The organism is [Mycobacterium] manitobense (genome assembly GCF_025821665.1).
In the GTDB taxonomy this organism is placed as follows: Bacteria; Actinomycetota; Actinomycetes; order Mycobacteriales; family Mycobacteriaceae; genus Mycobacterium; species Mycobacterium arseniciresistens.
On record NZ_JACKSJ010000051.1, the window covers coordinates 1 to 57,203 of the forward strand.

53 protein-coding genes and 1 tRNA gene (1 of these 54 running past the window's edge) are annotated in these 57,203 nt (G+C 71.0%); 29 read left to right on the top strand and 25 right to left on the bottom strand.

Annotated features, from left to right (window positions below; translation table 11 throughout):
- Positions 1-786: DUF3662 domain-containing protein (locus tag H7I41_RS06515; RefSeq protein ID WP_264011758.1), on the bottom strand; the 786-nt coding region annotated here is incomplete at its 3' end.
- Positions 787-1,044: 258 nt separating this feature from the next.
- On the opposite strand from H7I41_RS06515, the gene H7I41_RS06520 reads away from it, so the two are divergent.
- Positions 1,045-1,127 (top strand) — tRNA-Leu (locus H7I41_RS06520).
- Positions 1,128-1,242: 115 nt separating this feature from the next.
- Here H7I41_RS06520 and H7I41_RS06525 read toward each other — a convergent pair.
- Positions 1,243-1,842: a hypothetical protein gene (locus H7I41_RS06525; protein WP_264011759.1), complete on the bottom strand. Its 600-nt coding sequence runs from the start codon at positions 1,840-1,842 to the stop codon at positions 1,243-1,245.
- A gap of 270 nt (positions 1,843-2,112) precedes the next feature.
- Here H7I41_RS06525 and H7I41_RS06530 point away from each other — a divergent pair, with 270 nt between their 5' ends.
- Both H7I41_RS06530 and H7I41_RS06535 read left to right on the top strand, forming a co-directional pair.
- Positions 2,113-2,289 (top strand): N-6 DNA methylase, encoded by a 177-nt coding sequence (locus tag H7I41_RS06530; protein WP_264011760.1) that lies wholly within the window; start codon positions 2,113-2,115, stop codon positions 2,287-2,289.
- Positions 2,290-2,891: 602 nt separating this feature from the next.
- Entirely contained in the window at positions 2,892-3,185 is a 294-nt protein-coding gene (locus H7I41_RS06535; RefSeq protein ID WP_264011761.1) for a hypothetical protein, read from the top strand.
- Between the two features lie 258 nt (positions 3,186-3,443).
- Here the strand turns inward: H7I41_RS06535 and H7I41_RS06540 are convergent, their stop codons facing one another.
- Positions 3,444-4,058, bottom strand: a complete 615-nt coding sequence (locus tag H7I41_RS06540; RefSeq protein ID WP_264011762.1) for a hypothetical protein — start codon at positions 4,056-4,058, stop codon at positions 3,444-3,446.
- Positions 4,059-4,215: 157 nt separating this feature from the next.
- Here H7I41_RS06540 and H7I41_RS30270 point away from each other — a divergent pair, with 157 nt between their 5' ends.
- The 7 genes from H7I41_RS30270 to H7I41_RS06575 all read left to right on the top strand — a co-directional run bounded on the left by H7I41_RS30270 (position 4,216) and on the right by H7I41_RS06575 (position 13,019).
- Positions 4,216-5,310: a nitroreductase/quinone reductase family protein gene (locus tag H7I41_RS30270; protein WP_264011763.1), complete on the top strand. Its 1,095-nt coding sequence runs from the start codon at positions 4,216-4,218 to the stop codon at positions 5,308-5,310.
- A 71-nt stretch (positions 5,311-5,381) separates the two neighbouring features.
- Complete coding sequence (locus H7I41_RS06550) at positions 5,382-7,013, top strand: acyl-CoA carboxylase subunit beta (RefSeq protein ID WP_264011764.1); 1,632 nt, start codon at positions 5,382-5,384, stop codon at positions 7,011-7,013.
- The gene (locus H7I41_RS06555; protein WP_264011765.1) at positions 7,010-8,932 is read left to right on the top strand and encodes an acetyl/propionyl/methylcrotonyl-CoA carboxylase subunit alpha; all 1,923 of its coding nucleotides are present in this window, start codon (positions 7,010-7,012) and stop codon (positions 8,930-8,932) included. Before H7I41_RS06550 ends, H7I41_RS06555 begins: the two co-directional genes overlap by 4 nt.
- On the top strand, positions 8,929-10,710 hold the full coding sequence (locus tag H7I41_RS06560) for an acyclic terpene utilization AtuA family protein (RefSeq protein WP_264011766.1): 1,782 nt from the start codon (positions 8,929-8,931) through the stop codon (positions 10,708-10,710). The genes H7I41_RS06555 and H7I41_RS06560 overlap by 4 nt, the downstream gene beginning before the upstream one ends.
- Entirely contained in the window at positions 10,707-11,366 is a 660-nt protein-coding gene (locus H7I41_RS06565; protein WP_264011767.1) for a TetR/AcrR family transcriptional regulator, read from the top strand. Before H7I41_RS06560 ends, H7I41_RS06565 begins: the two co-directional genes overlap by 4 nt.
- Positions 11,359-12,150, top strand: coding sequence for a TIGR03084 family metal-binding protein (locus tag H7I41_RS06570; RefSeq protein WP_264011768.1), 792 nt, complete (start codon positions 11,359-11,361; stop codon positions 12,148-12,150). The genes H7I41_RS06565 and H7I41_RS06570 overlap by 8 nt, the downstream gene beginning before the upstream one ends.
- Before the next feature lie 29 nt (positions 12,151-12,179).
- Positions 12,180-13,019, top strand: a complete 840-nt coding sequence (locus H7I41_RS06575; protein WP_264011769.1) for a FadR/GntR family transcriptional regulator — start codon at positions 12,180-12,182, stop codon at positions 13,017-13,019.
- 1 nt (position 13,020) lies between these two features.
- Here the strand turns inward: H7I41_RS06575 and H7I41_RS06580 are convergent, their stop codons facing one another.
- From H7I41_RS06580 to H7I41_RS06605, 6 genes are read right to left on the bottom strand one after another with little or no spacing between them, the layout of a single operon-like run.
- Positions 13,021-13,992, bottom strand: a complete 972-nt coding sequence (locus tag H7I41_RS06580; protein WP_264011770.1) for an alpha-ketoacid dehydrogenase subunit beta — start codon at positions 13,990-13,992, stop codon at positions 13,021-13,023.
- On the bottom strand, positions 13,992-14,999 hold the full coding sequence (locus H7I41_RS06585; protein ID WP_264011771.1) for a thiamine pyrophosphate-dependent dehydrogenase E1 component subunit alpha: 1,008 nt from the start codon (positions 14,997-14,999) through the stop codon (positions 13,992-13,994). Before H7I41_RS06585 ends, H7I41_RS06580 begins: the two co-directional genes overlap by 1 nt.
- Positions 15,000-15,001: 2 nt before the next feature.
- Positions 15,002-15,457, bottom strand: coding sequence for a hypothetical protein (locus H7I41_RS06590; RefSeq protein ID WP_264011772.1), 456 nt, complete (start codon positions 15,455-15,457; stop codon positions 15,002-15,004).
- Between the two features lie 6 nt (positions 15,458-15,463).
- Positions 15,464-15,709, bottom strand: coding sequence for a biotin/lipoyl-containing protein (locus tag H7I41_RS06595; RefSeq protein WP_264011773.1), 246 nt, complete (start codon positions 15,707-15,709; stop codon positions 15,464-15,466).
- Positions 15,700-16,575 carry a fumarylacetoacetate hydrolase family protein gene (locus H7I41_RS06600; protein WP_264011774.1) on the bottom strand — a complete coding sequence of 292 codons (876 nt, stop codon included), beginning with the start codon at positions 16,573-16,575 and terminating at the stop codon, positions 15,700-15,702. The genes H7I41_RS06595 and H7I41_RS06600 overlap by 10 nt, the downstream gene beginning before the upstream one ends.
- The gene (locus H7I41_RS06605; RefSeq protein ID WP_264011775.1) at positions 16,572-17,477 is read right to left on the bottom strand and encodes a beta-keto acid cleavage family enzyme; all 906 of its coding nucleotides are present in this window, start codon (positions 17,475-17,477) and stop codon (positions 16,572-16,574) included. The genes H7I41_RS06600 and H7I41_RS06605 overlap by 4 nt, the downstream gene beginning before the upstream one ends.
- A 116-nt stretch (positions 17,478-17,593) precedes the next feature.
- Here H7I41_RS06605 and H7I41_RS06610 point away from each other — a divergent pair, with 116 nt between their 5' ends.
- Both H7I41_RS06610 and H7I41_RS06615 read left to right on the top strand, forming a co-directional pair.
- The gene (locus H7I41_RS06610) at positions 17,594-18,868 is read left to right on the top strand and encodes an alpha/beta hydrolase family protein (protein ID WP_264011776.1); all 1,275 of its coding nucleotides are present in this window, start codon (positions 17,594-17,596) and stop codon (positions 18,866-18,868) included.
- A 1-nt stretch (position 18,869) separates the two neighbouring features.
- Positions 18,870-20,378 carry an AMP-binding protein gene (locus H7I41_RS06615; protein ID WP_264011777.1) on the top strand — a complete coding sequence of 503 codons (1,509 nt, stop codon included), beginning with the start codon at positions 18,870-18,872 and terminating at the stop codon, positions 20,376-20,378.
- Here the strand turns inward: H7I41_RS06615 and H7I41_RS06620 are convergent.
- The 6 genes from H7I41_RS06620 to H7I41_RS06645 form a co-directional block, all read right to left on the bottom strand.
- Positions 20,375-21,382: an LLM class F420-dependent oxidoreductase gene (locus H7I41_RS06620; RefSeq protein WP_372503693.1), complete on the bottom strand. Its 1,008-nt coding sequence runs from the start codon at positions 21,380-21,382 to the stop codon at positions 20,375-20,377. The genes H7I41_RS06615 and H7I41_RS06620 overlap by 4 nt on opposite strands.
- 25 nt (positions 21,383-21,407) lie before the next feature.
- Complete coding sequence (locus H7I41_RS30275; protein WP_264011779.1) at positions 21,408-22,547, bottom strand: FAD-dependent monooxygenase; 1,140 nt, start codon at positions 22,545-22,547, stop codon at positions 21,408-21,410.
- A gap of 7 nt (positions 22,548-22,554) precedes the next feature.
- Positions 22,555-23,337: an EthD domain-containing protein gene (locus tag H7I41_RS06630; protein WP_264011780.1), complete on the bottom strand. Its 783-nt coding sequence runs from the start codon at positions 23,335-23,337 to the stop codon at positions 22,555-22,557.
- A complete protein-coding gene (locus H7I41_RS06635) occupies positions 23,334-23,939 on the bottom strand; it encodes a 2-oxo acid dehydrogenase subunit E2 (RefSeq protein ID WP_264011781.1) in 606 nt (201 codons plus the stop codon). Before H7I41_RS06635 ends, H7I41_RS06630 begins: the two co-directional genes overlap by 4 nt.
- On the bottom strand, positions 23,936-25,105 hold the full coding sequence (locus H7I41_RS06640) for an FAD-dependent oxidoreductase (RefSeq protein WP_264011782.1): 1,170 nt from the start codon (positions 25,103-25,105) through the stop codon (positions 23,936-23,938). The genes H7I41_RS06635 and H7I41_RS06640 overlap by 4 nt, the downstream gene beginning before the upstream one ends.
- Before the next feature lie 92 nt (positions 25,106-25,197).
- On the bottom strand, positions 25,198-25,851 hold the full coding sequence (locus H7I41_RS06645) for a TetR/AcrR family transcriptional regulator (RefSeq protein ID WP_264011783.1): 654 nt from the start codon (positions 25,849-25,851) through the stop codon (positions 25,198-25,200).
- A 258-nt stretch (positions 25,852-26,109) separates the two neighbouring features.
- Between H7I41_RS06645 and H7I41_RS06650 the strand changes: the two genes are divergently transcribed.
- Genes H7I41_RS06650 through H7I41_RS06705 form a run of 12 tightly spaced genes read left to right on the top strand, consistent with a single transcriptional unit; the run spans position 26,110 to position 37,006 of the window.
- Positions 26,110-26,820, top strand: a complete 711-nt coding sequence (locus H7I41_RS06650; RefSeq protein ID WP_264011809.1) for an MlaE family ABC transporter permease — start codon at positions 26,110-26,112, stop codon at positions 26,818-26,820.
- Positions 26,817-27,671 carry an ABC transporter permease gene (locus tag H7I41_RS06655; RefSeq protein ID WP_372503692.1) on the top strand — a complete coding sequence of 285 codons (855 nt, stop codon included), beginning with the start codon at positions 26,817-26,819 and terminating at the stop codon, positions 27,669-27,671. The genes H7I41_RS06650 and H7I41_RS06655 overlap by 4 nt, the downstream gene beginning before the upstream one ends.
- The gene (locus H7I41_RS06660) at positions 27,668-28,966 is read left to right on the top strand and encodes an MCE family protein (RefSeq protein ID WP_264011784.1); all 1,299 of its coding nucleotides are present in this window, start codon (positions 27,668-27,670) and stop codon (positions 28,964-28,966) included. Before H7I41_RS06655 ends, H7I41_RS06660 begins: the two co-directional genes overlap by 4 nt.
- Positions 28,963-30,006 carry an MCE family protein gene (locus tag H7I41_RS06665; protein ID WP_264011785.1) on the top strand — a complete coding sequence of 348 codons (1,044 nt, stop codon included), beginning with the start codon at positions 28,963-28,965 and terminating at the stop codon, positions 30,004-30,006. Before H7I41_RS06660 ends, H7I41_RS06665 begins: the two co-directional genes overlap by 4 nt.
- Positions 30,003-31,235: an MCE family protein gene (locus tag H7I41_RS06670; protein ID WP_264011811.1), complete on the top strand. Its 1,233-nt coding sequence runs from the start codon at positions 30,003-30,005 to the stop codon at positions 31,233-31,235. Before H7I41_RS06665 ends, H7I41_RS06670 begins: the two co-directional genes overlap by 4 nt.
- A 47-nt stretch (positions 31,236-31,282) precedes the next feature.
- Positions 31,283-32,536: an MCE family protein gene (locus tag H7I41_RS06675; RefSeq protein ID WP_264011812.1), complete on the top strand. Its 1,254-nt coding sequence runs from the start codon at positions 31,283-31,285 to the stop codon at positions 32,534-32,536.
- Positions 32,533-33,675 (top strand): MCE family protein, encoded by a 1,143-nt coding sequence (locus tag H7I41_RS06680; protein ID WP_264011786.1) that lies wholly within the window; start codon positions 32,533-32,535, stop codon positions 33,673-33,675. Before H7I41_RS06675 ends, H7I41_RS06680 begins: the two co-directional genes overlap by 4 nt.
- Entirely contained in the window at positions 33,675-35,132 is a 1,458-nt protein-coding gene (locus H7I41_RS06685; protein ID WP_264011787.1) for an MCE family protein, read from the top strand. The genes H7I41_RS06680 and H7I41_RS06685 overlap by 1 nt, the downstream gene beginning before the upstream one ends.
- Complete coding sequence (locus H7I41_RS06690) at positions 35,099-35,620, top strand: Rv1363c family protein (RefSeq protein ID WP_264011788.1); 522 nt, start codon at positions 35,099-35,101, stop codon at positions 35,618-35,620. The genes H7I41_RS06685 and H7I41_RS06690 overlap by 34 nt, the downstream gene beginning before the upstream one ends.
- Positions 35,617-36,180 (top strand): hypothetical protein, encoded by a 564-nt coding sequence (locus H7I41_RS06695; protein WP_264011789.1) that lies wholly within the window; start codon positions 35,617-35,619, stop codon positions 36,178-36,180. Before H7I41_RS06690 ends, H7I41_RS06695 begins: the two co-directional genes overlap by 4 nt.
- A gap of 2 nt (positions 36,181-36,182) precedes the next feature.
- Positions 36,183-36,518: a DUF732 domain-containing protein gene (locus tag H7I41_RS06700; RefSeq protein WP_308214589.1), complete on the top strand. Its 336-nt coding sequence runs from the start codon at positions 36,183-36,185 to the stop codon at positions 36,516-36,518.
- Entirely contained in the window at positions 36,509-37,006 is a 498-nt protein-coding gene (locus tag H7I41_RS06705) for a CAP domain-containing protein (RefSeq protein ID WP_264011790.1), read from the top strand. Before H7I41_RS06700 ends, H7I41_RS06705 begins: the two co-directional genes overlap by 10 nt.
- Before the next feature lie 4 nt (positions 37,007-37,010).
- On the opposite strand, the gene H7I41_RS06710 is transcribed toward H7I41_RS06705, so the two are convergent.
- The 6 genes from H7I41_RS06710 to H7I41_RS06735 all read right to left on the bottom strand — a co-directional run bounded on the left by H7I41_RS06710 (position 37,011) and on the right by H7I41_RS06735 (position 44,769).
- The gene (locus H7I41_RS06710) at positions 37,011-40,001 is read right to left on the bottom strand and encodes an ATP-binding protein (RefSeq protein WP_264011791.1); all 2,991 of its coding nucleotides are present in this window, start codon (positions 39,999-40,001) and stop codon (positions 37,011-37,013) included.
- Between the two features lie 96 nt (positions 40,002-40,097).
- A complete protein-coding gene (locus H7I41_RS06715; protein WP_264011792.1) occupies positions 40,098-41,306 on the bottom strand; it encodes a Dyp-type peroxidase in 1,209 nt (402 codons plus the stop codon).
- On the bottom strand, positions 41,299-41,799 hold the full coding sequence (locus H7I41_RS06720) for a copper chaperone PCu(A)C (protein ID WP_264011793.1): 501 nt from the start codon (positions 41,797-41,799) through the stop codon (positions 41,299-41,301). Before H7I41_RS06720 ends, H7I41_RS06715 begins: the two co-directional genes overlap by 8 nt.
- Positions 41,792-43,222, bottom strand: coding sequence for a PepSY-associated TM helix domain-containing protein (locus H7I41_RS06725; protein WP_264011794.1), 1,431 nt, complete (start codon positions 43,220-43,222; stop codon positions 41,792-41,794). Before H7I41_RS06725 ends, H7I41_RS06720 begins: the two co-directional genes overlap by 8 nt.
- Positions 43,223-43,361: 139 nt before the next feature.
- On the bottom strand, positions 43,362-43,901 hold the full coding sequence (locus H7I41_RS06730; RefSeq protein WP_264011795.1) for a hypothetical protein: 540 nt from the start codon (positions 43,899-43,901) through the stop codon (positions 43,362-43,364).
- 34 nt (positions 43,902-43,935) lie between these two features.
- Positions 43,936-44,769 carry an LLM class flavin-dependent oxidoreductase gene (locus H7I41_RS06735; RefSeq protein WP_264011796.1) on the bottom strand — a complete coding sequence of 278 codons (834 nt, stop codon included), beginning with the start codon at positions 44,767-44,769 and terminating at the stop codon, positions 43,936-43,938.
- Between the two features lie 102 nt (positions 44,770-44,871).
- Between H7I41_RS06735 and H7I41_RS06740 the strand changes: the two genes are divergently transcribed.
- Both H7I41_RS06740 and H7I41_RS06745 read left to right on the top strand, forming a co-directional pair.
- Positions 44,872-45,636, top strand: a complete 765-nt coding sequence (locus H7I41_RS06740) for an SDR family NAD(P)-dependent oxidoreductase (RefSeq protein ID WP_276008415.1) — start codon at positions 44,872-44,874, stop codon at positions 45,634-45,636.
- Entirely contained in the window at positions 45,633-46,577 is a 945-nt protein-coding gene (locus H7I41_RS06745; RefSeq protein WP_264011814.1) for a phosphotransferase family protein, read from the top strand. The genes H7I41_RS06740 and H7I41_RS06745 overlap by 4 nt, the downstream gene beginning before the upstream one ends.
- 3 nt (positions 46,578-46,580) lie before the next feature.
- Here the strand turns inward: H7I41_RS06745 and H7I41_RS06750 are convergent, their stop codons facing one another.
- The 3 genes from H7I41_RS06750 to H7I41_RS06760 form a co-directional block, all read right to left on the bottom strand.
- Entirely contained in the window at positions 46,581-47,879 is a 1,299-nt protein-coding gene (locus tag H7I41_RS06750) for an acyl-CoA dehydrogenase family protein (protein ID WP_264011798.1), read from the bottom strand.
- Positions 47,880-47,904: 25 nt separating this feature from the next.
- Positions 47,905-48,684, bottom strand: coding sequence for an enoyl-CoA hydratase/isomerase family protein (locus H7I41_RS06755; protein WP_264011799.1), 780 nt, complete (start codon positions 48,682-48,684; stop codon positions 47,905-47,907).
- A 107-nt stretch (positions 48,685-48,791) separates the two neighbouring features.
- Positions 48,792-49,145: an ArsR/SmtB family transcription factor gene (locus tag H7I41_RS06760; RefSeq protein WP_264011800.1), complete on the bottom strand. Its 354-nt coding sequence runs from the start codon at positions 49,143-49,145 to the stop codon at positions 48,792-48,794.
- A 72-nt stretch (positions 49,146-49,217) separates the two neighbouring features.
- On the opposite strand from H7I41_RS06760, the gene H7I41_RS06765 reads away from it, so the two are divergent.
- On the top strand, positions 49,218-51,146 hold the full coding sequence (locus H7I41_RS06765) for a heavy metal translocating P-type ATPase (protein ID WP_264011801.1): 1,929 nt from the start codon (positions 49,218-49,220) through the stop codon (positions 51,144-51,146).
- 3 nt (positions 51,147-51,149) lie between these two features.
- On the opposite strand, the gene H7I41_RS06770 is transcribed toward H7I41_RS06765, so the two are convergent.
- Positions 51,150-52,373 carry a serine/threonine-protein kinase gene (locus H7I41_RS06770; RefSeq protein WP_264011802.1) on the bottom strand — a complete coding sequence of 408 codons (1,224 nt, stop codon included), beginning with the start codon at positions 52,371-52,373 and terminating at the stop codon, positions 51,150-51,152.
- Positions 52,374-52,696: 323 nt separating this feature from the next.
- Between H7I41_RS06770 and H7I41_RS06775 the strand changes: the two genes are divergently transcribed.
- Both H7I41_RS06775 and H7I41_RS06780 read left to right on the top strand, forming a co-directional pair.
- Positions 52,697-54,751: a SaeA-related protein gene (locus tag H7I41_RS06775; RefSeq protein ID WP_264011803.1), complete on the top strand. Its 2,055-nt coding sequence runs from the start codon at positions 52,697-52,699 to the stop codon at positions 54,749-54,751.
- Positions 54,748-57,203, top strand: the 5' portion of a protein-coding gene (locus H7I41_RS06780) for a GAP1-N2 domain-containing protein (protein ID WP_264011804.1). 46 nt of this gene lie beyond the right edge of the window; only the first 2,456 of its 2,502 coding nucleotides appear in the window; its start codon is at positions 54,748-54,750; the stop codon falls past the right edge of the window. Before H7I41_RS06775 ends, H7I41_RS06780 begins: the two co-directional genes overlap by 4 nt.

A 57,203-nucleotide genomic window follows, 5' to 3' on the forward strand; every position in this document is an offset into this window, starting at 1 on the left:
CTGGTCGTAGCCGCCTGCGGGCGGCGGGCCGGGCGGCGGGCCGTAGCCGCCGGGGCCTGCCGGGCCGCGCTGCTCATAGGACGGCGGCGGGTAGCCACCCTGGTCCGGGTAGCCGCCACCGCCCTCGGGGTAGCCGCCGCCGTCGGGGTACCCACCCTGCTCGGGGTAGCCGCCGCGGGGCGGGTAGTTGGGCTCGCCACCCTGCTGCGCCGGGTAGCCGCCCTGCTCAGGCGGGTAGGCCGCGCGCGGATCGTCGCCCTGGCGTCCGTACCGCTCGTCGTAGTACTCGTCGCCGGGCCGCCCCTGTCCCTGGCCGCCGCCGCGGTACGTCGGATTGTCGGTCATCGGTGGTACTCCTGATCCTGCGTCGGACGCATGCTCTCGGTCTGCTGGGGCGGGTTCGCCGGTGGTCGAGTCGGGGTTGACCGCGCACCGCGCGCGGAATTGGCCGGTGTGCAGATTCGGGGACTGCTCGAACCTGACGACCACATCACCATACGTTTGCCACCCCTGATCATGGATGTATCCCTCCAGATGTCTGGCGAATGTGGTCGAGGTCAGGTCCGGGTCGGCGCTCACCTTCTGGTGGTCGGAAACACTGAGGGTAATTACGTACTCGTTCGGGGCCAAAATGCGACCGCGGCCGACCTCGCGGGTGCCGGCCTCGGCTTCCCTGCGCAGGAGTGCCTCAACCTCCTGCGGGACGATTGATCCGCCGAAGACACGGGCGAACGCGTCGCCGACGGTGGACTCGAGCTTGCGTTCGATGCGGTCGACCAGTCCCATGTCACCGCCCGCCTCACTCGTGTCGTCGCTCGGCCCCGCGCGCCTCGGCCTCCCACCGCGTGTCGCCCGGGCACTTTCCTGCAGTGCATGGTATCGGCCCAGTACTGAACTGCGGGACCAACAGAACTCTGAGAATCGTGTCGGTGCAGGTCAGGCGCGCGATCTTGGGAGCTGCAGGGGTTGCTGGGGGCCCTGTTGGGCCCGATCTGTACGGTTTGGGGGCCGAGGCGGTCGGGTGATAGGCTCCCTCGGTCTTCAGGGCGAGTGGCGGAATGGCAGACGCGCTGGCTTCAGGTGCCAGTGTCCTTCGGGACGTGGGGGTTCAAGTCCCCCTTCGCCCACAATGAGGAGTTCTACGAACTCCAGGCGCTTAGGTCACGGACCAGAAATGGTTCGTGACCTTCGTGTTTGTGCGGGTCTTTGGTTCTGACGGCTGCCGGGATGGTGGCGGGGGATTTACTCGCGCGGGTCCCGAACCGGGTTCCCGGCGGCGGCCTGATCGATGGCTGCGGCGAGGCCGCCGAAAGAGACTCGCTGCGTCACACTCTTGATCCGCGTCAGCCCGCTGCTTCGGTAACCAATGGACTCAACGCGGGACCGCGGCAGGACGTAGAAGTCCCACTGTGAAACGTCCAGCGGATCGAAGGCATCGTGTGACTGCGCCGTTTGGACACAGAAGACGTAGACGTGGGCGTTGAAAGTTCGCTGATCTGAAGGGCCCAGTACTGTGTCCCACTTCGCGGCGTTGAGGCCGCTGAACGTAATGGTCGACAGTTCGCGTTGTGACCACGCCTGGAGGTAGGCAGAGGATTTGACTTCAACGTGGATTCCTGAGGGCGTGAGGACGTCGAATGCATGCCATTCGGGCATGGGTTCTGTCGCGCCGACAGCCTTCGCGACGAGCCACTCCGCGAGCACGCCTCTCAAGACGTTGGAGCGAAGATCTCTGGCCGCATATGACCAGAAGTCCTTCACGGTGTGGTCGAGTCCTGTGAAGCGCTCGTCACCAGTCAGAACCGGTGCGGGCCCTGGTTGAAACTTCATGTCGCCAGTCACGGTCCTGAGTCTGCCTGCCAGCACCGACCACCGACACCATGTTGGAGTTCTACCCTGTAGCGATCCAACGTCCTGTCGGTGACAGGGCTCATGATGATGGCGATCGACGTAGGGGACTGTTGGCGAACGAGCGCATCACACTCGCTGAGCTTGGGCAGTACCAGTCTTGAGCGGCCGAACTGCTGCGCGGGAGCATCGACCAGGCGGACTTCAAGGCCTGCATCTTCCCGCTGATGTACTCCAAGCGGATCAGCGACGTGTATGCAACATATGCTCACCGCAGATCCCAAGATCGGTCGCGTGGCGGTCGTCCTGCCGCAGGGCGCGCTGTTCCGTCAGGGCGCAGAAGCCCGCATCCGCACCCATGTTCTCAGGGCCGACACCACCGAGGCTGTTATCGGGCTTGCCCCAAATCTGTTCTACGGCACGGTCTTGCAGCGCATTTGATCCTTCGCAACCACAAGCCAGCGGAGCGGCCATCAACAGTGTCCGGGGCGCGCACTGATTCACCGGATCGTGCGACCTCTGCCGATCGATATGGATTGAACAACAACGTAACCGGCGAGACCGTGCAGGTGTCGACAGCGGCCTGCAGCCGGTAAGAAGGTGCCGCCGGCTCACCGCGGGTCCGGTTGGCCCTGCGCAACGTCGACGCTGGGACGCTCCCCAATCCGGAGGAAGTCGTCCATCACGGCTTCTGCCGCACAGCCCGCCATGGCGCGAGGAGTTGCAGCGGCTCTCTGGGACAAGCGTCGCGTCACCTCGGTGCTGTCCAAACCCGTCTTTCCGCCACGGCGGTGGCGCGGCGATGTTCGGCGCCAGCGACTCGCCGCGCGAGATTCAAGCCCGAAACGGTGCCCTCGCCGATCACTTCCTGCCACCGGTGAACCAATTACTGCCAGCGGAATTAAACCCCTGACCTGCGGGTTCAAGCAGTCAGAAGACAACGAGAAACACCAAGAAAGAAGCAAGGCCATGAACAAGTTCGGATTCGCCACCATCGCCGCCAGCGCCTTCGCCGCCGCCTTCATCAAGAAAGAAGCAAGGCCATGAACAAGTTCGGATTCGCCACCATCGCCGCCAGCGCCTTCGCCGCCGCCTTCATCGGCCTCGCCGGCCCCGCCGCCGCCGCACCCACCGGCCCCGGCAACGCCGAACAAGCCATCGAAGAACTGCGCTCGCAGGGCTACCGCGTACAGGTCAACCGCCTCAACGACGTCCCGCTCGACGAAGCCCGCGTCGTCTCGGTCAGCCCCAACGCCAGCATCCGCCCCGACGCGATCCGCTCCAACGACAAGAACAACTCCACCTTCAGCCCGACGGTCACCGTCAGCGTCAAGTAGCACCACGCACCACCGACGACGGCCCCCGGAGAAATCCGGGGGCCGTCGTCGTGTCGGGGACGCGGTGCGGCCGCTCGCCACCGCCTGCGCCTCCCGGCGCGACGTGGTCCGCGTGAACGCGTTCGCGTAGCGAGCGGTGGCGGATTGCCTCGCGTCCACTGCGGTCACCGCGTCCTGGTCGATTCGCCCTCGCAGTGGGGATCCCGCAACTGACAATGGTCACGAACCTCCGGGCTCGTGACCATTGTCGTGTAGCGCCTAGACGACGTCGGTGATGGTGCCCGAGACGTCGGCGCGCACCTGCTTGCTGCTGCGTTCGCCCTCGACATTGATGAACATGGTCACGCTCGGGTCGAACGGGATGTTCCGCTTGATGATGACGCTCTGCACCTCGCCGCCCGGGATCGCGCTCATCGTCACCGCGCCGTCGACGGCCGCGGCGATGGCGCCCGTCTCGACCTCGTTCACGGAGAACAGGTTCTCGCCGAGCGCTTCGACATCGTCGCCGTAGTCGACGGGGCGCGACGGCCCGACCACGCCTGCGGTGTAGCTCCACTGGTTGAGCTCGGTCGGGGCGTTCGGGTCGATGGCCTGGACGGTGAGGACGCCGGAGATGATCGTCACCTCCACCACCTGCATCGGATCGGCGCCGACCTTCTCCGAGACCGCCGCGTAGGCCGCGTCGATGCCTTCGGCGGTGAACAGGTCGCCGCCCGCTGCGGCCTGGGTGATCTTCTCGGTGCCCGAGGTGACGACCTGCTCGGCCGCCTGGGCAGCGACGTCCCTGATCTCGGTGGCCTTCGAGCAGCCGCTCAGTGCGGAGATCGCAAGAACGGCTGTGGTGACGGCGATTCCGATGCGGGTCGCTTTCATGTCTTCCTCTCATGGTTTCCCGTCCCGACGGGTCCGGCCGGGATGCATGACACAGCCTCTCGGCGCGAGCTCACTACCGATCACGACTTCGGGGCTTCTGCGGCACGTCGGCGGCGCACAGCCTTAACATTCGGTAGGCATCGAACATGGGACTGACGTGACCGACACCCCGAGCGAACCCCCGCATCATCCGGCGCCGCTCACGGGAATACGTGGCGCGAGAATCCGCGACTCAACGATCGCCTTCCTCGGCTACACCGCGCTGATGCTGGTCCTCGAGCGGCGGCTGCGCGGGACCGGCGGGCCGGGAATCATCCCGTTCGAGTTGGCGCGCACCGCTGCCCGCGCCGAAAGCATCATGACTCGGTGGGGTCCCCGAGGCCGGCGCGCGGCGCGGACGTCCCTGTGGCTGGACTTCGGCTACATGCTCGCCTACGGCGTCCTCGTCGGCCTGCACGTCGACCGTGCGCGGCGGATGCTGGGCCACTCGCCGACACCGCTGCTGATGGTGGCGGGCGCCGTGGCGGGTGACGCCGTCGAAGGCGTGTCGCTCCTGAAGGTGTTGAGCGGCAGCCGGATTGCAGTCAACGCGCGCCGCGCCCACCTGGCGGCCTCGACCAAGTTCGCACTGCTGATTGCTGCGGGCGGCTATGTGGTCGCCGCGCGTGTGGGGGAGCGCCCCGGCGACGGCTCGGTCCCGGGCAGCACGGCCGGTTCTGCGCCGCCCTTGTCGGTCAGGGACGCAGCGCTCGCCGAGGTGTCCTCGCACCGGCGACTGCTGCGCACAGGCCGCGACGGCCGGCTACTCAGCGCTGCGATGTTGCCGCTGCTGGAACGTCGGCCACCGGCCGGCTACGGGGTGCTCACCACTACCGGCCGCCGAACCGGGATACCCCGGAGCAAATGCGTGCGGGTGATCCGGCGGGGTGACCGCGCATACCTGGTCGCGCTGCGGCCGCCGCACCTCGCTGTCAGCAGACCGGATGCGGTGCAGGCCTGGGTGCTCAACATGCGCGCCGATCCCAGGGTTCGACTGCGGATCGGCGACGGCGCGTTCGACGGCGCGGCCTTCGAGATCACCGGCGCGCCGGACCTCGCCCGCGCCCGCGCGGCGATCTGCGACACCGTTTACCCGTTTGACTACGGGGAGTGCCTGTTGCACCTTCGCGGAGTGCCCACGCGCAGCAAGATCCGGCGCCTGCACCGGTACTGGTTCGATACTGGGATCCCGGTGGTCATCCGGCTGAACTGACCAAGCCGGCGGCAGGCTGCGCAGCGGGGTAATCTAGACGCGGTAATATTACTGCTCTACAGTTACCGCCCATGCCGGTTCTCGCACCTCCGCTCTCCACCGCCGTCGACCCCGCGTCGCCGGCATTCGCGAAGAACCGCGAGGACGCGCTCGAGCTGCTGTCCGAGCTGGACCGCCTGCTCGACGAGACCGCGCTCGGCGGCGGCGAGAAGGCCATGGACCGGCTCCGGAAGCAGGGCAAGCTGTCCATCCGCGAGCGGATCGCCGCGGTGCTCGACCCCGACAGCCCGTTCCTGGAGATCAGTCCGCTGGCCGCATACGGCTCGGATTACGCGCTGGGCGGCGGGCTGGTGGTCGGCATCGGCGTCATCGCGGGCGTGGAGTGCGTCGTCATGGGCAACGACCCGTCCGTGCTGGGCGGCGCGCTCACCCCCTACGCCGTGAAGAAGTGGCTGCGCGCCCTGGAGATCGCCCGCGACAACCGGCTGCCCTACGTCAGCTTCGTCGAGTCCGCGGGTGCGGATCTGCGCGTCGAGACCGGAAACGGCGCCCGCCGCGCACAACTCGACCACTTCGCCGAGACCGGGCGGTACTTCTACGACCTGATCGAGCTGTCCCGGCTGCGGATCCCGACGATCTGCGTCGTCTTCGGCTCGTCCACCGCCGGCGGCGCCTACCAACCCGGACTGTCCGACTACACGGTGGTGGTCCGGCAACAATCGAAGATGTTCCTGGCCGGCCCGCCGCTGGTGAAGATGGCGCTCGGCGAGGACAGCGACGACGAGACGCTCGGCGGCGCCGCTCTGCACGCCGACGTGTCGGGATCGGCCGACTACTTCGCCGAGGACGAACTCGACGCCCTGCGCATCTGTCGCGGCATCGTCTCGCACCTGAACTGGCGCAAGGCGCAACGGCGGGTCGGTGACGGCGACGAACCGGCGCACGACCCGCAGGATCTGCTCGGTCTGGTCAGCCGCGGCCTCCGCGAAGCCCTCGACATCCGGGAGGTGATCGCCCGCGTCGTCGACGGCTCCCGGTTCGAGGACTTCAAGCCGCGCTACGGACCGTCGGTGGTGTGCGGCTGGGCCACCGTGCACGGGCACACCGTCGGCCTGCTGGGCAACAACGGCGTCATCCATCCCGAGGCCGCGGAGAAGGCGGCCCACTTCATCCAGCTCTGCAACCAGATCGACGTTCCGCTGGTCTTCCTGCAGAACGTCACCGGATTCATGGTGGGCCGCGACGCGGAGGCCGGCGGCATCATCAAACGCGGATCGCAGCTCATCAACGCGGTCAGCAACTCCACCGTGCCCCACCTCACGGTGATCATCGGATCCTCCTACGGCGCAGGCACCTACGGGATGTCCGGCCGCGCGTTCGGCAACCGATTCACCTTCCTGTGGCCGACGGCCAAGGTGGCCGTGATGGGGCCGAAACAGATCGCCGGTGTGATGTCGCTGGTGCGCCGGCGCCGAGCGCAGCGCAGCGGAGAGCCCCTCGACGAGGCTGAGGAGCAGCGGCACACCCGCGCCGTCGAGGAGGCCCAGGAACAGGGTTCGCTGGCGCTGGTGGCCAGCGGCGCCGTCAGCGACGACAGCGTGATCGATCCGCGTGACACCAGGACCGTGCTCGGCTTCTGCCTGTCGGTGGCGGGTAACCGGCCGATCACCGGCGCCGACGGGTACGGGGTGTTCCGGCTGTGACGATCACGAGGCTCCTGGTCGCCAACCGGGGCGAGATCGCCCGCCGCGTCTTCCGCACGGCGCGCGCCATGGGAATCGGCACCGTCGCCGTCTTCGCGACCGACGACGCGGGTGAACTGTTCGTGCAGGACGCCGACGACAGCGTGCGGATCGACGGCTACCTCCGCGTCGACGACATCGTCGCGGCCGCACAGCAGACCGGCGCCGACGCCGTCCACCCCGGATACGGGTTCCTCTCGGAGAACGCCGCTTTCGCGCAGGCGGTCATCGACGCCGGCCTGGTCTGGGTGGGTCCCGCACCCGAGGTGATCGCGGCGATGGGGGACAAGCTGCGCGCCAAGGAGGCGGCGGTGGCCGCCGACGTGCCGACCCTGCCGTCGTCGCAGACCCCGGCCGACGCCGGGTCGGTGGGGTATCCGCTGCTGGTGAAGGCCGCGGGCGGCGGCGGGGGCAAGGGCATGCGCATCGTCACCGACCCCGCCGACCTCGCCGACGCCGTCACGTCGGCCAGGCGCGAGGCCGGCGCGAGCTTCGGCGACGACCGTGTCTTCCTCGAGCGGTACGTCCCACGCTCGCGGCACATCGAGATACAGATCCTCGGCGACAACGACGGCCGTGTCGTGCATCTCGGCGAGCGGGAGTGCTCGATCCAGCGCCGGCACCAGAAGCTGGTCGAGGAGTCGCCGTCGCCGTTCGTCGGCCCCGCGCTGCGCGAGCAGATGGGCGCGGCAGCCGTCCGGCTCGCCGAGTCGATCGGGTACACCTCCGCGGGCACCGTCGAGTTCCTGGTCGACGACACCACCGCCGAGTTCTGGTTCCTCGAGGTCAACACCCGGCTGCAGGTGGAGCACGCGGTCACCGAGGCCGTGACCGGAATGGACCTGGTGGCAGCACAACTGGCGATCGCCGCCGGTGACGCGGCGCCGCTCGAGTCGCCGCGCCAGTCCGGGCACTCGATCGAGGTGCGGCTGTGTGCCGAGAACCCGGCCGCCGGATTCCTGCCCACCGGCGGCACCGTGTCGGCGTTCGAACCGCTCGACGGCGACATCCGATGGGAGACCGGGGTGGCGACGGGTTCCGTCGTCGGCCTTGGCTACGACCCGATGGTCGCCAAGGTGATCGCCCATGCTGCGACCCGCGGCGAGTGCATCGCCAAGCTCGCATCGGCGCTGGAGGGACTGCACTTCGGTGGGCTCACCACCAATCGCGAACTGCTGGTGGCCGTCTTGCGGCACCCTGCCTTCGCCGACGGTCGCACCACCACCGACTTCATCGACCGGGAGAACCCGTGCCGAACCCTGCAGCCGACGGCGGCAGAACGCGACGCCGCGGCGGTCGCCGCCGCGCTCTGGCTGCAGGGCCGCCACCGCGCCGGTGCCGACGTGCTCGGATTCCTGCCGAGCGGGTGGCGGAACGGCCGGCTGCCCGACCAACGCGTGGTGCTCTCCCACGGTGACGACGTGGTCGAGGTGGGCTACCGCTCGCGGCCACACACCGGCGACTTCCTGCTCGCCGACGGCAGATCTGCGGTCGTCCACCAATGGTGTTCGGAGAGCATCGATCTCGAGGTCGGTCGGCTCCGCCGCCGGTACCGGATCACCGGCGACGGCGGTGACCTGCTGGTGCAGACGTCGCGCGGGACGATGACCTTCGGAGTCGTTCCGCGTTTCGTCCCGCCGGGTGCCGAGCTGGCCGCCGGGGGATTCGTGGCGCCGATGCCGGGCAACGTCGTCGCCGTGCACTGCCGGCCGGGCGACGCCGTGTTCAAGGGCCAGCCGCTGGTGGTCCTCGAGGCGATGAAGATGGAGCACCAGGTCACCGCGCCGTTCGACGGTGCGGTCGCGCAGGTCGGCGTCGACGTCGGTGACCACGTCGCCGCGGGCACCGTGCTGCTGGTGTTCGAGGAGGCGACCGCGTGAGCGCGCGGCCGATCAGGATCGCCAACTGCTCGGGGTTTTTCGGTGACCGGCTGACCGCGGCGCGGGAGATGGTCGAGGGCGGGCCCATCGACGTGCTGACCGGTGACTGGCTGGCCGAGCTGACGATGCTGATCCTGGCGCGGCGCCGCGCCGGCCGCCCGGGGGTGGGCTACGCCGACACCGTCGTCGACCAGTTGGAAGCCGTGCTGGCGACGTGCCTCGAGCGGAACATCAAGATCGTGGTCAATGCGGGCGGGCTCGATCCGCAGGGCTGCGCGCACGCGATCAAACGGCTGGCCACCACTGTCGGGGTGTGCCCGAGCATCGCGTTCATCACCGGCGACGACCTGTTGCCCCGGCTCGCGGAGCTCGCCGCGGGGGAGAGGCTGCACCCCGTCGGCCGGGGGTACTCCAGCCCGGGGAACGTGATCTCGGCGAACGCCTACCTCGGCGGTTGGGGGATCGCCGAGGCGCTGCAGCGCGGCGCCGACATCGTCGTGACCGGACGGGTGACCGACGCCGCGCTGGTCACGGGCCCTGCGGCGTGGCACCACGGATGGCGCCGCGACGACTGGGACGCACTGGCCGGCGCGGTGGTGGCCGGACACCTGATCGAGTGCGGCACCCAGGTCACCGGCGGCAACTACGCCTTCTTCGAGGAGGTCCCCGGCCTGGAGCGCATCGGCTTCCCGTGGGCCGACGTCCACGCCGACGGCAGCTGCGTGATCGGCAAGCACGACGGCACCGGGGGAGCGGTGTCGGTGGGAACCGTCACCTCCCAACTGCTCTACGAGATCGCCGGACCGGCCTACCTGGGCCCGGACGTCACCACCCGGTTCGACACCGTGACACTGCGCCAGTGCGCGCCCGATCGCGTCGAAGTCAGCGGCGCGACCGGCGAGCCGCCGCCACCCACCTACAAGGTGTCGCTGACCGAATGGGGCGGCTACCGCCAGGATGTGGCGGTTGCGGTGACCGGGCTCGACGTCGACGCGAAGGTGGCTGTGCTCGAACGCGCCTTCTGGACCGCGTGCAGGCATGCGCCGTCCGACTACACCGGCGTCACCACCCGCGTGGACCGCACGGGCAGCAGGGACCCGCAGACCAACGCCGAAGCGGTGTCCACCTGGCGGCTGACCCTCAAGGACGCCGACGGCGCGAAGCTCGGACCGGCGGTGTCCGACGCTGTGCTCGAGATGGCGCTCGCGACCATCCCGGGCATGTTCATGCCGGGCGAGACCGTCACGCGGCCGGCCCGATTCGGGGTGTTCCGGCCCGCGCTGGTGGACGCGACCGAGGTGCGGCAGCGCGTACAGCTGCTCGGCGGCGAGTCGTTCCTCGCCGAGGAGGTCGACCCCGCGCTGCGGCGGCCGCCGCCGGCCCGCGGCGACGATCCGCCCGAACCCCCGCCCCATCCGGGACCGCTGACACGCGCGCCGCCGGGGCGGGTGGCAGGCGCACGATCGGGAGACAAGGGGGCCGACGCCAACGTCGGGGTGTTCGTCCGCAGTGACGCCGCCTGGCGCTGGCTCGACGCGTTCCTCACCGTCGAGCGACTCCGCGCGCTGCTGCCCGAAGTGGCCGGCCTCCCGGTGGTGCGGCACCGGCTGCCCCGCCTGCGGGCGTTGAACTTCGTGATCTCCGGACTGCTGGAGGACGGGGTCGGCGCGTGCGCGCGGCTCGACCCCCAGGCCAAGGGTCTGGGCGAGTGGCTCCGGGCGAGGGAAGTGGACATCCCGCGCGCGTTGCTCGACGGTGAGCGGGTGAGGTGTCGATGACGCGCCGTGACCTGCTCGACGACCTGCGCCGGCATCTGGACGACGTGCCGAGCCCGCAGCCGATGGTCGACCGCGACGACGGCCGCGACCTGACCGCGCGGCAGTCCGATCTGCTGGACCGGCTCGGCGACCTCGTCGACGACGGGTTCGCGCACCTGACCATGACCGAGATCGCCTCCTCACTGCAGTGCTCGCTGCGCACGCTGTATTCGATCGCGCCGACGCGTGACCGGTTGGTGCTGACGGCGGTCGACCGCAAGCTGGGCAGGATCGGCCGGGCCGCTCGCGGCGCCATCCGGCCGGATATGGCTCCGCTGGAGGCGATCCGGGCCTATCTGCGGGCGGCCACCGTCGCCGTGAGCCGGACGACGCCCGCCTTCGCGCGCGACCTGGCGGCGGTCGCTGAGGCGGCGAATCTGCAGCGCGAACACAACGAGCACCTGTACCGGGTGACGCACGCGCTGCTCGAGGTGGCCGCCGAACGGGGGGACGTGCGGGGGATACCCACACCCGCCGTCGCACGGGTGATGGCCGGCCTCGGTGGGCTGCTGTTCGGACCGGAGGTGTCCCCGTCGCTGGGGTCGTCGCCGAAGCAGGCGGCCGACGCGGTCCTGGACATCGTGCTCGACGGCGTGAGGAGCAAACAGGATGGCTGAGCTCGGCGATCTCATCGACGACCTGGGTGACGAACACGCCTCTCTGGCAACGGTGCTCGACGCGGTGTCCCCGTCGGAGCTCGATCGGCCCACCACGAGTCCCGGCTGGACCGCGGCCGACCAGGTCGCCCACCTGGCCTACTTCGACGACGCCGCGCGGTTGGCCATCGTGGCGCCCGACGAGTTCGTGGCGTTGCGCAACGCTCTGCTCCCGCAGCTGGACCGGGCCGACGAGTTGACGCTGCGCCGCGATCTCCCGGCGGCGGACCTGGTCGGCCTGTGGCGCGAGAAGTCGTCGGCGCTCCTGACGGCCGCACGCGGGATGCCGGACGAGAAGGCGCGGCTGGAGTGGTTCGGGCCGCCGATGAGCGCGAAGTCCTTCATCACTGCGCGCCTGATGGAGACCTGGACGCACGGCCAGGATGTGGTCGACGCACTCGGTGTGACCCGCGCGCCCACCGTGCGACTCCGACACATCGTCCGGCTCGGGATCGCCACCCGCGGATGGAGTTTCGTCAATCGCGGGATGCCGCCTCCCGCCGGTGATGTCGAGCTGAACCTGACCGGACCATCGGGCGAGCCGTGGTGCTCGGGAAGCGACGAGGTGGGCCGGATCGACGGGCCGGCAGTCGACTTCTGCCTCGTCGTCACCCAGCGCAGGCACGTCGACGACACCGACCTGGTGGTCAGCGACGGCCCGGCGCGGGAGTGGATGCTGCACGCGCAGGCGTTCGCGGGGCCCGCGACCACCGGCCCGCCGCCTCGGCGTGGACCGCAGCGCTGATCCGGTGACGTCCATATACTCCTGGTGACTTGTTCACTTCACCGGAGGCGACGATGGCGACGACGCGCAAACCAGCGGTGAGCCTTCCCACCGCCGCCCGGTCGGTCAAGGCGGCGGACGGCATCATCGAATCGCTGCGCAGTGACATCGTCACCCAGCGGCTGCCCCAGGGCGCCCGGCTGCCCAACGAGCGTGCGCTCGCCGAGCACTTCGGCGTCAGTCAGCCCACGATCCGCGAGGCGATCCGTGCGCTGGCCGCCATGGGCCTGGTCGAGGTGCGGCACGGCAGCGGCGCCTACGTCCGCGGTGACAGCAATTTCCTCGTCGGCACGGCACTGCAGATCCTGATGCAGATGCAGGACGTCGGACTGCTCGAGGCGCTCGACGTCCGGACCGCGCTGGGCCTGATGTCGGCGCACGCCGCGGCGGACACGGCCACCGACGCCGACCTCGAGCAACTCGAGGCCACCTACGAGGTGCTGGAAGACGTTGCGGCGCTGCGTGACCACGACGCACTCATCGGCGCCGTCACCGGTTTCCAGATCGCGCTGTCGCGGGCCGCGCACAACGCGCTCGCCACCGCCATCGAGACCGTGCTGGTGTCGCTGATCATGCACATGCAGTTCAAGGTGCTGCGCGCCAGGGGTATCCGCTACTGGCAGCAGCGCACCACCGAGTTCCAGCCCGACCGGCGCAAGATCCTCGAAGCCGTCCGGGCCGGCGACGCCGACGCCTCGCGCGCAGCGATGTCGGACTACCTCGACCACCAGCGCCGGTACTTCACCGACGATCCCGAGCTGGCGCGGCTGCGGCTGTCGGACCCGCGGGCGATACGCATCGCCGCCGACCTCCGCATGGACGGGGACTGACTCAGAGCGCCACCAGCTCGCGCACCGCTGCCTCGATCGACGCCACTCCCGGATACAGCGGCTTCTCCATCGCCGGGCTGAACGGCGCGTGCACGTCGGGAGCCGTGAGCCGGCGGACCGGTGCGCGCAGCTCCCCTGCGCACCGTTCGGCGACCACTGCGGCGATCTCGGCGGCGGCGCCGCAGGTGCGTTGGGCAGGGTCCACGACGAGCAGGCGCCCGGTCCTGGCGGCCGACCCGACGATGGTGTCCGTGTCGAGCGGCGCCAACGTCCTCGGGTCGATGAGCTCCACCGAGATACCCGCAGCCTCCAGCTCGTTCGCGGCCTTCGTCGCGTGCTGCACGGCGCCGGCGATCGCCACCACGGTGACGTCGTCGCCGGGGCGAACCACGTTGGCCACGCCGAACTCGATCGAGTAGGGCCCGTCGGGGACCTCCTCCTTGCGCGACCACAGTGTCGCGTCCTCGAAGACCAGCACCGGGTCGTTGCACGCGACGGCGGTGCGCATCAGCCCCTTGGCCTCCGCCGGTCCCGACGGCACGACGATGTTCAGTCCGGGCACCCCCATGAACATCGCGTACGGCCGGTCGGAATGGTGGGCGGCCGAGGACGCGCCGTACCACATGCTCGCCCGGAAGACGACGGGGATGCTGGCCTGGCCGCCGAACATGTAGCGGCTCTTGGCCGCCTGGTTCACCAGCTGGTCCATCGCCAGGTACATGAAGGTGGCGTAGCTGTAGTCGAGGATCGGCCGAAGGCCCGTCATCGCCGCGCCGATCGCCACACCGGTGAAGCCGGCCTCCGAGATCGGCAGGTTGATGACCCGGTCGAGGCCGAACTGCTCGACGAATCCCGGTGCGGTGCCGTAGAGGTTGGCGCGCACGTCCTCGCCCATCAGCACCACCCGGTCGTCCTCGCTGAGCGCTTCGCGCTGGGCCGCCGCGATCGCCGCCAGGAAGTTCATCCGCGCCATCAGAGTGCTCCCACCGGCGCGGCGACCACCCGGTCGGTGTACAGGTCGTCGAACGCCGCGGCCGCCTCGGGCAGCGGACTGTCGAGCGCGAACTGCACGCAGTCCTCGATCTCGGCGCGCACGGCGTCGTCGACGGCGGCGATGTCCGCCGCTGAGGCGCCGAGTTCTGCGAGCCGCCCGGCGCCGATCAGGATGGGGTCGCGGGCCCGCCAGGAGGCGAGTTCGTCGGCGTCGCGAGTCGCGCCGGCGTATGCGTCGCGGAACCGCAGCCCCTCGGAATGGTCGCGGTAGCGGTAGGTGAGCACCTCGATCAGGGTGGGGCCGTCGCCGGCCCGAGCGCGTTCAGCGGCCGCACTGACGGCGGCGTGCACCGCCTCGACGTCCTGGCCGTCCTCCACGCACACCCCGGGTAGTCCGAATCCCGTTGCTCGATCTGCGATTCGGGTGTGGCGGGTGACCTCGGTCAGTGGTGTCAGCGAGGCGTACCGGTTGTTCTCGCACAGGAAGATCACCGGCAGGTCCCACACCGCGGCCATGTTCATGCTCTCGTAGAGCACGCCCTGGTTGGCGCCGCCGTCGCCGAAGAACGCCAGTGCGATGCGGCCGTTGCCGGTCACCTTGGCCGACAGTGCGGCGCCGGTGGCCACCGGCACGCCACCGGCGATGATCGCGCTCTCACCCAGGGACCCGACGCTGAAGTCCGCCAGGTGCATGGAGCCGCCCTTGCCCCGGCACACCCCGGTCGACCGGCCGAGGAGTTCGGCCATCAGCCCGCGCAGCGAGGCGTTCTTGCCGATCGGGTGGCCGTGGGAACGGTGGTTGCCGGTGATGTAGTCGCGGTCGCCGAGCGCCATGCAGGCCCCCACGATCTGCGCTTCCTGACCGATGCTGAGGTGGATCGATCCGGGCAGTTCGCCGCGGGCGGCCATTTGCTGCACCGCCTCCTCGAACATCCGGATGCGCTGCATCCGCCGGTACATCTCGGTCAACACGGTGATGTCGGACAACGTCAGTCCTCTCGGTCGGGGGGAACATGGGTGTCGGCGTGCGAATCGGTGTAGCCCGGCTCCCGCCCGTGGGCGAGCAGGAAGTCGGGCCGGCCGTCGTAGACCGCGATGAACGTCGATCCCTCGGGCCCCGAGCGCATCGGCCCCCAGAACGCGCCCGCCTCCTCGTGGTGGAAGAAGCCGGGCAGCCGCAGCTCGCCCTCGTCGTCGCCCACCAGCCAGGAGCCGGTCAACAGGAAGTGGCACACCGCGTGGGAGTGCGCATGTCGCGGAACCCGCACATACGGCGGATGTTTGATCAGGTAGAACCACGGGCCCTCGGGATGATCGGGACGGCCAAGGTACTTACCGAGATTGCCGATGGCCGAGGGCACCGCGGCGTCGAAGCCGTAGAGCTCGGACACCGGAACCCAGTCCAGCTGCTGCTCGTAGACGTCGAACGTCCCGGGTGGGGTCATCACGGCTCATTCCGCGCCGGTGTCGATGATCGCCAGCACCGCGCGCACCTCCTTGACCTCGCCCACTTCGGCCAGGATCTCGACCAGCTTTCCGCCGGCCGGCGATTCGAGGACCTCGTTGACCTTGGCCGTCTCGATCTCGACCAGGCCCTCACCTTCGGCGACGTCGTCGCCGACCTCCTTGAGCCACTCGAGCACCTCGCCCTCGGTCATGCCCATGCCCCACTGCGGCAGCCGCACCTCTACCCGCACATCCACTCCTTCGCTTCGACGACGACGCTGCGCTGCGTCCCGAGTCCGGTGATGCCCAGCTCGACGACGTCCCCGGCCTGCAGATAGCCGTAGTCGGGGCACCCGAGCGCCACACCGGACGGCGTCCCCGTGTTGAGCAGATCGCCGGGCTCGAGCACCATGAACTGGCTCAGGTAGCGCACCAGCGTCAACACCCCGAACACCATGTGCCGGGTCGAAGACCGTTGCCGCTCCTCATTGTTGACCGTCAGCCACAACTCCAGGTCACTCCAGTCGCCGACTTCGTCCCGGGTGACGAGCACCGGACCGCAGGGGTTGAAGTGCTCGCAGGACTTGCCCTTCACCCACTGGCCGTCGCGCTCGAGCTGGAAGGCTCGCTCGCTGACGTCGTTGACCAGGACGAAGCCCGCGATCACCGCTGCGGCCGCGTCGTCGTCGGGCAGATAGCGGGCGCGGGCGCCGATCACCACACCGAGCTCCACCTCGTAGTCGAGCTTGTCGCCGCCGAGCGGCTTGACGATCGGGTCGTTCGGGCCGCACATGCTGTTGGGCGCCTTGGTGAAGATCACCGGCTCGTCAGCCACCGCGGCGCCGGACTCCGCGGCGTGTTCGGCGTAGTTCAGCCCGACGCAGAGGATCTGGTGCGGCCGTGCGATCGGCGAGCCGATCCGGGTGTCGCCGATCGGGCGGCTCATCCCGGCGGCGGCCCGCTGGTGCACCAGGTCGGCGAGCTCCGCCCACCGGTCCGCGGCGAAGAACGCGCCGTCGAAGTCGCCGAACCGGTCGGAGACGTCGATGTAGTCGGAGTCGGTGACCAGGACTCCCGGGCGCTCGGCGCCCGCCGGGCCGAGTCGTAGGAGTCTCATCGCGGTGCGGAGGTGTCCGCCGGGCCGTTGGCGCCGAACACGATTCGCCGCGCGCTCTCGGTGCTCGCGACCGGGCGCCCCATGGTCTCCGCCATCCGCACCACGACCTCGACGAGTTCGGCGTTGCTCTTGGACAGGTCGCCGTTGGGCAGGTACGGATTGTCCTCCCAGCCGACCCGGACATGGCCGCCCATCCCGATCGCCATCGCCGCGAGCGGCCACTGGGTGGCGGGATCCATGATGGAGACGTTCCAGTTCACCCCCGCGGGCAGGTGATCCACCAGGTACACCAGTGATTTCGGTGTCGGCGGGGTCCACGCACCGCCCGGCCAGCCCAGGAACAGGGTGGCCCAGACCGGGTCGGCGAGCAGGCCCATGTCCCGGATGAACTCGAGGTTCCAGAAGGCGCCGGAGTAGAAGCACTCGATCTCCAGCTTCACCCCGTGCTCCGCGGCCGCCCGGCTGGCCTCCTCGAGTTCGTCGCGCGGGTGCAGCGAGTACATCTCGTTGGCCGGGAACGCGGGGTCCGGCCTGAAGTACTCGTCGTGGACGTTGAAGGCGTAGGACATCATGTCCGGGCCCTGCTTCATCAACTCGATCTTCTCGGGCAGCCGGGCGCTGGCGATCCCGTACTGGATGATCGGGTCCGTCCCCACCGAGCGGATCTTGTCCGAAAGACGTTGCCACCCCTCGTGGTCGACGGTGGAGAGCTTCTTGCCGTCGGGTCCCATCTCGGTCTCGAGATAGTGCACCCCGTGGTGGTGACAGATGGTGGCGCCGGCGTTGACGGCGTCGATGTACTGCTGACCGATCGCCTCGGTGTCCTCGATCGCCGGCATGTGCGGATTGCCGGGGTAGGACATGCTCGAGTCGCAGGTCACGGTGATGACGAGATCTTCCACTGCTGCTCCTTAACTCACCTGGTGACTTGGTCAATCTAGCGCACGCCGCGCATGCTTGACAGGGAAACTAGAGATTGTTTCTATTTTCACGACACCCCGACCGCGGAGGCACCATCGTGAGTTCCATCGACATGGCCAGCAGGCACTTCGGACTCTTCACCGATCCGTGGCTCGACTTCAACCTGATCCGCTACCTCGGCTACGCATCCCAGGGCGGCGCCACGGTCGGCGAGGTGCTGGCCATCGTCTCCGACATCACCGACGGCGACGTGGAGAGCTGGCACCGGGCCTGGTCCACATTCGCCGACGGACTCACGCAACGCGCCGATGAGCTGGCCGCACAACCGGAGTCGGTGATCGACGCACGCCGGGCCTACCTGCGTGCGGCGAACTACCACCACGCCAGCGACCAGTTCCTGCACGGGTTCGACGAGCGCCGCCCCGTCGTCTACGCGAAACTGCGCGCCGCGTTCGGACGGGTGTGCGAGCTCGCCGACCCACCGGGACAGCAGCTCGAGTACCACTGCGACGGCGTGCGGATGCCGATGTACTTCCTGCCCGGCTCGGCGACACCGGAGCGGTACCCGACGGTGATCATGATCGGCGGGGCCGACGTGGTGTGCGAGGAGAACTTCTTCTACGGCGCGGGATCGCTGCTGGACCGCGGATACAACGTGGCGCTGGTGGAACTGCCGGGCCAGGTCGGCTCACTCGGGCTCAACGAGGTGTCGAAATACCGCGCCGACGCCGAGGTTCCGTTCGGCGCGATGCTCGACGCGCTGACCGAGGTGCCCGGCGTCGACGCCGACAATCTGTGGTGCGTGTGCTTCTCCGCAGGCGGCTACTTCGGACCCCGCGCCGCCGCGCACGACCACCGGGTGCGGGGCTGGGTGTTCGACGCCTCCCTGCACGACCTGGTCGAGCTGCCCCGGTCGGTGGCCGGCGTCGGCGAGATGCTCGACGGCGGCGCGAGCCGCGACGAGGTCGACGCCCACATCGAGAGCCTGCGCCACCTGCCTGCGATCGACTTCTCGTTCCACTGGTGGGGCCGCCGCGGCGGCGACTACACCGCACCGGTGCAGCGGTACAGCCAGATCCTCGACGACATGGCCGAATTCACCGTGACCCCCGAGATGATCGCCGCCATCACCGGGCCGGTGCTGCTGGTCTGCGGCACCGCAGAACCGCCGTCGTGGCAGCGCCTCACCCGGGAGATGTTCGATCTGCTGACGGTGCCCGACAAGCAGCTCGTCGAGCTGGGACCCGAGACGGGCGCGGATGCGCACACCTCGGTGTCGGCGCTGCCCGTGGCGGAATCGGTGATCCTGCCCTGGCTCCACCGGCACGCCGGGCCGGGCGCCCGGCCGGTGTCAGGGCCGGGCCGGCCCTGAGATGCGACTCATCGACTACCTCGACCGCGGGGCGCTGATCTCTCGCGACGGTGTGTGCCTGATCGACGGCGACCACCGGCTGACCTACACCACGGTGGTGCGGGCATCGCACCGGATCGCGGCCGGGCTGATCGACATCGGTGTCGCTCCGGGGACGCGGGTGGCAGTCCTCGGACCGAACAGCGCGACGGCCCTGCTGGCCGTCCTCGGCGCCCTTCGATGTGGCGCTACCTGGGTGCCCGTCAACGTCCGCGCGAGCGCCAGTGAGCTCGAAGAGCAGCTCGCCATGGTCGATTGCGCCGTACTGTTCCACGACCCGGCCATGGCGGCCACCGCGCAGCGGCTCCAGAATTCCGTTCCCACAATCCGATCGGTGATCTCCCTCGCCGCGCTGCCCGACGGCAGCGGCCCGGTGCCCGACCCACCGGAGGACCCGGCGCGCGAGACGATCCTCGGATTCACCGGCGGCACCACCGGCCGGCCCAAGGCGGTGGTGGCCAGTGCCCGCAACGTCGAGGCCATGACGACGGCGCTGCTGGCGCACGTCGACATCGGCTGCCCGCCGGTCTATCTCGCCGCCGCACCCATCACCCACGCCGCGGGAATTCTGTGCTTCCCCGTGATGGCCCGTGGCGGCACCATCGTGCTGCAGCGGGGAGTGGACACCACCGCCATCCTCGACACCATCGAACGGGAACGGGTGAGTTTCCTGTTCCTCCCGCCGACCGCGATCTACATGCTGCTCGCCGATCCGACCGTGCGGGATCGCGACTACTCGTCGCTGCGCGCGTTCGTCTACGCCGCGGCGCCGATGGCGACGGACAGGCTTCGGCAGGCCATCGACGTCTTCGGGCCCTGCATGGTGCAGCTCTACGGCCAGTCCGAAGCGGCGATGATCTGCACGGTGCTCAGCTCCGCCGAGCACCTCGAGGCGCTGGACACCGCACCGCACCGGCTGCAGTCCTGCGGCCGGCCGTCGGTGGTGACGCGGCTGGCGGTGATGGACGACGACGGCGGACTGCTGCCGAACGGTCAGGTGGGGGAGCTGGTGGTGCGCAGCGCACTCGTGATGGAGGGCTACCTCGGGGACGTCGATCCCTCGGTGCGCGCGCACGGTTGGCACCACACCGGCGATGTGGGCCGCATCGACGACGACGGCTACGTCTACCTCGTCGACCGGAAGAAGGACATGATCGTCACCGGCGGCTTCAACGTGTTCTCCGCCGAGGTGGAGAACGTCGTGCTGGCCCACCCCGCCGTCGCCCAGTGCGCTGTGATCGGCACACCGGACCCGCACTGGGGCGAGGCCGTCACCGCCGTGGTCGAACTGATCGAAGGGCGGGCGGTCGGCGCAGAGGAGCTGATCGCGCACAGCCGCGAACGTTTGAGCGGGGTGAAGTGCCCCAAGCGCGTCGAGATCTGGCCGGAACTGCCGCGCAGCGCGGCGGGCAAAGTGCTCAAACGCCAAATCCGCGAGACGTTCTGGGCAGGCTCTTCGCGACGGATCTAGTTCCGCAGCGCCTCGGCCAGCGCGCGCAGCGTCGGTTCGTCGCGGACGCCGCCGATCAGGATGGTGGTCACCGGCGACTCGCGCCACAGCTGGATCCGCTCCTTGATGCGCTCGATCGGCCCCAGCAGCGAGGTGGCGTCGGCGAGTTCGTCGGGCACGGCGCGCAGCGCCTCCTCGCGGCGGCCCGCCAGGAACAGTTCCTGCACGCGTTCGGCGGCCTCGGCGTAACCGAGGCGGCCGATGAGATCGCGGTGGAAGTTCCGGTCCTTCGCGCCCATGCCGCCCATGTAGAGCGCCAGGGGCATCTTGGCGGTCAGCAGCGCCGTGTCGAGGTCGTCGGTGACGACGGTGGTGACCGGCGCGGCGATGTCGAAGCCGGCCGGGCGTCCGGCGAGGGCGTCGCCGTAGATGGCGTCGACCTTGCCGGGGTCGAGGAAGAACGGGATCCAGCCGTCGGCGACCTCGGCGGCCAGGGCGACGTTGCGCGGGCCCTCGGCCCCGAGGTAGACCGGGATCCGCGGGCGCACCGGGTGCACGATCGACTTGAGCGGCTTGCCGAGGCCGGTGCCGCCGGGGTACGGCAGCGGGTACTGCGCGCCCGTGCTGGTGACCGGCGCCTCGCGGGCCCAGACCTGCCGCATGACGTCGATGTACTCCCGCGTGCGGGCCAGCGGCCGCGCGAAGGGCTGGCCATACCAGCCCTCGACCACCTGCGGGCCGGACACCCCGACGCCGAGGATGACGCGCCCGCCGGACAGGCCGTCGAGCGTCATGGCGTGCATCGCGGTGGCGGTCGGGGTGCGTGCGGACACCTGGGCGACCGCTGTGCCGAGCTTGATCCGCGTGGTGCGGGCGCCGTACCAGGCCAGCGGTGTCAGCGCGTCGGAGCCGTAGGCCTCGGCGGTGAAGATGGAGTCGTAGCCGAGCCGTTCGGCGGCCAGCACCGTGTCGGTGAGATCCTCGGTGTGCTTCTGCCAGTACCCCAGCGTCAGTCCGATGTTCAGGTCGGCGGTCATATCAGCTCTTCGGTCATGTCGTCACCTCGTATGCGGCGGGTCTGGCGAATCCGGACAACAGCATCCGGCCGGGGATCAGTCGCAGCGCGGCGTTGCGCAGCCGCGACGACACCGGCCCGTTCATGGCGGCCAGCCGGCCCACGCCGTCGGCCTCGTCGAGCACGATTCCCACCCGGGCGCGGCGTTCGTCGGAGTACCGCTGCAGCGCCGCCTGCGGGGTGGACTCACCGGCGAGGCGCAACGCCAGCACGGTGGCGTCCTCCACCGCCAGGCAGGCGCCCTGGGCGACGTGCGGCGCCATGGCGTGGGCGGCGTCCCCGAGCAGGGCGATGCGGCCTGTCGCCCAGGACGGCAGCCGCGGCACCGCGTACACGTCGCTGCGCACGATGGCGTCCTCCGGGGTGGCCGCCATCAGTTCGGCGATGGGTGCCGCCCAGTCACCGAACTCATCGAGCAGGTCGGCCTTGACACTGCCGAACCGGTCCGGCATGCCGGCCGGCTGGAACCGGGCGCCGAACCAGTACGCCTGCCCGTCGCCCATCGGGCTCCAGCCCGCGCGACTCCCGCGCCCGAATGCGACGAACGAGGTGGCGGGCAGCCCGGCGGCGTCGACCATCCCACGCCACACGGTCTGGCCGTCGTAAACCGGTGTCAGATGGGGAAACAGCGCCGAGCGCACCACGGAGTGGATGCCGTCGGCGCCGATCAGGACGTCGGCGGTGACCGTCTCACCGTCGGCGAACTGGGCCGCCACGCCGGCGTCGTCCTGGTGGACCGAGACCAGTTCGTGGCCGAGCACCAGCCGCTCGGAGCCGAACCTGCGCAGCAGGGTGTCGGTCACCACGTGGCGGTGCACGCACACCGTCGGAAGGCCGAAGCGTTCGACGAGTTCACCGAGCGCCACCCGGGACAGGGTGTGCCCGCGGTCGGTGCGAAACTCGCTGTGCTCGCAGGCGCCGGCCCGGCCGATGACCTCGTCGAGGACCCCGTAGCGGCGGAACAGCTTCAGGGCGTTGGCCCAGAGCGTGAGGCCCGCACCGACCACTCTGGGCTCGGGATAGCGCTCGTAGACCGTGACGTCACATCCCGCTTCGCGCAACGCGATGCCGGCGAACAGGCCGCCGATGCCGGCCCCGACGACGATGACCTTCACGCGGCGCCTAGTACAGCAGACGTTCGACGGCGAACCAGGTGGGCGACACCGACCGGTCGGCGAAGGTGTGCTGGCTCTCCCGGATGGACTCGGCGGCCTGGCGGCCCTGTGTGGTGGCCAGCGCGCGGACGAGATCATCGCGCAGCCAGACAAGTTCGTCGAGGCCGTCGAAACCGGTCGGACCCGTGCCGCGCTGCGAGCGCGACATCTCCTCGATCATCGGGTCGTAGACGTTGGCGTTCTGCACGTAGCGGGCCAGGCCGAGATCGTCGGCCACCGATGCGACCAGGGCGGCGTGCTGTTCGCGGTAGACCCCGTGTGCCTCCGTGCGGCCGACGTCCTCGCGTGCGTACCAGCCCGAGTAGAACTTCAGGTAGGGGCCACCGGGCAGCGCGACGGTGCGGCCGGGTCCGCGCTCGACGACCACGCGCTCCTCGGCGAACCACGCAGGCGACCGGGTGAGGTCGGTCATGTGCTGCTCGTCGACGCCCAGCTTGCGCATGGCCTGTGCCGCGGCCGGTGAGGTCAGGGTCGCCGCCGCGGTGTCGCCGTCCAGCCAGTGCACACTCAACTGGTCATAGCCGCAGGGACTTTCGGCGCCCTCACCCCACAGCTCGTCGTGCAGCAGGTAGTCCTCCACGGTGTAGGCGTGTTCCTTGTGGAGCAGGGCGAGCGCACGGCGCACAGACAGCGAGAGCGGCAGGTGCTGCTCGTCCCAGTACTGGTGCATCTCGCGCCTGGTGACGTGCGGCATCGGCCGGCACGCGGTCAGGAATTTGACGTCGGTCATACGAACCCCGTTTCGATGCGGTGGACGAGATCGGTGAGGAATCGGGCGGCCGGGACTCCGTCGGTGACGCGGTGGTCGACCGACAGGCTGACCCACATCCGCTGCTCGGCGTCGAGCGCGCCGACGGCGAGGATGGCGGCCTGCGGCGGGATCACCAGTGCGCGGAAGCGACTGATCCCGTGCCCGCCGAGGTTGGATACCGTGAAGGTGGCCGAGTAGAGCTCGGCGGGCCGCAGCGTGCCCTCGCGGGCGGCGGCGGTGAGCCTGCGGCGTTCGGCGCGGATCTCACCGACGGTCAGGCGGTCGGCGTGCCGGATCGCCGGGGCGACGATGCCGTCGTCGACCGCCACTGCGACACCGACGTTGACGTCGGCGTGCTCGGTGATGGCGTCACGCGGTGACGTGGTGAACGAGGCGTTGAGGCGTGGGTGATCCCGCAGCGTGTGCGCTGCCGCCGCCACCACGACGTCCTCGACGCTGCCGCCCGCCGTCGGCGTGCGCGCCGCCCGGGCGTCGACGCAGGCCTCCAGCGTGAACTGCGGCACCGCAGCGCTGGCGGTCATCGCGGCGGCCACCGCGCGGCGCATCGGGGTGAGCGTCACAGGTAGCTCATCTCCTGCCGCAGGGAGCGGGTGTAGCCCGCCACGAGCAGGTGCCGCGGGATGGGGGTGTGGTCGAGCGTGAAGTCGCGGAACCGCTGCCAGAGCGGGTTCTGTGAGTGGTAGGCCCGGCCGAGGGTGCGGGCGAACCAGGCGGTGCGCGCCGTCCTCGCCTCCCGCTGCCCCTCGAAGGCGCGCAGACCAAGCCCGAGCTCGTGCGCGTCATGGAGCGGGCGCCCCGTCAGATGCCGCCCGAGGTAGTAACCGTCCTCGATGGCCATGCCCGCGCCGTAGGCGGCGTACGGCGACGTCGGATGTGCGGCGTCCCCGAGCACCACCACCCGACCGTCGATCCAGCGGCGCAGCCGTGGCCGGTCGACGATCTCGCGGCGGAGTATGCGATCGGATGCCGTGGCGCGCACCAGTTCCGGCAGCGGGTCGACCCAGTTCTCGAGCTTGCGCTCGAGCCGGCGCTTGCCGTCACCGGTGAAGGCCACCCCTCGGGGCCACGGTTCGAGCACCCACCACTGCCAGGCGGGCCGACCCTTGTGCAGGATCGGCGACCAGCTGGCCTGGGAGTCGCGATCGTGACAGATCCGGCCCTCGCCACGATCGGGACCGTCGACTTCGCAGTAGCCCTGCCAGCACGCGAAGCCGTGGTAGTTGAGCCGGCTGTCGCCGAAGCTGTTTCGCCGCACGACGGAGTTGATGCCGTCCGCCCCGATCAGCACGTCGGCGGCGGCGCTCGTCCCGTCGGCGAAGTAGAGGCGCACTTCGGACGCGTCCTGCTCGAAGCCGACCAAACGGTGCTCCAGATGCAGCACGCCGGGCGGCAGCGCGGCGTGCATGCGTTCGTAGAGGTCAGGCCGCAACAGCCCGAAGAACGTTGCGCCGAAGTCGCTTTCGAGCTCCGGAATGGCGGGGAAGTCGGCCCGGGGGCGCCCGTCGTAGCGACTGAACCCTAGCCGGGCCGAGGCCCCCAGGTTGTCGATGTCCACCCCGAGCGCGCGCAGCGCTAGCAGCGGCGGCGTGGTCAGGCTCAAGCCGGAACCGACAGCCGACACCGCAGCGCGCCTCTCGTAGAGGTCCACCCTGAAGCCGGCCCGGTGCAGCGCCAGTGCGGCGCTCATCCCGCCCGGGCCCGCCCCGACGATCGCGACCCTGTTCATCGACCCGCCTAGTTTTAGAAACAATTTCTAATTCGTGCCGACTGTAGAGCCGGACCATCGACGAGTCAACGGTCAGTGTGAGTTCCGCAAAGTCACCGCAAGTCGAGCAGTCCCACTGCCACCGCCGCCATCTCGTCGGCGAGTGCGTCCTCACCGACATCGGTGACACCGAGCGGACCGAACAGCAGACGCTGATCGAGCAGGCCCACCATCAGCGCGAAGCCGAGGTCGACCGCCCGCTCCGGATCGGGCGCGCCGATCCGGTCGCGGTGGACGAGCAGCAGTTCGGCGTACCGCGCCGCCACCATGCGGAACATCTCCTGGCGGTGCGCACGGAACTCCTCGTCGACGCAGGCCTGCGCGGCGGTGGCGCGGTAGACCGGCCCCAGGTCGCGATACGTGGCGAGCATGGTGCGCACGACGGTGCCGATGATCTGCTCGGCCCCGGCCTCGGCGAACGCCTCGGGTCGCATCACGGCGTGCAGTGTCGAGCGGGCCCGCTCCTCCGTGCGCTCGCGCAGCAGTCGCAGCACCGCGTACTTGTCGTCGAAGCGCGCATAGAACGATCCGACCGTGCGGCCCGAGCGCTCGATGATCTCCATCACGCCGATCTCGTGGAAAAGCTTGTGGTGCAGCAGTTCCTCGGTGGCATCGAGGAAGCGGTCGAGCGTCTCCTGACTGCGCGCCTGCCTGGCCCGCCGGACCGGTTCGCCGCGCGCGGCACGTGTCGTCGCGCCCTTGACCATCCCCAGCCCTTCCGCCGGCCACCTCGGTAGCACCCAAGTATGACGGCAGGCCCCAGGAAACTCAGGTGCGGCCGTCCGTCACGACGCCGAAATTAGAAATTTCCTCTCTTTAAGCCCTGCGGAAGTGGTATACATCACCAAGTCACCTGGTGACTTTGAGGAGGAGTGGCGAGTGGTTGCGCGAACGCGGGGAGCGGGGCGGTGAGCGGTGCGGGGGCACTGGGCACACCGGTGCGCGAGATCGGCCGCTTCTTCGCCATGGCGCTCGACACCGCCTGCCTCAGCGTGCGAAGGCCCTTCGCCTGGCAGGAATTCGCACTCCAGACCTGGTTCGTCGCCAGGGTGTCGTTGTTGCCGACCATCATGCTGGCCATCCCGTTCACCGTGCTGGGTGTCTTCACGCTCAACATCCTGCTGCTGGAGTTCGGGGCGGCCGACTTCTCCGGCAGCGGCACCGCGCTGGCCGCCGTCACCCAGATCGGCCCGCTGGTCACCGTGCTCGTGGTGTCGGGCGCCGGCGCCACCGCGATGTGCGCCGACCTCGGGGCGCGCACCATCCGGGAAGAACTCGACGCGCTGCGCGTCCTCGGGATCAACCCGGTGCAGACGCTGGTGGTGCCGCGGGTGCTCGCGGCCACCGTGGCCGCGTTGCTGCTGTCGTCGCTGGTCACGCTGACCGGCCTGATCGGCGGCTTCGTCTTCTCGGTGTACGGGCAGAACGTCACCCCCGGCTCGTTCGCCGCCGGGCTCACCCTGCTGACGGGCCTGTCCGAGCTGGTGGTCTCCGCGGTCAAGGCCGCCCTCTTCGGCCTGTCCGCCGGGTTGATCGCCTGCTACAAGGGCATCTCGGTCGGCGGCGGACCGGCAGGCGTCGGCAACGCCGTCAACGAGACCGTCGTCTACTCCTTCGTCGCACTGTTCGTGATCAACGTGATCGTCACCGCCGTCGGCGTCGAGGTCGCCCGATGACGGTCAGCGTCCCCAGTCCACTCATGCCGCGCGCGGGCCGCGCCGTCCGCCGGTACACCAGGGGCTGGACCCGTATCGGCGAACAAGCCGAGTTCTACGGGCGCACACTCGCCGCGACCGGCGACGCCTTCACCCACTACACCAAGGAGATCCTGCGACTGGTCGCTCAGATGGGCCTGGGCACCGGAGCGCTCGCGCTGGTCGGCGGCGCCACCGCCATCGTCGGATTCCTCACCCTGTCGGCGGGTGCGCTCATCGCGGTCCAGGGCTACAACTCGTTGGCCGGCATCGGCATCGAAGCGCTCACCGGTTTCGCGTCGGCCTACCTCAACGTGCGGTTGATCGCGCCCCTGACCGCGGGGATCGGGCTGGCCGCCACCATCGGCGCCGGCGCCACCGCCCAGCTCGGCGCGATGCGGATCAGCGAGGAGATCGACGCGCTCGAGGTGATGGGCATCCGGTCGGTGGCCTACCTGGCGTCGACACGACTGGTGGCCGGCGTGCTGGTGGTGATCCCGCTGTACTGCGTCGCGGTGGTGATGTCCTTCGTCGCGGCCCGGGTCGGCACCACCGTCGCCTACGGCCAGTCGACCGGCGTCTACGACCACTACTTCCGGACCTTCCTCAACCCGACCGACCTGATCTGGTCCTTCCTGCAGGCCGTGCTGATGGCCGCCGTGGTGATGCTGGTGCACACCTACTACGGCTACACCGCATCCGGCGGGCCCGCCGGGGTCGGCGAGGCGGTCGGCCGCGCCGTTCGCACCTCGCTGGTCTGCACGGTGCTCGTCACGCTCTGCGTCTCGCTGACCGTCTACGGCCAGTCCGCCAACTTCGACTTCGCCGGATGAACGGCACGGTCCACCGGCGCAGACGCCGGCTGCACCCGGGGTGGTCGGCGGCCATCCTGTTCACCGTCGTCGCGGTGGTGTTCGTTCTCACCGCGGCGTCCTTCGCCGGCTGGTTCACCTCCTACGTCCCGGTCACGATGACCTCCGACCGGGCCGGGCTGATCATGGAGTCCGGCGCCAAGGTCAAGATGCGCGGGGTCGCGGTGGGCCGCGTCGGCGGCATCGACCGCGCCGGCTCCGACGTCCGTCTCGACCTGCACATCGACCCCGAACGGATCGCCGACATCCCCGCCAACGTCGAGGCGGAGATCCAGGCCAGCACGCTGTTCGGGGCCAAGTTCGTCAACCTGGTGTACCCCGCCGAACCGACCGCCCGCCGGCTGGCCCGCGGCGCAGTGCTGCGCGCCCGCAACGTCACCACCGAGGTCAACACGGTGTTCGAGAACCTGGTCGGCGTCCTGGAACGGATCGACCCCGCGAAACTCAACGCCATCCTGACCGCCCTCGCCGAAGGTGTCCGCGGCCGCGGTCCGCAGCTCGGCGCCGCCCTCAGCGACGCCCGGACGGTGGTCGTCGCGCTCAACGAGCGCAGCCCGGCGCTCACCCGTGACATCGCCGCACTGCGCGGCTTCAGCGACACCTACGGCGCAGCTGCCGGCGATCTCCTCACCGTGCTGGACGCGGCCGCCACCGCCGGCGACACCCTGGTCGCGGGCACCGCGGACCTCGACGGCCTGCTGCTCAACGTCTCGGGTTTGGCGCGCTCGGGCATCGACCTGCTCGCACCCAACCGGGACAACCTGGTCCGCGCCGTCAACGACCTGGAGCCCACCACCGCACTGCTGCTGCGCTACAACCCCATCCTCACCTGCACACTGCTCGGCGCGAAGTGGTTCCTGGACAACGGCGGTGGCAACATCGGCGCCAACGGCCGGACCGGCACCATCGACGCGGGCCTCGGGCTGGGCGACGACCCCTACCGGTATCCGGAGAACCTGCCGAAGGTGGCGGCCACCGGCGGCCCCGGCGGCAGGCCCGGCTGCGGATCGCTGCCCGACGCGTCGGCGAACTACCCGGTGCGGTACCTGGTCACCGACACCGGTTGGGGGGCAGGCCTGGACGTCCGGCCCAACCCCGGGATCGGCCACCCCTGGTGGGTCAACTACTTCCCGGTGACACGCGCCGTCCCCGAGCCGCCGAGCGTGCGTGGCGAGGGCCCGCCCGCGCCGGGGCCTGCGCCGGGACCACCACCGCCCCCACCGGCGCCCGCGCCTGCGATCGGGACGCCGCCATGACTCCGCAGCGGCACAACGCCAAACTGATCGGCGCGCTGTGGCGGCTGACCGCCTTCGCGACCGTCTGCGTCCTCGGCGGGTTCGCCCTGGTGGCGGTCTTCGGGCAGCTGCGGTTCGACGACACCGTCACCTACCGCGCCGAGTTCACCAACGTCTCGGGTCTGGAAGCCGGGAACTTCGTCCGCATCGCGGGAGTCGAGGTGGGCAAGGTGCGCCGGATGAGCATCGAACCCGACACGACCGTCCTGGTGGACTTCGACATCGAAACCGATGTCGCACTGACCGACACCACCGAGGCGGTCGTGCGGTACGAGAACCTCATCGGCGGCCGCTATCTCGAACTGCAGCAGGGCCTCGCCGGCGAGCACCGCCTGCACCCCGGTGACACGATCGACCGGGCCCGCACCGCACCCGCACTCGACCTCGACGCACTCATCGGGGGCTTCCGCCCGCTGTTCCGTGCACTGGACCCCGACCAGGTGAACGACCTGTCCCAGCAGCTCGTCGACGTGTTCCAGGGGCAGGGTCCCACCATCGAGTCCTTCCTCTCCTCGACGGCGTCGCTGACCGGCGCGCTGGCCGACCGCGACCAGATCTTCGGCGAGCTGATCACCAACCTCAACATCGTGCTGGGCTCCCTGGCCGAACACGACCGCCAGTTCGACACCGCGGTGGAGTCACTGACCCGGCTCGTCGACGGACTCGCGCAGCGCCGGACCGAGATCAGCACCGGGCTGGCGTACACCGATGCCGCCGCGGCCACCGTGGCCGACCTGCTCGCCGCGGCACGGCCGCCGCTGCAGACGGTCGTCGCCCAGGCCGACCGCACCGCCGGCCTGGTGATGTCGGACGCCGAGTACGTCGACCACCTGCTCGCGACGTTGCCCGACGCCTACCGGGTGCTGTCGCGCCAAGGGCTCTACGGCGACTACTTCAGCTTCTATCTGTGCGATCTGCTGTTCAAGGTCAACGGGAAGGGCGGCCAGCCGGTGTATGTGAAGGTGGCCGGCCAATCCACCGGGCGGTGCGCGCCGAAATGAAGTTCTTCGAGGAGCGCAACCCCCTGCCGATCGGGGTGATCGGCATCGTCACCGTGGTCGTGCTGGCACTGGCTGCGCTGCAGTACAAGTCACTGCCGTTCTTCAACTCCGGCAGCGAGTACTCCGCATACTTCGCCGAAGCCGGGGGCTTGACGTCAGGTGCGGCCGTGCAGGTTTCCGGCCTGAAGGTCGGCGAGGTGCTCGACGTCGGCCTCGACGGGCCGCGGGTGCTGGTGACGTTCCGCGTCGAGGACGAGGTGACGCTCGGCGACCGCTCCGAAGCGGCGATCAAGGCCAGGACGCTGCTCGGCGCGAAGATCCTCGAGGTCACACCCCGCGGCGACGGCTCGCTCGGCGAGCCGATCCCGTTGCAGCGCACCACCTCGCCCTACCAGCTGGCCGACGCGCTCGGTGATCTCGGCACCACCCTCGACGGCCTGGACACCGACGGGCTCACCGAATCACTCGGCACCCTGTCGCAGGCGTTCACCTCGACACCCCCGGCTCTGCAGGCCGCCCTGGCCGGACTCGGCCGCTTCTCGGAGGTGATCGGCGAACGCGACACCGAGGTGCGCACGCTGCTGGCCAACGCCGCCCGCGCGACCGGGGTTCTCGGGCAGCGCACCGATCAGATCGTCGACCTCGTCCGGCAGACCGACGCCCTGCTCACCGCGCTGCTGCAGCAGCAGGCCGCCCTCGACGGACTCTCGGGACACATCTCCGCACTCGCCGCCCAGCTGTCCGGCGTCGTCGCCGAACAGCGCAGCGTCATCGGGCCGGCACTGGAGAAGGTCAACGGAGTGCTCGGCATCCTCGACAACCGCAAACAACAGATCCAGTCGTCACTGACGATGCTCAACGCCTATCAGATGTCGCTCGGCGAGGCCGTCTCCTCCGGACCGTTCTTCAACGCCTACGTCGCCAATCTGCTGCCCGGCCAGTTCATCCAGCCGTTCGTCGACGCCGCCTTCTCCGACCTGGGACTCGACCCAGCGGTGCTGGCGCCCTCGGAGCTCAGCGACCCGCAGACCGGTCAGCCGGGGACGCCCGCGCTGCCCGTGCCGTACCCCCGCACCGGTCAGGGCGGCCCGCCCAATCTCACCCTGCCCGAGGCCATCACCGGTGTACCCGGCAGCAGCCGCTACCCCTTCGTGCCGCCGCCACCGGCCCCGGCGCCGGGTGGTCCGCCGCCGGGACCACCCGCCCAGGCACCGGGAGGAGGGTCGTGAAACGTCCTGCCGCACTGCGGCTCTACGCCGGCGGCTTGTTCGCCGTGATGCTCGTGGCGGCCGGCCTGCTGGTCGTTCCGCTGTCAGGCGCCGCGAAAGTCCGCGTGACCGCCTATTTCGCGAACACCAACGGCCTGTACGTCGGCGACGAGATCCGGATCCTCGGCATCCCCGTCGGGGAGGTCACCGCGATCGACGCAGAGCCGCAACGGGTGCGGGTCAGCTTCTGGTTCGACGGCAGTCACCCGGTGCCTGCGGACGCCAAGGCGGTGATCCTGTCCCCGACCCTCGTCACCGCAAGGGCGATCCAGCTGACCCCGGCCTACACCGGGGGCGCCGCGCTACCGGACCACGCCGTGATCCCGCAGGCACGCACCGCCGTGCCCGTCGAGTGGGACGACATCCGCGAGCAGCTGGCCGAGCTCACCGCGACGCTGCAGCCCACCGAACCCGGCGGCGTCAGCACGCTGGGACAGTTCGTCACCACCCTCGCCGACAACGTGCGCGGGGAGGGACCCACCATCCGCGACACCGTCCTCGAGCTCTCCGCAGCGGTGTCCGTGCTCGGCGACCACAGCGGCGACGTGTTCTCCTCCGTGCGTTCGCTGTCCGCGCTCGTCGACGGCCTGAGCTCGAGTGCGGAACTGCTGATGCAACTCAACCGCAATCTCGCCTCGGTGACCGCGCTGCTCGCCGACGACCCCGACGAGGTGGGCCGCGCGCTGGCCGACCTCAACACCGCGGCCGCCGACGTGCGCGACTTCGTCGGCGGGAACCGCGAGGCGCTCGGCGTCACCGCCGACCGCCTGGCGTCGGTGTCCACCGCGATCGTCGACAGCCTCGACGACGTCGAGCAGACGCTGCACATCTCACCCAACACCGCGGCCAATTTCGCCAACGTCTACCAACCGGCCCAGGGCGGCATCAGCGCCGCGCTGGCGCTCAACAACTTCTCCAACACCGTCGGATTCCTCTGTGGCGCAGTGCAGGCCGCGTCGCGGATGGGCGCCGAGCAGTCGGCCAAGCTCTGCGTGCAGTACCTGGCGCCCATCATCAAGAACCGCCAGTACAACTTCCTGCCGATCGGGCTCAACCCCTTCGTGGGCGGCACCGCGCGGCCCAACGAGATCACCTACAGCGACGACCGGTTGCGTCCGGGCGCCGGCCCGCCTGCCGCCCCGCCACCCGGGGAGCAGGCACCAGTCCCGCACGGTGCGCCGTATCCCGCGGAGGCACCGGTGCCCACCGACCCGCAGGCGGGGCTGCCCGGGATGATGACACCACCGGGCGGCGGCTCATGACGCCGCGTCGCAGCGGCCGGCCGGCGGCCGTGTCGTCGATCCTGCTTGTCGTCGCCGTCCTCGCCGGCGGCTGCGGATGGCGGGGGGTCAACTCGCTGCCGCTGCCCGGCACGGGTGGCGGCGGACCCGGCGCGTACCAGGTGACGGCCCAGCTGCCCGATGTGACCAATCTGCAACGCAATTCGCGGGTCCGGCTCGGCGACGTCACGGTGGGCAACGTCGTCGACATCCAGCGCCAGGGCTGGCACGCGCTGATCACGATGCGCCTCGACGGGTCGGTGGACCTCCCCGCGAACGCCACCGCCAAAATCGGCCAGACCAGTCTGCTCGGCTCATTGCACGTCGAGCTCGGTCCGCCGGTCGACGCTCCGCCGCAGGGCAGACTCCGGGACGGCTCACTCATCCCCATCGGCGCGACGGGCAGCTACCCCACCACCGAACAGACGCTCGGCACGCTCTCCCTGCTGCTCAACGGCGGCGGTCTCGGCCAGCTGCAGGAGATCACCACCGCGTTCACCGGCGCACTGTCGGGGCGGGAACAGGACGTGCGCGACTTCCTGGGACAGATCGACCGCTTCGTCGCGACCCTCGACCGCCAGGCCGACGACATCGTCGCGGCGTCGGAGAGCCTGAACCGACTGGTGGCGCAGTTCGCGGCAGGCAAGCCGGTGGTCGACCGCGCGCTGGCCACCATCCCGGAGGCGCTGCGGCTGCTCGCCGATCGCAGCGGTCAACTCACCGATGTGCTCGAGCGGCTCGGCGAGTTCAGCGCGCTGGCAGCGGATTCGGTCGATCAGACCAAGACGGCGCTGGTGGCCGAACTCCACGCGCTCGGCCCGGTACTCACCTCACTCGGCGACACCGGACCCGCGCTGACCCGTGCCCTCGGCGTGCTCCTCACCTTCCCGTGGCCCAAGGACACCCTCGAGAACTGGATGCGCGGCGACTACGCGAACAGCACGTTCATCGTCGACCTGACGCTCAGCCGCCTCGACTCGGCGCTGTTCACCGGCACCCGGTTCGAGGGCGCGCTCACCGAGCTCGAGATGCAGTGGGGCCGGACCATCGGCCAGAAGCCCAGCCCGTACACCCACGGCAATCCGCTCATCGCGCCGTACCGCACCGACCAGGGCCCCTGATGGTGCTGTCCCGCAAGATCATCGTCCAGCTCGTCGTGTTCGGCGTGGTGTCGCTCACCGCCGCCACCGTGATGATCGTCGGCTACATGCAGCTGCCCAGCCGGTTCCTCGGCATCGGCCAGTACACGGTGACCGTGCAGCTGCCCGAGTCCGGTGGCCTCTACCCGAACGCCAACGTGACCTACCGCGGGACACAGGTGGGCCGCGTCGAGTCGCTCGACCTCACCGACGCCGGCGTCGAGGCGACGCTGTCCCTCGACCGCGCCGTCCCGGTGCCCGCGAGCAGCCGCGCCGAGGTGCACAGCGTCTCCGCCGCCGGCGAGCAGTACGTCGCGTTGATCCCCGACGGCGCGGACTCACCGGCGCTGGCCGACGGGGACACCGTGACCAGCGACCGCACCAGCGTCCCGGTCCCCATCAACACGCTGCTCGACGACACCAACCGCGGACTGCAGGCCATCCCCCGCGACGACCTCGAGACCGCGATCAACGAGACCGCCCACGGCATAGGCGGACTGGGACCGCAGCTGTCGCGGATCACCGACGGCGTGATCCGGCTGTCCACCGACGCCCGGGCGAATCTCGACGCGCTCACCCTCCTCGTCGACCGGTCCGCGCCCGTGCTGGACACCCAGACCGCCACCGCGTCCGAGATCAGCGCATGGGCCGCGCACACCGCCACCGTCCTCGACCAGGTCAGGGACCGCGATGACGCGCTCCAGCAGCTGCTGCCCAACGGCGCCGCGGCGACGGCGAACCTGCAGCAACTCCTCGACCGGTTCCGCCCGACGATCCCGCTGATCCTGTCCAACATGGTCAGCGTCGGCCAGGTCGCGCTGGACTACCACGCGAACATCGAACAGCTGCTGGTGCTGCTGCCCCAGACGCTGTCGATCGCCCAGGCCGGAATCGTGCCGAACAAGGATGTGCCCGCGCCGGCCACCGGCGCGCCGTACCTGAACTTCAACCTGAACTTCAACGTGCCGCCGCAGTGCACCACGGGATTCCTTCCGGCGCAGCAGCAACGGGTGCCCAGCCTGCAGGACTACCCGGACCGGCCGAGGGGGGACCTGTACTGCCGCGTGCCGCAGGATTCTCCGTTCAGTGTCCGCGGGGCCCGCAACATCCCCTGCGCCACCGTCCCGGGGAAACGGGCGCCCACGGTCAAGCTGTGCGAGAGCGACGAGGACTACGTGCCGCTCAACGACGGCTTCAACTGGAAGGGCGACCCGAACGCGACGTCGTCCGGCCAGGCCGTCCCGCAGCTGCCTCCGGGTGAGGACGCCGGCCCGCCGGCCCCCGCCGCGCCACCCGCCCCGGTCCCGCCGGTCGCCGGGTACGACACCGCAACAGGCACTTACGTGGGGCCGGACGGCCGGCTGCACACCCGCACGGATCTCGCCGAGGATGCGAAGGAGAAGACATGGCAGTCGATGCTGACCCCGCCGACGCGGTGACGCAGAAGGTGCGCCCGCAACCGGCGGCGCTACCGATCGTCCTGACCGTGGTGGCGCTGACGGCGGTGACCGGCTGGCTCGGCTACCGCGTCGTCGAAGACCACCGGCACGCCCAGCATCGCGAGTCGCTCCTCGCGGCGGCCAGGGAGGGCGCGGTGAGTTTGACGACGATCCGGCACCAGCAGGTGGAAGCCGACGTGCGGCGCGTGCTCGACGCGGCGACCGGCGACTTCCGCGCCGACTTCGAGCAGCGCTCGCCGGCCTTCATCGACATCGTGAAACAGGTCCAGTCCGACTCTCAGGGATCGGTCACCGAATCGGCCGTCGAGGCGCAGGAGGGCGGTGCCGCGCGGATTCTGGTCACCGTGGCGGTCAACACGACGACCCGCGACGGCGGGCCCGCGGAGCCGAGGAACTGGCGGATGCGCCTCGACGTGAAGGACACCGACGACGGCCCGAAGGTCGCCGATGTGGAGTTCGTCCCATGAGCTGTGACATCGAAGAAGCCGCACCCGCCGTCAACGACGCCGAAGCGGCTGAGGCAGAAAACATTCAGCCGTCCGGACGCCGCTGGCGCGGGGTAATCCTCGTCGTGGTGCTGCCCGTCGTCGCACTGTTGCTCGCCGTCGGCGGCGGCTATCTGAAGTGGATCGACTCGACGAACCGCGCGGCCGAGCACGCGCGGCAGGAGGCGGTCAGCGCGGCGTCCGACTCCACGGTGGCGATGCTGTCCTACCGCGCCGCCACCGCCGAGAGCGAGCTGATGGCCGCCGAAAGCCGCCTGACGGGGGCGTTCCGGGAGTCCTACCGGTCACTGATCCGCGACGTCGTGATCCCCGGTGCGGTGCAGCAGAACATCGCTGCCGCCGCCGAAGTGGTTGCGGCAGCCCCTGTCTCGGCCACGGCAGACCGGGCGGTGGTCGTCGTGTTCGTGAACCAGAAGGTGACGGTCGCCGACGACCCGCCCACCGACACCACCTCGAGTGTGCGGGTGACGCTCGACAAGGTCGGCGACCGGTGGCTGATCTCCGAGTTCGAGCCGATCTAGCCGTGCGGTGGGTGATCGCGGCGACGCTGGTCGCCACCGCGGTGCTGACCGCAGCCCCGGCGACCGGCGATGCGACGGCGTACCTCGTCAACGTCACCGTGCGGCCGGGCTACCACTTCGCCGACGCGCAGCAGGCGCTGGCGTACGGGTACGGCATCTGTGGCCGCGTCGAGGCGGGCGTCGGTTACCCGGACCTCGTCGCGGCGATCCAGCGCGACTACTCGACCAACGACCACTTCCACGCCGGCTACCTCATCTCCCAGGCGGTCAACGAGTTGTGCCCGGCGCAGATCTGGGCGTTGCGGCGATCCGCCGCAGGCACCGGACCGTGGCCGTGAGGGCGAGGCTGCTGTCGCGTGCCCTCGCCGTCACGACCTGTGCCGCAACGGTAGTGACGATCGGCGTGCCGCAGGCCGTCGCCGACCCGCGGGTCGACGACGGCGTCGTGACGAACCTGACGGTGGTGCGGCGCCAAGCCGGATGCGACCCCCGGATCTTCGTCGATCCCGCGCTGGAACGGGCAGCGCAGTGGCACGCCGCCGATCTGCTGACCCACCGCACCCTCACCGGCGACATCGGATCCGACGGATCCACACCGCTGCAGCGCGCGCACGCCGCCGGCTACCCCGGCCGGGTCGCCGAGACGGTGGCGGTGCACCCCGCGCTGGCCATCAGTGACCTGGAGCTGATCCGGCTGTGGCATGCGGATGCCGGCCGTCTCGCCGTCATGCGCGACTGCGCGTTCACCTCGATCGGTGTCCGGTCGGCGCACAGCCTCGACCGCACCGTCGTCGTCGCCGTGTACGGCGCCCCGCAGCCCGAGTGACGCGCTACTCGGCGATCCGCCCGGCGTCGTCGGCGCGGCCGTGGTCGCGACGCTGCCGCAGCGCGGCGAGGCGTCCGGACAGTTGGGCGTCCCACACCCGCTCACCGGTGGCGAACGCGGTGAGTTCGGCCCGGTTCAGCGTCGCCCGACCGCCGGAGACGTCGCCGCGCGCGGCCTGCACGTCGGCCAGCAGCGCGTAGTACAGCGGTAGGAAGATGCGTGTCCCGTCACGGGAGTGGGTGGCGATCGCGTCGCGCATCTCCTCGGCGGTGTCCTCGCCGGCAGGCCCCAGCGCACGGGCCCAGCCGCCGATGATCCGCGCCGTCCCCGCCAGCTGATCGAAGCCCCACCCGGTGAGCCGCTCGACCGTCGACTCGGCCTGCTCGGCGAGCCAGGCGTGGCTGCCGCGGATCGCGTCGACCTGCAGCTGCGAGGTGAGCAGGATCGCCGCCCCGAAGGTGTCGTTGCGGCCCTCGGCGAGTTCGAGCCCGGTCGCCACGAGTGCTCGTGCCCGCTCCGGTTCACCGCGCAGTGCGTGCGCCCACGCCGCGACGCCGTAGCCGCGGACGTCGAAGGTCGCCATGTGACCGTGGCGGCGCCAGTCCACCGCCGGCAGTTCGTGTAGCAGCGTCTCGATGCGGTCGAGGCAGCCGTCGACGTCGCCCGCCGCGAAATCGGTCAGACCCCGCAGGTAGTACCCGGCCGATCCGGCGACCGCGTCACCGGTGTCGGAGAACAGCTCGATCAGCCCGTCGGCCATCACCGCGCCCTCGCGGTACCGGCCCGCCCCGCAGGCCTCCAGGCAGCGCAGCGCCCGCTCGACGGCCACATGCCCGATCTGCGAACCGATCTCGTGGGACCGCCGCAACGCCGCGGACACCTCGGCCGAGGTCTGACCCGTCACCACCGCCTCGGCCGACGCCAGCTGCAGCCACAGGTCGGCCTCCTGCCGCAGCCGGTCCGGACCGTCGGGCAGCCGCCCGCACACCTGAAGGCCGCGCCGGCTCAGCTCGGCCACCTCCCGGTAGGCCGACCGGCTCCATGCCGTGGTGGCGGCCCGCGCCAGCAGTGTCAGCGCGGCTTCAGCGTCCAGCCGGACCCCCGCCCGCCAGGCGTGGTCGGCTCCCGCGACGGCGTCCTCGTCGAGTGCGCCTGCGTCGGTGAGCAGCACCCGGGAGATGTCGGCGTGCAGCCGGCTGCGGTCGCCGGGGTCGAGGCGGCCGATGACGGCGTCCCGGACGATGCCGTGGCTGAAGCGGTAGCGGCCGGGCTGCTCCGGCACCACCACACCGGCGCTGACCGCCGCCGCCAGCCGGTCCTCCACGACGTCCGGCGCGACGCCGAGCACCGCGCCGACGCGGGTCGACGACACCTCGAGGCCGAGCACCGCCGCGGCGCTCAGTGCGCTCGCGGTGTCCGGTGGCAGCGCGGCCATCCGGCCTGCGATGACGCCGGTGACGGCGGGCGGGACGCCGTCGTCGGACAGCGCCGCGGTCACCCCGTCGAGCTGGCGGCGCTCCATCAGCAGCCGGGTGAGTTCGGTGAGGTACAACGGGTTTCCGCCGGTCCGCGCGACCAGCTGGTCGGCCACCGCGCCGGTGGGCGCAACGCCGCTCAGATGCTCGACGAGCTCGGCGGTGCGTTCGGCGTCGAGGCCGTGCAGCCACACCGAGCGAAGGTCGGCCCCGGCGAGCAGCCGCGACAGCTCGAGGCCCGGTCGTGCGGGGTCGCCGTGCTGCCACGTGGCGAGCACCAGCAGCGGTAGCCGGGGGAGTGCGCCGGTGAGTACCGCGAGCGTGTCGCGGCTCAGCGGGTCGGCGAGGTGGACGTCGTCGAGGACCACGACGGTCGGCTCCCGCACCAGGGCGGCGACGGCGGCGGCCATCGCCTCGGCCATCCGGCGGTCGCCGTCGGCGGGCGGCGCGGCCTGATGGACCGGGGCGCCGGTGCGTCCGGCGAGCTCGCGCAGCACCTGGTTCCACGTCCATGACGGCGACAGGTCGGCCGCCGCCCGGTGCCCGATCCAGATCGTCGCCGCCCCCGAACTCTCCGCAGTGCGGGCGATCTCGGCGGCCAGAGCGGTCTTGCCGATGCCGCTCTCGCCGACGATCAGCGTGGCGCTGCCGTGCCCGTCGGCCGCCGCGGCCAGCTCGTCGCCCAGCCGGCGCACGTCGTGCCCGCGCCCCACCAGCGGGCGCTTCCGCGACCGGACGGCGGCCCTGCGGGTCGACGTCGCCGGACCGGGAGTGAGATGGGCCGCCTCCGAACGGATGTCGTGTGCGAGCCGCTCGACGGCAGCACCCGGCGCGACACCGAGTTCGCGGTCGAACACCGTGCGCATCCGGTCGTAGGCGCGCAGCGCGTCACCCCGCCTGCCTGCCCGGTGGAGGGCGAGCATGAGCTGGCCCCAGAGCCGTTCCCGCAGTGGATGACCGGTGACCTCGGCGCTGATGTCGGCGACCAGACCGGCATCCCGCCCGAGCATCAGTCGTGCGTCGAACACCGCCTCGACACAGTCCAGGCGCACCACCTCCAGCCGGTGCACCTCGTCGACCGCGAAGGACAGGTCACGAAAGTCGCTGAGCGGCTCGCCGCGCCAGAGGCCGAGCGCCCGGGACAGGTGCGGCAGCGCCGCCGCGGGGTCGCCGTCGGCGAGCAGGCGGCGGCCGCGGTCGGTGTCGGCCTCGAAGGAGTGGCAGTCGAGGGTGTCGTCGCCCAGTCGCAGCCGGTAGCCGTGTCCCTCGGTGACCAGGCGTTCGGGCGCTCTGCCGTCGCCGAGCGCCCGGCGCAGGTTCGCGACATAGGCGCGCAGAGAGCTCACCGGCTTCTGCGGTGGATCGCCGTCCCACACCTTGTCGATCAGCACGTCGATGTCGACCAGCGCGTCGGCGGAGACCAGCAGCACCGCGAGCACCGCCCGCTGGCGCAGTCCGCCGAGCTCGATGCGGCCGCCGTCGGCCGTCACCGACAGCGGACCCAGCAGTGAGTACTGCACACCGGCTCCGTTCGCACACACCTGGCGGAGCGGTTTGCTCCAGCGCTGAGTTTCTCACCCCCGGCCACGGATCGGGTGGCGTTGTGGGACCGGCCGTCACCGACTCTCGAGCAACTCCTGCCCCAGGTATTCGCCCTCGGCGACACCCGGCAGCACGGCGAAGGTGGCCGATCCGACGGTGGTGGTCCACTCGTTGAGGGCATCCGCCTCGGCGAGACGCCGCTGCACCGGCACGAACTGGGTCGCCGGATCGCGCTGGTAGGCGGCGAACAGCAGCCCGCTGTCGGTGGTGCGGCCGGCCGCGGGCGGGTCGTCGTAGTTGTAGGGCCGGCGCAGGAACTGTTCCCCGTCGTTCCGGTGGCGGGCAAGCGCGACGTGGCTGTTCGGCGGGATCACCGGGATGCCGCCCGCCGTCGCGGCGAGGTCGGGCTCGTCGGTCTCGTGTTCGCCGGTCAGCGGGGCGCCGGTGTCGAGCCGCCTGCCCACCACCAGTTCCTTGCTGGCGCGGTCCAGCTCGTCCCAGGTGTCCATCTCGGCGCGCACCCGGCGCAGCACCAGGACGGTGCCGCCGGCAAACCAGCGGCGCGCCTCGCCGTCGTCCCACACCAACCGGTCGAACGCCGCGTCGTCGTGCAGGTTCGCGGTGCCGTCGAGTTGGCCCATCAGGTTGCGCATCGTCGCGCCCGAGGGGTCGGCGCCGTGGGCGTTGCGGAACCCGCGCTGCCGCCACCGCTGGGTCGTCATGGTCCGCACGTTCTTCAACAGCACCCGGCTGGCGTGCGAGACGGCGACGGGGTCGTCGGCGCAGATCTGCAGCAGCAGATCGCCACCGCAGAATCGGGGGTCCAGCCAGTCGGTGCGGAAGGCCGGCGGTTCGGCGGCCGTCGGTGGCCGCATCCCGGCCAGGCCGGTGCGGTCGAACGCGGTGGGCCCGAGTCCGACGGTGACGGTGAGCCGGGCCGGGCGCTGCGCCAGTTCGGGTTCGGTGTCGGCCAGCGCGGGCCGGCCCTGGGTGAGCCGGGCGGCGTCGGCTGTCCACAGCCGCAGCACGGCGGCCAGGGCGTCGCGGGCGCTGCGCGACCCGTCGCTGCGCAGGTCGAGTGCCAGGAACAGCGCGTGCGCCTGCGGGGCGGTGCTGACACCGGCCTGGTGGGGCCCGAAGAACGGCTCCACTGAGCTTCCGAATCCCGTTGCCGGGGTGGCAGACTGAGCGGCGCTGCACTGGGTGAGCGCGGCACCGGCGGCCAGCGCGGCGGCACCCCCGGTGAGGAGGTGCCGCCGGTTGACCGCGAACCGCTCAGTCATGGTGGTGTGGCGATGCCGCCGGGTGGTACTCCTCGTCGGCGCCGGGGAAGTCGCGCACCTGCGCGGTGACCGGCAGCGCGGAGCCGTCGTCGAAGAACACGGTCAGCGCGACGTCGACGCCGGGCTGCATCGGCTCCCTGAGGTCCATCAGCATCAGATGGTCACCGCCCGGGGCCAGTTGGTGGCTGCCGCCCGCGGGCACGGCGATGCCACCGGCTTTCGGCCGCATCGACTTTCCGTCGCCGTCGGCCACCACCTCGTGCACCTCCACCCGGCCGGCGGCGGGCGACTCGCCGCCGACGATGCGGGCGTCGTGATGGCCGGTGTTGGTGAGGTTGCCGAACACCCCGACCATCCCGGTGTCGGACGCGCTCACCCACTGCTCGGTGAATGTGACCGTGGCCGCCATCGACTCGTCGTGGTGGCCGTCCTGCGACGTGCACCCACTCAGCAGCAGGCCCGCCACCACGCCGCAGGCCAGTGCCCTACGCATCGGCGGCCGCCTTGCGTCGCTTGACCGCACCGACCAGGAGATCGGCGACCAAAAAGGCGGCGAGGCTGAGCCCGAACAGCGGCAGGAACCAGCCGACCGCGACCGCCGCGACGACGAGTGCGGTGGTCGCGGCGGGCGGCAGATTCCGCAGCGTCCCGCGCAACGGCGGCCGGCCCGCCGCCCACGCCGAACCGCGGGTGGGCCTGCGCTGCCACCACATCAGGTAGCCCCGCACGATGACGGTGATCAGTCCGACGGCCACCAGGGCGAGCGCGATCTGGTTGGCCAGACCGAACAGCACGCCCATGTGCGCGTCGATGGCCCAGTCCTTGAGCTTTGCCAGGAACGGCCAGTCGGCCTGGTTCACCCGGTCGACGACGGCGCCGCTGCCCGGGTCGACGGCGATCGCGTCGGCCCGCGTCGGCCAGTCCCGCTTGTTCTCCGCGGCCTGCCACGCCTCACCGGCTTCGGCGGGCGGCGACAGCCACATCGGGCCCTGCAGCCCGGCCTGCTCGGCGGCACGCAACACCACGTCGGCGCCGCTGCTGTCGGTGGCCGTCGCGCCGCCATGGGCGCCGTGGTGGTGGTTCCCGGCGGTGGTGTCCGGGCCAGGTGCGGCGGTCAGCGCGGTGTCGACGGCGGGCGCCGAGGAGTTCAGCCTGTCCTGGATGAGGTCGACCGACTCGCCGCCGTAGCGCGACCAGGTGATGCCGGTGATCGACAGGCCGAGCAGCGCGACCACCACCCACACCCCGACGGCGCCGTGCCAGGACATGGTCCGGCGGCGGTCCTTCTTGTCGCGGTCCGGCGTGGCCAGCCGGCGCAGCTTGCGGGTGTCGCGGCGGTGCAGGACCCACAGCGCCAGCCCGGCCAGCGAGATCACCCACAGCCAGCTCGCCGCGAGCTCGCTGTAGTTGCGTCCGACGGCGTCGAGGTGCAGGTTGCGGTGCAGTTCGTCGAACCACGCGCGCGTCGGCAACCACTGGCCGTAGGTGGTCAGCGCACCGCGCACCTCGCCGGAGTAGGGGTCGACGAACACGGTGCGCGCATAGTCGGGCGGTACGTCGTCGACGGCGAGCCGCACCCACGTGGTCTCGTCCGGGGCGGCCGGCGGCCGGATGCTCGCGACGGTGCCCTCCGGATGCGCGGCGCGCGCGGCGGCGAGCTGGTCGGACAGCGGCAGGCGTTGGTCGCCGACCTGCGCGACGGTCAGCTCGTGGCGGTGCACCATCGTGTCGATCTGGGGGATGAGCGCGTAGAGCAGGCCGGTGACGGCGGCGATCAGGATGAACGGGCCGACGAACACGCCTGCGTAGAAGTGCAGGCGCAGCAGCAGCGGGCGCAGGCCACGCAACCGCTGCCTGGCCGGCGTAGATGGTGGGGCGGGTGGGTTGTGGACGTCGTCCTCGGGAGTGGTGGTCATGACAGGTGTGAGCCTTCTGGCTGGGGCGGCGCGGCACGCGGACTGGCGCCGCCGACGTGATGCCGCTCGTGCGGCGGTCAGCAGGTACGGGAAGACGCCGCGTCAATGCGACGGCGGCGACGAAGGCGAATGGTGGCCGTCAGGCGGCCGGCAGGAGACCCGCGGGCGGCGCCCGCATGCCGAGCCCCGAAGGCGGCAGGACCGGCTGCACCACAACGACATTGGTCGCCCAGCGGCGCACCGTCGGGACGGGGCCGGTGGCGGCCGTGGCGAACAGGCGCAACCAGCGCAGCACCGAAGTGGCGACCACGTAGGCGTATTCGACCGCGGAGATCGCGATGCCGAGCACCACCGCGGCTGCCAGGTGGGCCGTGAGCATGGCCGGGGTGAGGCCGAGCCCGCCGGCGTGGTGGTGGCCGCCGGCCATCACCAGGTGGCCGAGCAGCTGGGCGACGGCCAGCGCGGCGATCACCGCTGCAGGGCGGGCGCGGCGCCCGGTGAGGTGCACGCCGCCGATCGCGCCGCCGACGGTGAGGCAGACCAGCGCGGCGACGACCAGTGCGGAGCCCCTCGGCAGTCCGCCGCCCGCGGCGGCGTGCGCGCCTGCGGTGACGACGGTGGAGCAGACACCGACCAGCCCGCCGCGCATCCAGCGCGCTCGGGAGACCGGTGTGCTCACCCGCCGAACGTTACCGCCACCACTACTACAACACCTAGTAGTGGTGCGCGGCCAGGACCGTCTCGCCGAACTCACGGACCGTGTCCGGCGCGGCGAAGTCGGCGAACCACACGTAGAAGCGCTGCGCGCCCTGCTCGGCCAGCGTGCCGAAGTGGTCGGTGAGTTCAGCGGCGTCGCCGCACACCAGCCCGGAGCCCAGGTGCCCCCAGCGCCGCCGGCTCTTCTCGATGACGGCGTCCCGGTCGGCGTCGCGGCCGACGAAGCCGACCATCTGCTGCACCGACGCGCGCGCGGCGCCGATCTGCGGCAGCAGTTCCGGCAGCCGGTGCACGTAGCCGGCGGGCAGGTTCCACCAGTCCGCGTGCTCACGGACCAGGCCGAGCATCCGTGGCCCGACGCCGCCGAGCAGCAGCGGGATCGGGGCGCTCGGGACGGGCTGCTGGTCCCCGGCCCAGTACCGCTTCAGGTCGGCCAGCGTCTGCGCCAGCGCGGCCACCCGCTCGCGTCCGGTGGCGGTGCCGAACCCGAACCGCGCCAACTCGTCGGGCATCGACCCGGAGCCCAGGCCGAGCTCGAACCGGCCGCCGGAGGCCTCGGCCAACGTGACCGCCTCCTTGGCCAGCGTCGCCGCGTGCCGGAACGGGTCGCACAGCACCAGGTGCCCGACCCGCAGGCGCTCGGTGCGGGCCGCCACCCAGGTCGCGGTGATCATCGCCTCCCAGATCGGGCTGTCGGGCGCCATCGGGGTCTCGAGGTGGTCGAGCATCGCGATGCCGGTGAAGCCGCTCGCCTCGGCGACCCGGGCCCGCATGACGATGTCGTCGATGCCCTGCCTGCTCTGCGGTAGGTACAGCCACCATTCCGGCATGTTCGCTCCTTCTCGACCGCCCCGAGGGTAACGTCATTCTCGTAACTGGATAAGGCGTTCTCGGATCGGGAGGTGGGCGCGGTGGCGGGACGTTGTGCCGGCATGGTCGCGTTGGTGACCGGCAGCAGCAGGGGCCTCGGCAGCGCGATCGCCCAGCGGCTGGCCGCCGAGGGCGCCGTGGTCGCGCTCACCGCCCGCACGGCCGAACCGGACCCCAAGTACTCCGGCTCGCTGGTCGAGACGCTCGAGAAGATCACCACCGCAGGCGGATCGGCGATCGCGGTCGCCGCCGACCTGTCGGACCCCGAGGACCGCGAGCGGATGTTCGCCGAGGTCGTCGACCGCGTCGGCGCGCCGGACATCCTGGTGAACAACGCAGCGGTGACGTTCCTCCGCCCGCTCGACACGTTCCCCGAGCGGCGGGTGCGGCTGATGATGGAGATGCACCTGTTCGCCCCGCTGCACCTGACCCAGCTGGCCATCCCCGCCATGCGTGAGCGCGGCCGCGGCTGGGTGCTCAACCTGACGTCGGTCGGCGGTGACCTGCCCGACGGGCCGCCGTTCTCGGAGTTCGACCGCAGCGCGGGGTTCGGGATCTACGGCACCGCGAAGGCGGCGCTGAACCGGCTGACCATGAGCCTGGCCGCCGAACTGCACGCCGACGGCATCGCCGTCAACGCCGCCGCCCCCACCAACCCCGTCGCCACCGAGGGCGCCGGGGCGCTGGACCTGGCCAAGGTGGACACCGAGGACATCTCGCTGATCACCGAGACCGCACTGGCGCTGTGCACCGGTGACCCCGCCACGCTGACCGGCCGGATCGCCCGCACCCAGCCGTTCCTGCGGGAGATCGGGGCACTGTCCTGACCCTGCCCCACGGGCTCGCCGACCGGCTGGCCCCGCGCGGCGTCTCCGGTCTGCGGCCGCTGGCGGGCGGTGCGTCCAGCCTCACGTTCGCCGGTGACCTCGACGGCCGCCGCGTGGTGGTCAAGGTGGCGCCGCCGGGCGTGCCGCCGACCGCCCACCGCGACGTGCTCCGGCAGGCCGGCATCATCAGGGCGCTCGCTCCGACCGCCGTGCCGGTGCCCGAGGTGCTGCTGGAGGACGCGGGCGATCCGCCCGAGGTGCCGCCGCTGTTCGTGATGAGCCGCCTGGCCGGTGAGAGCTTCGAACCGCTCTTCGACGCGCCCGGTGGGACGGCGGACGATATTGTGGCGCAACGGTTCCGGGATGCGGCCCGGGTGCTGGCGTCGCTGCACCGGCTGGCGCCCGCGGATCTCGGGGCCGACGGTGAACCGGTGGTCGGCGCCGCGGCGGAGATCGACCGCTGGTGTGCGACGCTGCAGACGGTGGACCGGTCACTGGCGCCGGACTGGCCGGACACGGCGGAGGCACTGCGCTCCGGGGTGCCCGCACCGATGGGTCCGGGCATCGTGCACGGCGACTTCCGGCTGGGCAATCTGCTTGCCGTCGACGGTTCGGTGACCGGGGTGATCGACTGGGAGATCTGGTCGGTCGGCGATCCGCGCATCGATCTGGGCTGGTTCCTGGTCAACGCCGACCCGGCCACCTACTCCCGGCCGTCACCTCACGTCGGCGCGGTGCCGTCGCGCGACGAGCTGCTCGAGCGATACGGCGCGGTGGCCGACGCCTCGTGGTTCATGGCGCTCGCCTGCTTCAAGTCGGCGGCGACGTGGGGCCTCATCGTCAAGCACAATCGCAGGCGCACCACGCCGCGACCGGAGCTCGAGGCGATGGCACCGGTACTGCCGGGACTGCTGGCACGGGCGCGGACGCTGCTGGCGTGACGGTCAGCCGCGGGGGACTCCGGCGAGCCGGTCGGCGAACTTGGCCTCGGCGGCGTCGCGCCGCCGGAGCAGGTGCTCGGACGGGAACACGTCGGGCGAGGGCTGGACGTCGCGCAGCAGCTGCCGCGCCAGCGTCACCTTGTGCACCTCGGTGGGCCCGTCGGCCAGCCCCAGCACGAACGACTCGGTCATGTACTGCACGAACGGCATCTCGTGCGAGGTGCCCAGCGACCCGTGGATCTGCAGCGCCCGCGCCGACACGTCGTGCAGCACCTTCTGCATCATCGCCTTGACCGCCGAGATGTCGGCCCGCACCGCCTTGTAGTCGTTGTACTTGTCGATCTTCCAGGCGGTCTGCAGCGTCAGCAGGCGGTAGGCCTCGATCTCCATCCACGAATCGGCGATCATCTCCTGCACCATCTGCTTGTTCGCCAGCACTTCGCCCTGGGTGTGCCGCGACACCGCGCGTTCGGTGATCATGTCGAAGATGCGCCGCACCAGCCCGACGGTGCGCATCGCGTGATGGATGCGGCCGCCGCCGAGCCGGGTCTGGGCGACCACGAACGCACCGCCCCGTGGACCCAGCATGTGATCGGCGGGCACCCGGACGTTCTCGTACCGCACGTAGCCTTCCCGGCCGCCGCCGCCCAGCGGCTGGTACCCGAGGCCGACGTCGCGCAGCACGTTGATGCCCGGCGTGTCACCCGGCACGACGAACATCGAATAGCGCTGATACGGCGGGGCATCCGGGTCCGTCATCGCCATGACGATGATGAAGGACGCCATCGACGCGAACGACGAATACCACTTCTCGCCGTTGATCACCCAGTGGTCGCCGTCCTCGATCGCGGTGGTGGTGAACACCTTCGGGTCGGCGCCGCCCTGCGGCTCGGTCATCGAGAAGCAGGAGATGATGCGGTTGTCGAGCAGCGGTTCGAGATAGCGCGCCTTGAGCTCCGGCGTGCCGTAGTGCGCCAGGATCTCGCTGTTGCCGGAATCGGGTGCCTGCGAACCGAAGACGATGGGCGCGCACTCCGAGCGGCCGAGGATCTCGTTGAGCAGCGCGAGCTTGACCTGGCCGTGGCCCGGCCCGCCGAGGTGCGGTCCGAGGTGGGTGGCCCACAGCCCGCGCTCCTTGACGATCTGCTGCAGCGGTGGGATCAGCGCCTGGCGCACCGGGTCGTTGAGGTCGTGCGACTCCTTGACGACGTAGTCGATCGGTTCGCACTCCGACCGCACGAAGTCCTCGACCCACTCGAGCTCGGCAGCCCACTCCGGGTCGGCGCAGAAATCCCATGCCACGCGATGTCCTTCCGTCGAACTGTGGTTACGACCACTTCTGTCTGCGTGCCGCCGCGTCGTCGGTGGCGTGGGTGAGCACCTGGTTGCGGTTCTCGAGTTCGAGCGCCGCGTGCAGATCACCGGCATCGGTGTTGACGTGCAGTGCGCGCTTGGTCAGCTGCACGCCAAGCGGCGACAGGCCTGCGACGGCCGCGCCGAGGTCGAGCGCACGGTCGAGCAGTGCGTCGGGTTCGACGAGCTGGCTGATCAGGCCGCGGCGGTCGGCTTCCTCGGCCGTGACGGTGCGGCCGGTCAGCATCCAGTCGGCGGCGACGCTTGTGCCGACGATGCGCGGCAGGTGGTAGCTCATCCCCATCTCGGCGCCGGACAGCCCGAGCAGGATCGCGGCGTTGCCGAATGTCGCTGTGGTGGAGGCGATCCGGATGTCGGACGCCAGGCACAGTGCCAGGCCCGCGCCGACGCAGGGGCCGTTCACCGCGGCGATCACCGGCTGGGGGAGGTCGCGCACCGCGGTCGGCAGCGCCGCCATCGACTCCTGGAAGCGCAACCGGTCGATGGCCGGGTCGTCGGCGGTGACGGTGCCCGGACCGAAGTCGCGGACGTCGATACCGGAGCAGAAGCCGCGGCCGCTGCCCGTCAGCACGACGGCGTGCACGGTGGTGTCGGTGGCGAGCGCGGCGAGCGTCTGCAGCAGTTCGTCGCGCATCACGCCGTTGACGGCGTTCAGCCGCGCGGGCCGGTTCAACCGGAGCAGCGCCACACCCGGGCGGGGCACGTCGAGGGCGAGCGTTGTGGTGATGAGCACTCCGAGGGAAGACGGATTCGCGGTCAAGGAGAATCGTATTCTCTGCGCGGCGTGCGGTGCAACGGCGTGGTGCCGGGTGCGCTCGACGAGTTACTCAGTACGGCTGATCAGGCGGTGGTGTCGCGCGCGCCGAGCCGGAGGTGCTCGATGTGGTAGACCGCCTCGTCGAGCAACTGGGCGACGTGGTTGTCGTAGAGCCGGTAGACGATGTTGCGGCCGTTGCGGTCGCCGGCCACCAAGGCCAGCGCCCGCAGCAGCCGCAGCTGGTGCGACACGGCCGGCTGCTCCATGTCCACGGCCGCGGACAGCTCGGTCACCGTGCACGGCGACTGGCGCAGCCGGGTGAGAATGCGCAGCCGGTTGGGGGAGGCCAGGGCCTGCAGCGTCTCGGCGATCATGGCGGCCGACGACGCGTCGAGTGCGGCCGGTGGTGCCGACCGGCCCTCCACGCCATGACCCATGCGTTCATTGAAACACGGGTCCACCCGGACAGATGACACATGTAGACCTGTACATGTATACATCTAGACGTGATGACGACTGCAGAAGCCGCCGCACCCATCCGCAGCGAGCCACCGGCCGGCTGGCGCGCCGCCTGCTGGTCGGTCGCCTCTGTGCGCTGGGCAACGGTCGCGCTCGGTCTGTTCGCCGCCGGCGCGGTCGCCCAGCTCGCCGGCCTGCCTGACGCCGTGTGGTGGACGCTCTACCTGGCCTGCTACGTCACCGGCGGTTGGGCCCCGGCGCTCCAGGGCCTGCAGGCGCTGCGGGAGCGGCGCCTCGACGTCGACCTGCTGATGATCGTCGCGGCGATCGGCGCTGCCGCCATCGGGCAGATCTTCGACGGCGCCCTGCTGATCGTCATCTTCGCCACGTCCGGGGCGCTGGAGGACGTCGCGACCGGACGCACCAGGGACTCGGTGCGCAGCCTGCTCGACCTGGCACCCGAACGCGCGGTGCGCGTCGGTCACGGCGGCACCGAGACGGTGGTGGCGGCGGCCGATCTCGCCGTCGGCGACGAGGTCGTGGTCCGGCCGGGGGAGCGGATCTCGGCCGACGGGACGGTGACCGAGGGCGCGTCCGACGTCGACCAGGCGTCGATCACCGGTGAGCCGATGCCGGTCACCAGGGCGCCCGGCGACGAGGTGTACGCGGGCACCCTCAACGGGCCGGGCGCACTGCGGATCCGGGTCAGCAGAGAACCGTCGCAGACCGTGGTGGCCCGCATCGTGGCGATGGTCGCCGAGGCCTCGGCCACCAAGGCGCACACCCAGCGGTTCATCGAGAAGGTCGAACAGCGCTACTCGGTCGCGGTGGTGGTCGCGACCACCGCGTTGTTCGCCGTGCCGCTGCTGGCCGGCGCCGATCTGCAGTCCACCCTGCTGCGCGCGATGACGTTCATGATCGTGGCGTCGCCGTGCGCGATCGTGCTGGCCACCATGCCGCCACTGCTCTCGGCGATCGCCAACGCGGGCAGGCACGGCGTGCTGGTCAAATCGGCGGTCGCGATGGAGCGGCTCGCCGACACCACCGTGGTGGCGTTCGACAAGACCGGGACGCTGACCCACGGGACACCGACGCTCACCGAGGTGACGGCGCTGGACGGCCGCGGCGCCGACGACCTGCTGCGGTGCGCCGCGGCCGCAGAGCAGTACAGCGAGCATCCGATCGGTCGGGCGATCTTCGCCGAGGCCCGCCGCCGCGGTCTGACCATTCCCCGGGCACACGGCTTCCGGGCGCTGCCGGGCCGCGGGGTGAGCGCCGAGGTCGACGGACGCCGGATCGCCGTGCTGGCGGGCGCGGAGTTCGGCGACATCGCGCACGTGGTCGAGCTCGAACGCACCGGCGCGACCGTCGTGGTGCTCACCGTCGACGACCGGGCGGTCGGCGTGCTCGGCCTCACCGACCGGATGCGCCCCGACGCCGCGCGTGCGGTCGCGTCGATCCGGGACCTGACCGACGGCGATCCCGTCGTGCTGACCGGTGACCACCGCGCCGCCGCGGAGCACCTCGCCGACGCGGCAGGCATAGCCGACGTCCGCGCCGGACTGCTGCCCGCCGACAAGGTCGACGCGGTACGCGCGCTGCAGGCCGGCGGCCGGCGCGTGCTGCTGGTCGGCGACGGGATCAACGACGCACCGGCGATGGCCGCCGCGCACACCTCGATCGCCATGGGCCGCAGCGGCGCCGACCTCAGCATCGAGACCGCCGACGCCGTCACCGTCCGCGACGACCTCAGCGCCATCCCCGCCGTCGTCGGCCTGGCCAAACGGGCGCGGCGGGTCGTCGTGGCGAACCTCGTCGTCGCGGCCACGGTCATCGTCGCGCTGGTGACCTGGGACCTCGTCGGCCACCTCCCGCTGCCGCTCGGCGTCGCGGGTCACGAGGGGTCGACGATCCTGGTCGCGCTGAACGGGCTGCGGCTGCTGTCGAACAGGGCGTGGCGCAGCGCGGCCAACTGCTGAGTCCTACTCCCGCTTGCCGTTTCCCGGCTTCTTGTTGCCCTCGCCCTTCTTGCCCGGCTTCTTCGGCTCGGGCGCGGGCGCGGGCGCCTGGATCACCGGAGCCACGGTGGGCGTGGTCGGCGAGGGCTTCGGGGGCGGGACGGTGGTGCTGGTGCTGATCGGCTGGGGTGTGGGGTTGGTCGAGAACGGATCCATCGCCAGGGCCAGCGCCGCCACGGCCAGCGCGGTGACCACCGCCGCGGCAGCGGCGATCGTTCGGGTCCGCCCGGTCAGGCGGCGCCGCGGTGTAGGCCGTGCGGGCGGTGGGGCCGCGGCCGGGTGGTATCCCGTCGGGGGCAACGGATGGTCGAGCACCATGGTGGCCGGCCGTGGGGGAGGCGCGGCGGGCGCGAGGCCGGCGAACAGCGCCGTGCGGTCGCCGGCCAGCGCCGCCCGCATCTGGTCGGCGGAGGCGAAGCGCTGCATGGGTTCGCGGGTCATCGCCCGGTCGATGACACCCGCGAGCACCGGGTGGAGGTCCGGCCGCAGCACGCTCAACGGCGGCGGGGGATCGTCCATGATGGCGCGCGCCAGAGCGATGGGCGTGTCCTGGGGAAAGGCGGCCCTGCCCAGCAACGCCTCGTAACCCATCACACCGACCGCGTACAGATCGTCGGCCACAGAGGCCGGCGCCCCACCCACCCGCTCGGGACTCAGGTAGGCCATCGTGCCGATGATCTGCCCGGTCGCGGTGAGCGCGGCGCCCGCGGTCTTGGCGATCCCGAAGTCGGCGACCTTCACGCTGCGGCCGTCGGAGGCCAGCAGGATGTTGCCCGGTTTGATGTCGCGGTGCAGCATCCCCGCGTCGTGCGCGGTCGCGAGGGCGGCGAGGACCTCGTCGAGGAGCGCGTGTACCTGATGGGGAGGCAGCGGGCCCGCGGCGATGAGATCGCCCAGCGTCCGCCCCGGGAGGCGTTCCATCACGATGTAGGGCGTTCCGTCGTGGTCGCCGAAGTCGTGTACCGCAACGATGTTGGGGTGCGTCAGCGATGCCGCTGCCCTGGCCTCGTGTTCGAAGCGGCCGCGGACATCGGCCTGCGCCTTGAGGGCGGGGTGCATCAGCTTGATGGCCACCGCGCGGTCGAGGCGCAGGTCCCAACCGTCGCGGACCTCGGCCATCCCGCCGGAGCCCAGCAGCGCGCCGACCCGGTAGCGTCCGCCGAGCAGTTCCTGGCCGTTCGTCTCCATGGCGTTGTCCTCCCGTCAGCCGGCGCCGTTCTCAGCGGCGAGGACGAATCTTCAGTGCCATCCCTCGGGCCGGTGGCCCTACCCGGATTCCCGGTAGGGGGTACCCACAGGACCCGCATTTCACGAATCGGTGTTCGCCGGTCCGGCGGCGACCTGACGCCTGACGACCTGACGCGGGCACGCCGCCGACTCCTGAAATAGGCGCAGGTGGGCTGCAGCACACTCCGATACACTGCTGTGATGCAGCCCGGGGGCCCTCTGCTCGAGCCACCCGTTGCCCGTGTCACCCCCCTCGGAATGAGCATCGCGCTGGTGTGCCGCCGATGACCGATCCGCACCCCGTCGACGACGATCCCCGGCTCCAAACGCTGCTCGACTGGCGCCAGCAACTCATCGACTCCGGCGCGGTGTCCGCCCGCAGCTTCAAGGAAGCCCACCTGCGGCTGGTGTTGCGTTCCGGCCGCACGGAGGTCGACCAGGTCCGCGCGATGCTCCCCGGGTCGGCCGCCGAGCACGCCGACGACATGGCCAGGGTGCTGCGTGAACTGGAGGCCGACCCCGCCACCACCGTCCCGGTGGGCACCGGGACCACCGGCAGGCACCACACCACCGACGCCGGCGCCGCCGCCGACACCGGTGGTTTCGCCGCCACCGACCCGGTGCCGTTCGACGAACCGCCACCCGCAGCGGCCAACTTCGCACCCTTCGACGGCGGCGTCCCCGCAGCGGAGGTGCACCCGATCGCGCTGTTCCGCCGCCGTGACGTCAACGGCGGTCGCGGTGCGCTCGAACTGCGTTGGCCCGCATATGAATCGGCGTCGGCCGCGGTGGTGCTCTACCGCCTGGTGAGCGGGGACGACGGGCCGCCTCACTCCCCGGACCGCGCCGACCTGGTGGCCGTCACCGCCGAGCTGTCGGCCACCGACGAACGCATGGCCTCCTCGGCGGTGCGCAGCTTCCAGGTGTGGGCCAACGCCGGCGCCACCCACGCCGAGGCGCTGGCCGCCCAGCCGGTGCTGCACGCCTCCGGCATGTTGATCAGCCCGCTGGCCGACTTCGTGGTGCGTGAGGACGCCGGCCGGGTGATCGGGCAGTGGTCGGTGCCTGCCGGGGTCAGCGCGGTCTACCTCTACCGGGTGCCCGCCGAGGACGCCGACAAGGACGGCCCGCAGTACCGCATCCTGCCCGACGGCGACAACCTCAACGGCTTCGTCGACACCGGAGTCGACCGCGGCAGGCGCTACGTCTACCGGGCGCGCTGCGCCGCACCGGTCGAGGGCGTGCTGCGGCTGTCGGAGGCGACCGCGTTCGAGGTCGAGGTCTCGGCGGTGCTGCTGCCGGTGACAGACCTTGGCGTCTCGGGTGGCAGCGAAGACGGCACCATGCTCGAGCTGACCTGGACGAACCCGCCGGCCGGCAAGGTGGTGATCTACCGGACCGAGGACGGCCCGAGCGCAGGCGCCGACGCCACCGAACTGCCCGGCGGCGCACTGGAACAGGTCGGGCTGGCCGACGAGATGCGGCTGACGCAGCCGGTGGCCGAGCAGCGCGACGCCGACGGCCACGTGCGGTCGATGATGGTCGGCGTCTCCTGGCCGAACGAGTGGAGCCGCGCCTACTTCACCCCGGTCACGCTGATCGGCGATCGGGCCCGGCTCGGCACCACCTTCTCGACGGTGCGCACCGGCCTCATCCGCGACATCGACCTCGCCGAGTACTGCAACAAGCAGGTGCTCACCTTCGACTGGCCCGACGGCGCCGCGGCGGTGGTGGTCTACGTCGCCCCCAAGGGTTACGACGCGCGGGCCGCGATGTCCGGCACGTCGTTCGAGATCACGCTCGAGGAGTACGAGCGGTACGGCGGGATGCAGTTCGCCGGCCAGCTCCCGCTGGGTGGATGTTCGCTGCACCTGGCGCCGGTGGCGTTCTCCGGCGGCCGTCGCATCATGGGCGCCACCGCGAGCATCGACTACCACGGCTTGCTGCGGCTGCAGTACGGGGTGCGGATCGGGCGCGGTCCCGACGGGCAACCCACCACCGCGACCATCGCGATGCGCTCGGAGTACGACCTTCCCGGCTCGCCGGTCTTCGTGCTGGTCAACAACCCGCAGCGGATCCCGCTGTCCATCTACGACGGGCAACCCGTCGACGTGGCGCCGCTCGACGAGCACGGCCAGCTGGCTGCGCAGCCCTCGAAGGAGCTGAGATGGTCACAGCTGAGCACCAGCGGCGGCACCGAGTTGTGGGCGGCGAACCTGCGCGGCAGGCAGGGCTGGATCCGGCTGTTCGTCAACACCCCCTCACCGCTGCGGCTGCGGGTGATCGCACTGCTGGACCCGCCGGTCGAGACCCTGCGACTCACCCCGGCGGCCCCGTGACGACACGGTACGGCCAGCTCAGTTACACGTCTTTCGACGCCGCGGGCACCGTCGGCGGCTGGCAGGTCAAACAGACCGCGGGCGGGCTGACCACCGAGGAGATCCAGACCCTGGTCGCCGGTGTGCGGACCGTCTTCAACCCGGTGCGGCCGCTGCCGGCCTACCCGACCACCCAGCAGCTCGCCGACGGGCCGCGGCGGCTGGCGTTCCGGCGCGTCGACCGCGACACCGCCGGCTACTGGCACACCGTGCCCGCCGGTCCGGACAGCACCGGGCGGCCCGGCAACGTGTTCGCCCACGCGGTGCTCGACCGCACACCCGACCACAATCCGCGGCGCCCCATCGAATGGTGGCGGTCACCGCGGTGGCTGTGCCCGTACGGGCCGCCGGCGGTGGCGGGCGCCGCGCTCCCGGAGGGCGCTCCGGAACCGGGCGGCGTGGTCACCAGGGAGAGCGTCGTGACGTTCGCGCTCGACCCGTCGACCTGGCGGCTGGCCACGCTGCTCGGCCTGCTCGACGCCGTCGCCGCGGCGCTGGCCGGCGGCAGGCCGGTGGTGCTCGGCGTCGAGTCGACCGAGTCGGCCGCCCAGTGGATCGGTCTGGTCAGCTTCCTGATGTCCGCGGGAACCGCAGGGACGCTCAACTTCTCGACGTTCGACCGGGCCGAACAGCTCGGCCTCGCCGTCCAGGGCAAGCAGCACCTGACCGCGGTCCCGCTGGCCGACCTCGACCGGTTGCCGCCCGACGCACTCGTGATCAGTGAGACCGACACGCTGTGGCTCGGCGAACTCGACGGCCAGCCGCACCGCACCGCGGGCGGACAGACCATCGCCGTGACGGCGTGGTCGGCGATGGCACAGGTGGTGCTTCTCGATGCCGAGTCGGCGCGGCTGGTGCTCGACGACATCGACCACTTCGCCGCGCAGGCAGGCGATGTGGGCCTGCATCCGGCGTGGCCGATGGCGATGGCGGTGACCAGGTACGACGAATTCGCCGACGCGGAGGCCGAGGCCCGCGCCGTCATCGCCGCGCACTCCCCGCCGGGTGCGGCTCGCGACCCCGCGGTGGCGAGCACCATCTCCGGGGTCATGCACTGGGTGCTGGGCAACAGCACCCGCGATGCGTGGCAGGCCGTCGAACGGGCATCGCCCGGCCCCGCGGGTGAACTCGCCGACGCGACCTACCTGCGCCGGGCCGTCGCCGACGACGCGTGGCTGGCGCAACCCGGCCCGATTCCGGTGAGCGAGCGGAGCTTTCGAGGGATGCCGGTGCCGGACGAGCTGGACACCGTTCTCGACCCCGCCGTGGCGGCGGCCCGCGCCGCAGGCCCGCACCGGGTGCTCCGGCTGGCGGACCTGCTCATCCGCTCCGGTGTCGACGACCCCCGGGTGCGTACCGCCGTCGACGCCGAGGTGGTGTCGCGGCTGCGGGACGCGCAGCAGGGCCCGTCGCTGGTGGGCGGCCTGGACGGACAGGTCGGCGCGCCCACCCGGCTCGCGCTCGCCGCGGCGCTCTTGGCCGACGCCGACTGCACCGACGGATCCGTGCCGTTGCCCGACGACGTGCTCGACTGGCTGGCCGCCGGGATCACCGCACCGTCGGCCCAGGAGCTCGCGCAGGTGCAGGCACACGACGAGACATGGACCAGGGCCGCGCTGCGCGGAACGTATGCATTGCGGCAGGGCGCGACCGACACCGCCGACCGAACCGCGGCGCTGTGGTGGCTACGCACCTGTGGCTCGAGCGGATTCGAGCAGATGGCCGCCGAGACGCTGTGGCCACCGGGTGACCTGCTCGCCGCGGCAGGGGACGCGGTGCCCGGCGCGGCCACGATCCGCACCCTGATGGGCGCGGCCGACTCACCGGAGCTGGCGCGGCTCGCGAACGCGGTGCTCGCCGCCAACGACGACCACGTCGCGGTCGCATGCGCCGGCGTTCGGCTGATCGAGCCCCAGGTGTGGGTGCAGCAGGGTTACGCGACCACCCATCAGGCGGCGTACACACCGCTGTGGGACATCGCGGCCGAATCGGTTGGCCCCGAGGGGATCCACCCCGACTGCGCCCAGCGCCTGGTGACATTCGCGCTCATCGCCGCCGCGTCCGGACAGCCGTACCCGTCGGTGTGCATCGCGCTGGCACGTGACCCGGCCGCGGCAGGCACCGCGTTCGCGCACGCCACGGCACTCCTGGACGCACACCTTCTCAACCCGGCCGTGGTGCTGGCCGTGGCCGCCCTGCGCTGGAATCCCGATGAGGAGATCGCCCCCACCGGCGATCCCCTCGTAGACATGTCCTGGCAGCTCGCCAACCGCGTGCTGATGACGAGGGCGGGCGCCGAGGGCGTCGACGCCGGATCGGTGGCGATCGCGATGGCGCAGTTGTCCGGTGACATGTCCGACGGCGCGCTGCGGCGGGGCCGCAAGATCGCCGGGCGGTTGCTGGCCCGCGGCGC

Excerpts from the sequence above, each read along its gene's own strand:
- H7I41_RS06530 (WP_264011760.1), top strand. The coding sequence starts at position 2,113 with ATGCTCACCGCAGATCCCAAGATCGGTCGCGTGGCGGTCGTCCTGCCG.
- H7I41_RS06535 (WP_264011761.1), top strand. The coding sequence starts at position 2,892 with ATGAACAAGTTCGGATTCGCCACCATCGCCGCCAGCGCCTTCGCCGCC.
- H7I41_RS06540 (WP_264011762.1), bottom strand. The coding sequence starts at position 4,058 with ATGAAAGCGACCCGCATCGGAATCGCCGTCACCACAGCCGTTCTTGCG.
- H7I41_RS06550 (WP_264011764.1), top strand. The coding sequence starts at position 5,382 with ATGCCGGTTCTCGCACCTCCGCTCTCCACCGCCGTCGACCCCGCGTCG.
- H7I41_RS06565 (WP_264011767.1), top strand. The coding sequence starts at position 10,707 with ATGACGCGCCGTGACCTGCTCGACGACCTGCGCCGGCATCTGGACGAC.
- H7I41_RS06570 (WP_264011768.1), top strand. The coding sequence starts at position 11,359 with ATGGCTGAGCTCGGCGATCTCATCGACGACCTGGGTGACGAACACGCC.
- H7I41_RS06580 (WP_264011770.1), bottom strand. The coding sequence starts at position 13,992 with ATGGCGCGGATGAACTTCCTGGCGGCGATCGCGGCGGCCCAGCGCGAA.
- H7I41_RS06590 (WP_264011772.1), bottom strand. The coding sequence starts at position 15,457 with ATGACCCCACCCGGGACGTTCGACGTCTACGAGCAGCAGCTGGACTGG.
- H7I41_RS06600 (WP_264011774.1), bottom strand. The coding sequence starts at position 16,575 with ATGAGACTCCTACGACTCGGCCCGGCGGGCGCCGAGCGCCCGGGAGTC.
- H7I41_RS06615 (WP_264011777.1), top strand. The coding sequence starts at position 18,870 with ATGCGACTCATCGACTACCTCGACCGCGGGGCGCTGATCTCTCGCGAC.
- H7I41_RS06630 (WP_264011780.1), bottom strand. The coding sequence starts at position 23,337 with ATGACCGACGTCAAATTCCTGACCGCGTGCCGGCCGATGCCGCACGTC.
- H7I41_RS06640 (WP_264011782.1), bottom strand. The coding sequence starts at position 25,105 with ATGAACAGGGTCGCGATCGTCGGGGCGGGCCCGGGCGGGATGAGCGCC.
- H7I41_RS06645 (WP_264011783.1), bottom strand. The coding sequence starts at position 25,851 with ATGGTCAAGGGCGCGACGACACGTGCCGCGCGCGGCGAACCGGTCCGG.
- H7I41_RS06650 (WP_264011809.1), top strand. The coding sequence starts at position 26,110 with ATGGCGCTCGACACCGCCTGCCTCAGCGTGCGAAGGCCCTTCGCCTGG.
- H7I41_RS06655 (WP_372503692.1), top strand. The coding sequence starts at position 26,817 with ATGACGGTCAGCGTCCCCAGTCCACTCATGCCGCGCGCGGGCCGCGCC.
- H7I41_RS06660 (WP_264011784.1), top strand. The coding sequence starts at position 27,668 with ATGAACGGCACGGTCCACCGGCGCAGACGCCGGCTGCACCCGGGGTGG.
- H7I41_RS06665 (WP_264011785.1), top strand. The coding sequence starts at position 28,963 with ATGACTCCGCAGCGGCACAACGCCAAACTGATCGGCGCGCTGTGGCGG.
- H7I41_RS06670 (WP_264011811.1), top strand. The coding sequence starts at position 30,003 with ATGAAGTTCTTCGAGGAGCGCAACCCCCTGCCGATCGGGGTGATCGGC.
- H7I41_RS06675 (WP_264011812.1), top strand. The coding sequence starts at position 31,283 with ATGCTCGTGGCGGCCGGCCTGCTGGTCGTTCCGCTGTCAGGCGCCGCG.
- H7I41_RS06680 (WP_264011786.1), top strand. The coding sequence starts at position 32,533 with ATGACGCCGCGTCGCAGCGGCCGGCCGGCGGCCGTGTCGTCGATCCTG.
- H7I41_RS06685 (WP_264011787.1), top strand. The coding sequence starts at position 33,675 with ATGGTGCTGTCCCGCAAGATCATCGTCCAGCTCGTCGTGTTCGGCGTG.
- H7I41_RS06690 (WP_264011788.1), top strand. The coding sequence starts at position 35,099 with ATGGCAGTCGATGCTGACCCCGCCGACGCGGTGACGCAGAAGGTGCGC.
- H7I41_RS06695 (WP_264011789.1), top strand. The coding sequence starts at position 35,617 with ATGAGCTGTGACATCGAAGAAGCCGCACCCGCCGTCAACGACGCCGAA.
- H7I41_RS06715 (WP_264011792.1), bottom strand. The coding sequence starts at position 41,306 with ATGACTGAGCGGTTCGCGGTCAACCGGCGGCACCTCCTCACCGGGGGT.
- H7I41_RS06720 (WP_264011793.1), bottom strand. The coding sequence starts at position 41,799 with ATGCGTAGGGCACTGGCCTGCGGCGTGGTGGCGGGCCTGCTGCTGAGT.
- H7I41_RS06725 (WP_264011794.1), bottom strand. The coding sequence starts at position 43,222 with ATGACCACCACTCCCGAGGACGACGTCCACAACCCACCCGCCCCACCA.
- H7I41_RS06735 (WP_264011796.1), bottom strand. The coding sequence starts at position 44,769 with ATGCCGGAATGGTGGCTGTACCTACCGCAGAGCAGGCAGGGCATCGAC.
- H7I41_RS06740 (WP_276008415.1), top strand. The coding sequence starts at position 44,872 with ATGGTCGCGTTGGTGACCGGCAGCAGCAGGGGCCTCGGCAGCGCGATC.
- H7I41_RS06760 (WP_264011800.1), bottom strand. The coding sequence starts at position 49,145 with ATGGGTCATGGCGTGGAGGGCCGGTCGGCACCACCGGCCGCACTCGAC.
- H7I41_RS06765 (WP_264011801.1), top strand. The coding sequence starts at position 49,218 with ATGACGACTGCAGAAGCCGCCGCACCCATCCGCAGCGAGCCACCGGCC.
- H7I41_RS06770 (WP_264011802.1), bottom strand. The coding sequence starts at position 52,373 with ATGGAGACGAACGGCCAGGAACTGCTCGGCGGACGCTACCGGGTCGGC.
- H7I41_RS06775 (WP_264011803.1), top strand. The coding sequence starts at position 52,697 with ATGACCGATCCGCACCCCGTCGACGACGATCCCCGGCTCCAAACGCTG.